This window comes from Chryseobacterium sp. FR048, from assembly GCF_056844665.1.
The window spans coordinates 1-50,518 of record NZ_JBXDSE010000016.1 but is presented as its reverse complement, the minus strand read 5'-3'; the positions used below and the strand labels follow the sequence as shown (position 1 = coordinate 50,518).

At 37.7% G+C, this 50,518-nt stretch carries 48 protein-coding genes; 22 read left to right on the top strand and 26 right to left on the bottom strand.

Features of this window, described 5'->3' with window-relative positions:
• Nucleotides 1–184: 184 nt before the first annotated feature.
• On the bottom strand, nt 185–472 hold the full coding sequence (locus AC106K_RS27385) for a c-type cytochrome (RefSeq protein ID WP_047097263.1): 288 nt from the start codon (nt 470–472) through the stop codon (nt 185–187).
• Between the two features lie 24 nt (nt 473–496).
• A complete protein-coding gene (locus AC106K_RS27380) occupies nt 497–790 on the bottom strand; it encodes a c-type cytochrome (RefSeq protein ID WP_482448776.1) in 294 nt (97 codons plus the stop codon).
• A 198-nt stretch (nt 791–988) separates the two neighbouring features.
• On the opposite strand from AC106K_RS27380, the gene meaB reads away from it, so the two are divergent.
• Complete coding sequence (gene meaB, locus AC106K_RS27375; protein WP_482448775.1) at nt 989–1,981, top strand: methylmalonyl Co-A mutase-associated GTPase MeaB; 993 nt, start codon at nt 989–991, stop codon at nt 1,979–1,981.
• On the opposite strand, the gene AC106K_RS27370 is transcribed toward meaB, so the two are convergent.
• Nucleotides 1,978–2,526: a DUF4251 domain-containing protein gene (locus AC106K_RS27370; protein ID WP_482448774.1), complete on the bottom strand. Its 549-nt coding sequence runs from the start codon at nt 2,524–2,526 to the stop codon at nt 1,978–1,980. The two genes, meaB and AC106K_RS27370, sit on opposite strands and share 4 nt — an antisense overlap.
• 106 nt (nt 2,527–2,632) lie before the next feature.
• Here AC106K_RS27370 and AC106K_RS27365 point away from each other — a divergent pair, with 106 nt between their 5' ends.
• Complete coding sequence (locus tag AC106K_RS27365) at nt 2,633–3,439, top strand: M48 family metallopeptidase (RefSeq protein ID WP_047097203.1); 807 nt, start codon at nt 2,633–2,635, stop codon at nt 3,437–3,439.
• A gap of 87 nt (nt 3,440–3,526) precedes the next feature.
• On the top strand, nt 3,527–3,838 hold the full coding sequence (locus AC106K_RS27360; protein ID WP_185288682.1) for a hypothetical protein: 312 nt from the start codon (nt 3,527–3,529) through the stop codon (nt 3,836–3,838).
• A 37-nt stretch (nt 3,839–3,875) separates the two neighbouring features.
• Here the strand turns inward: AC106K_RS27360 and AC106K_RS27355 are convergent, their stop codons facing one another.
• From AC106K_RS27355 to AC106K_RS27305, 11 genes are all read right to left on the bottom strand, one after another.
• Nucleotides 3,876–4,487 carry an outer membrane beta-barrel protein gene (locus AC106K_RS27355; protein ID WP_482448773.1) on the bottom strand — a complete coding sequence of 204 codons (612 nt, stop codon included), beginning with the start codon at nt 4,485–4,487 and terminating at the stop codon, nt 3,876–3,878.
• The gene (locus AC106K_RS27350; protein WP_047097200.1) at nt 4,471–5,280 is read right to left on the bottom strand and encodes an ABC transporter ATP-binding protein; all 810 of its coding nucleotides are present in this window, start codon (nt 5,278–5,280) and stop codon (nt 4,471–4,473) included. Before AC106K_RS27350 ends, AC106K_RS27355 begins: the two co-directional genes overlap by 17 nt.
• A complete protein-coding gene (locus tag AC106K_RS27345) occupies nt 5,280–6,032 on the bottom strand; it encodes an MlaE family ABC transporter permease (RefSeq protein WP_047097199.1) in 753 nt (250 codons plus the stop codon). Before AC106K_RS27345 ends, AC106K_RS27350 begins: the two co-directional genes overlap by 1 nt.
• Nucleotides 6,033–6,135: 103 nt before the next feature.
• Nucleotides 6,136–7,506, bottom strand: coding sequence for an exopolysaccharide biosynthesis polyprenyl glycosylphosphotransferase (locus AC106K_RS27340; protein ID WP_482448772.1), 1,371 nt, complete (start codon nt 7,504–7,506; stop codon nt 6,136–6,138).
• 42 nt (nt 7,507–7,548) lie between these two features.
• On the bottom strand, nt 7,549–8,178 hold the full coding sequence (locus tag AC106K_RS27335) for a 7-carboxy-7-deazaguanine synthase QueE (RefSeq protein WP_482448771.1): 630 nt from the start codon (nt 8,176–8,178) through the stop codon (nt 7,549–7,551).
• A 7-nt stretch (nt 8,179–8,185) separates the two neighbouring features.
• The gene (locus AC106K_RS27330) at nt 8,186–9,070 is read right to left on the bottom strand and encodes a bifunctional 5,10-methylenetetrahydrofolate dehydrogenase/5,10-methenyltetrahydrofolate cyclohydrolase (RefSeq protein WP_047097196.1); all 885 of its coding nucleotides are present in this window, start codon (nt 9,068–9,070) and stop codon (nt 8,186–8,188) included.
• A gap of 48 nt (nt 9,071–9,118) precedes the next feature.
• Nucleotides 9,119–10,759, bottom strand: coding sequence for a glucose-6-phosphate isomerase (gene pgi, locus AC106K_RS27325; RefSeq protein ID WP_482448770.1), 1,641 nt, complete (start codon nt 10,757–10,759; stop codon nt 9,119–9,121).
• A 210-nt stretch (nt 10,760–10,969) separates the two neighbouring features.
• Complete coding sequence (locus AC106K_RS27320) at nt 10,970–11,575, bottom strand: hypothetical protein (protein ID WP_482448769.1); 606 nt, start codon at nt 11,573–11,575, stop codon at nt 10,970–10,972.
• The gene (locus tag AC106K_RS27315) at nt 11,565–12,074 is read right to left on the bottom strand and encodes an RNA polymerase sigma factor (RefSeq protein ID WP_482448768.1); all 510 of its coding nucleotides are present in this window, start codon (nt 12,072–12,074) and stop codon (nt 11,565–11,567) included. The genes AC106K_RS27320 and AC106K_RS27315 overlap by 11 nt, the downstream gene beginning before the upstream one ends.
• A 24-nt stretch (nt 12,075–12,098) precedes the next feature.
• Entirely contained in the window at nt 12,099–12,971 is an 873-nt protein-coding gene (locus tag AC106K_RS27310; protein ID WP_482448767.1) for a TraB/GumN family protein, read from the bottom strand.
• Between the two features lie 155 nt (nt 12,972–13,126).
• Entirely contained in the window at nt 13,127–14,038 is a 912-nt protein-coding gene (locus AC106K_RS27305; protein ID WP_482448766.1) for a DUF4349 domain-containing protein, read from the bottom strand.
• Nucleotides 14,039–14,246: 208 nt separating this feature from the next.
• Between AC106K_RS27305 and AC106K_RS27300 the strand changes: the two genes are divergently transcribed.
• Nucleotides 14,247–15,605 carry an acyl-CoA dehydrogenase family protein gene (locus tag AC106K_RS27300; RefSeq protein ID WP_482448778.1) on the top strand — a complete coding sequence of 453 codons (1,359 nt, stop codon included), beginning with the start codon at nt 14,247–14,249 and terminating at the stop codon, nt 15,603–15,605.
• 129 nt (nt 15,606–15,734) lie between these two features.
• Here AC106K_RS27300 and AC106K_RS27295 read toward each other — a convergent pair whose 3' ends face one another.
• Complete coding sequence (locus AC106K_RS27295) at nt 15,735–16,112, bottom strand: DoxX family protein (RefSeq protein WP_047097190.1); 378 nt, start codon at nt 16,110–16,112, stop codon at nt 15,735–15,737.
• 154 nt (nt 16,113–16,266) lie between these two features.
• On the opposite strand from AC106K_RS27295, the gene AC106K_RS27290 reads away from it, so the two are divergent.
• Nucleotides 16,267–16,518: a hypothetical protein gene (locus AC106K_RS27290; protein ID WP_047097189.1), complete on the top strand. Its 252-nt coding sequence runs from the start codon at nt 16,267–16,269 to the stop codon at nt 16,516–16,518.
• A gap of 88 nt (nt 16,519–16,606) precedes the next feature.
• Here the strand turns inward: AC106K_RS27290 and AC106K_RS27285 are convergent, their stop codons facing one another.
• Nucleotides 16,607–17,719 carry an AI-2E family transporter gene (locus AC106K_RS27285; protein WP_482448765.1) on the bottom strand — a complete coding sequence of 371 codons (1,113 nt, stop codon included), beginning with the start codon at nt 17,717–17,719 and terminating at the stop codon, nt 16,607–16,609.
• Between the two features lie 203 nt (nt 17,720–17,922).
• Nucleotides 17,923–20,328 (bottom strand): endopeptidase La, encoded by a 2,406-nt coding sequence (gene lon, locus AC106K_RS27280; protein ID WP_482448764.1) that lies wholly within the window; start codon nt 20,326–20,328, stop codon nt 17,923–17,925.
• A 260-nt stretch (nt 20,329–20,588) separates the two neighbouring features.
• On the opposite strand from lon, the gene AC106K_RS27275 reads away from it, so the two are divergent.
• The 11 genes from AC106K_RS27275 to serS all read left to right on the top strand — a co-directional run bounded on the left by AC106K_RS27275 (nt 20,589) and on the right by serS (nt 34,383).
• Nucleotides 20,589–22,742, top strand: coding sequence for a peptidylprolyl isomerase (locus tag AC106K_RS27275; RefSeq protein ID WP_482448763.1), 2,154 nt, complete (start codon nt 20,589–20,591; stop codon nt 22,740–22,742).
• Between the two features lie 130 nt (nt 22,743–22,872).
• The gene (locus AC106K_RS27270; RefSeq protein WP_482448762.1) at nt 22,873–23,823 is read left to right on the top strand and encodes an MlaD family protein; all 951 of its coding nucleotides are present in this window, start codon (nt 22,873–22,875) and stop codon (nt 23,821–23,823) included.
• An 8-nt stretch (nt 23,824–23,831) separates the two neighbouring features.
• Nucleotides 23,832–25,169: a 4Fe-4S dicluster domain-containing protein gene (locus AC106K_RS27265; protein ID WP_482448761.1), complete on the top strand. Its 1,338-nt coding sequence runs from the start codon at nt 23,832–23,834 to the stop codon at nt 25,167–25,169.
• 79 nt (nt 25,170–25,248) lie between these two features.
• Entirely contained in the window at nt 25,249–26,034 is a 786-nt protein-coding gene (locus AC106K_RS27260) for a (Fe-S)-binding protein (RefSeq protein ID WP_047097183.1), read from the top strand.
• Between the two features lie 17 nt (nt 26,035–26,051).
• A complete protein-coding gene (locus tag AC106K_RS27255) occupies nt 26,052–27,188 on the top strand; it encodes a hypothetical protein (protein ID WP_482448760.1) in 1,137 nt (378 codons plus the stop codon).
• Between the two features lie 102 nt (nt 27,189–27,290).
• Nucleotides 27,291–27,779, top strand: a complete 489-nt coding sequence (locus AC106K_RS27250; protein WP_482448759.1) for a hypothetical protein — start codon at nt 27,291–27,293, stop codon at nt 27,777–27,779.
• A 99-nt stretch (nt 27,780–27,878) separates the two neighbouring features.
• Nucleotides 27,879–29,012 carry a glycosyltransferase gene (locus AC106K_RS27245; protein WP_482448758.1) on the top strand — a complete coding sequence of 378 codons (1,134 nt, stop codon included), beginning with the start codon at nt 27,879–27,881 and terminating at the stop codon, nt 29,010–29,012.
• 5 nt (nt 29,013–29,017) lie between these two features.
• Nucleotides 29,018–30,271 (top strand): oligosaccharide flippase family protein, encoded by a 1,254-nt coding sequence (locus AC106K_RS27240; protein WP_482448757.1) that lies wholly within the window; start codon nt 29,018–29,020, stop codon nt 30,269–30,271.
• 340 nt (nt 30,272–30,611) lie between these two features.
• Complete coding sequence (gene asnB / locus AC106K_RS27235) at nt 30,612–32,510, top strand: asparagine synthase (glutamine-hydrolyzing) (protein ID WP_482448756.1); 1,899 nt, start codon at nt 30,612–30,614, stop codon at nt 32,508–32,510.
• A gap of 37 nt (nt 32,511–32,547) precedes the next feature.
• Nucleotides 32,548–33,048, top strand: a complete 501-nt coding sequence (locus tag AC106K_RS27230; RefSeq protein WP_482448755.1) for a hypothetical protein — start codon at nt 32,548–32,550, stop codon at nt 33,046–33,048.
• Nucleotides 33,049–33,114: 66 nt separating this feature from the next.
• On the top strand, nt 33,115–34,383 hold the full coding sequence (gene serS / locus AC106K_RS27225) for a serine--tRNA ligase (protein ID WP_482448754.1): 1,269 nt from the start codon (nt 33,115–33,117) through the stop codon (nt 34,381–34,383).
• Between the two features lie 149 nt (nt 34,384–34,532).
• Here serS and AC106K_RS27220 read toward each other — a convergent pair whose 3' ends face one another.
• The 9 genes from AC106K_RS27220 to AC106K_RS27180 all read right to left on the bottom strand — a co-directional run bounded on the left by AC106K_RS27220 (nt 34,533) and on the right by AC106K_RS27180 (nt 44,197).
• Nucleotides 34,533–35,276, bottom strand: a complete 744-nt coding sequence (locus tag AC106K_RS27220; RefSeq protein ID WP_482448753.1) for a hypothetical protein — start codon at nt 35,274–35,276, stop codon at nt 34,533–34,535.
• A gap of 19 nt (nt 35,277–35,295) precedes the next feature.
• Nucleotides 35,296–36,021 carry a sulfite exporter TauE/SafE family protein gene (locus AC106K_RS27215; RefSeq protein ID WP_482448752.1) on the bottom strand — a complete coding sequence of 242 codons (726 nt, stop codon included), beginning with the start codon at nt 36,019–36,021 and terminating at the stop codon, nt 35,296–35,298.
• On the bottom strand, nt 36,012–36,461 hold the full coding sequence (locus tag AC106K_RS27210) for a FixH family protein (RefSeq protein WP_482448751.1): 450 nt from the start codon (nt 36,459–36,461) through the stop codon (nt 36,012–36,014). Before AC106K_RS27210 ends, AC106K_RS27215 begins: the two co-directional genes overlap by 10 nt.
• Before the next feature lie 93 nt (nt 36,462–36,554).
• On the bottom strand, nt 36,555–38,009 hold the full coding sequence (ccoG, locus tag AC106K_RS27205; protein WP_482448750.1) for a cytochrome c oxidase accessory protein CcoG: 1,455 nt from the start codon (nt 38,007–38,009) through the stop codon (nt 36,555–36,557).
• Between the two features lie 96 nt (nt 38,010–38,105).
• A complete protein-coding gene (locus AC106K_RS27200; protein WP_276159666.1) occupies nt 38,106–38,984 on the bottom strand; it encodes a c-type cytochrome in 879 nt (292 codons plus the stop codon).
• A 9-nt stretch (nt 38,985–38,993) separates the two neighbouring features.
• Nucleotides 38,994–39,194, bottom strand: coding sequence for a cbb3-type cytochrome oxidase subunit 3 (locus AC106K_RS27195; protein WP_027373015.1), 201 nt, complete (start codon nt 39,192–39,194; stop codon nt 38,994–38,996).
• 22 nt (nt 39,195–39,216) lie between these two features.
• Nucleotides 39,217–41,478 (bottom strand): cytochrome-c oxidase, cbb3-type subunit I, encoded by a 2,262-nt coding sequence (ccoN, locus tag AC106K_RS27190; protein ID WP_482448749.1) that lies wholly within the window; start codon nt 41,476–41,478, stop codon nt 39,217–39,219.
• 21 nt (nt 41,479–41,499) lie between these two features.
• Entirely contained in the window at nt 41,500–41,709 is a 210-nt protein-coding gene (gene ccoS, locus AC106K_RS27185; protein ID WP_047097166.1) for a cbb3-type cytochrome oxidase assembly protein CcoS, read from the bottom strand.
• 109 nt (nt 41,710–41,818) lie between these two features.
• On the bottom strand, nt 41,819–44,197 hold the full coding sequence (locus AC106K_RS27180; RefSeq protein ID WP_482448748.1) for a heavy metal translocating P-type ATPase: 2,379 nt from the start codon (nt 44,195–44,197) through the stop codon (nt 41,819–41,821).
• An 88-nt stretch (nt 44,198–44,285) separates the two neighbouring features.
• On the opposite strand from AC106K_RS27180, the gene AC106K_RS27175 reads away from it, so the two are divergent.
• From AC106K_RS27175 to AC106K_RS27150, 6 genes are all read left to right on the top strand, one after another.
• Complete coding sequence (locus AC106K_RS27175) at nt 44,286–44,999, top strand: Crp/Fnr family transcriptional regulator (RefSeq protein WP_065400912.1); 714 nt, start codon at nt 44,286–44,288, stop codon at nt 44,997–44,999.
• A gap of 63 nt (nt 45,000–45,062) precedes the next feature.
• Nucleotides 45,063–45,878: a 3-methyl-2-oxobutanoate hydroxymethyltransferase gene (gene panB / locus AC106K_RS27170; RefSeq protein WP_047097163.1), complete on the top strand. Its 816-nt coding sequence runs from the start codon at nt 45,063–45,065 to the stop codon at nt 45,876–45,878.
• A gap of 3 nt (nt 45,879–45,881) precedes the next feature.
• A complete protein-coding gene (locus AC106K_RS27165; protein WP_482448747.1) occupies nt 45,882–46,205 on the top strand; it encodes a hypothetical protein in 324 nt (107 codons plus the stop codon).
• A 5-nt stretch (nt 46,206–46,210) separates the two neighbouring features.
• A complete protein-coding gene (locus AC106K_RS27160) occupies nt 46,211–46,888 on the top strand; it encodes an RluA family pseudouridine synthase (protein ID WP_482448746.1) in 678 nt (225 codons plus the stop codon).
• A 195-nt stretch (nt 46,889–47,083) separates the two neighbouring features.
• Entirely contained in the window at nt 47,084–49,120 is a 2,037-nt protein-coding gene (locus tag AC106K_RS27155; RefSeq protein ID WP_482448745.1) for an Ig-like domain-containing protein, read from the top strand.
• A 321-nt stretch (nt 49,121–49,441) separates the two neighbouring features.
• Entirely contained in the window at nt 49,442–50,269 is an 828-nt protein-coding gene (locus AC106K_RS27150) for a hypothetical protein (RefSeq protein WP_482448744.1), read from the top strand.
• Nucleotides 50,270–50,518 lie beyond the last annotated feature (249 nt).

Sequence of the window (50,518 nt, the reverse complement as noted above, 5' to 3'; positions counted from 1 at the left end):
AATCCTCCCTTTGCTTTATTCTACCATAAAAACTCAAAAATATGACCCCCGAAAAATAAATTCATTGAAAAATATGAGTTACAAAAAAATACGCCCATAAAAAAGGCTGTCCTTTTGAGACAACCTCGCTCTTTTAGTGCATTCGTGGCAAAAGAATTTAATTTTTTTTAATTCTGAGGAGTCTCTATTTTTTATTAACAGAGATCAGATAATCATAAACCATTTGGTGTTGGTCGTCACTAAGTTTAGCCTTAGGGGCCATTCTGCTTAAAGTGTTGATCCATCCCTTGTCATCATGTTTCGTCGGCTCCGGGAGCTTATGACATTTTGCGCAAGCGTTTTCAAAAATTGTTTTTCCCTGGGCCAGCTGCTCAGATGAGGTATACTTGGGCCCCGTTACTGCCACACTCTTTGGTCCGCAAGACACCAGAAATGCTGATGCTGCAATACCGCTTAAGATTAATTTTTTCATACCCATATTTTTGTTGTTTGATGATTACTTCTTCGCAGAAACAATATAATCATAAACCCATTTGTGCTGATCATCCGTAAGCTTTGCCTTAGGAGCCATTGCGTTCATAATTCCTACCCACTGTACAGGGTTGTGTGAAGCTGGGTCCGGCAGCTTGTGGCATCTTCCGCAAGAATTTTCAAAAATCGTTTTTCCTTGAGCAATCTGCTCAGCAGTAGATGTTGTAGTTCCGGGAGTAGCCGCCGCAGTAGATGCTTTTGGGGTACAGGAAACGAGTAGAATGGCAGTGAATGATGCCGCAGCAATGAGTTTTTTCATGTTTCTTATTTTGATACATAACAAATGTAATGAATTCCGCAGGGCACTGATACACTGCGTTGTAGTTTTAATTTAGAAAAAATAAGCATTAGATTGTCGATAAATGCTAAAAATGCAAAAACCTCAATAAGAGTATTTATTTCCATCATTAGTAACGGACTATTGATCATTCCCATTTTAATTATTATTTTTGAATCAATGAAATTTTCTACAGAAGAGCTAATAGAAGGAATACGATCAGGAAACAAACGCCTGATTGCAAAAGCTATTACATTGGTTGAAAGCAAGAAAGCAGAGCACAGGATACAGGCAGAAGAACTTTTGAAAAGAATAATGCCTTTTACAGGCCATTCGATAAGAGTAGGGGTGACAGGGGTTCCGGGTGCCGGAAAATCTACCTTTATAGAAAGTTTCGGAAGATTGGCGATTGCTGAAGGCAAGAAAGTAGCCGTGCTGGCGATTGATCCCAGTTCTTCAATCAATAAAGGCAGTATTTTGGGAGATAAAACCAGAATGGAAGAGCTGGCAAAAGAAGAAAATGCATTCATAAGACCTTCCCCAAGCTCCGGATTTCTGGGAGGAGTTGCCAATACCACCTTCGAGACCATGATGATCTGTGAAGCTGCCGGGTATGATTATATTTTGATAGAAACCGTTGGAGTAGGACAGTCGGAAGTTCTTGTTGCAGATATTACCGATGTTTTTCTATTCCTTAAGATCATTGGCGGCGGAGACGAACTGCAGGGAATAAAACGGGGAATCATGGAAATGGTAGACCTTATTTTCATCAATAAAGTAGATCAGGACAATCTTCAGAAGGCAAAAAGTACAAGACTGGAACTTAAAAGAGCATTAGACTTTATTCCACCCAAAGAAAAAGGATGGAAAATACCGGTTTTATTGGGCTCTGCTCTACACAATGAAGGGCTGAAAGAGATCTATGATACAATCTCTGAGTTTATTGATTTGAAAAAGAAAAGCGGCCGTTTTGATGAAGTCCGTATTCAACAGGCTGAAAAACGATTTGAATATTGGGTACAGGAATATATTCTATCCCTTATGAAAAAGAGCAATGAGCTGGAAGAAGCTTACACAATGCACAAAAAAAATGCTTCAGAGATGGTTTCGAGTCCAAGCACTGAAGCAAAATTATTTGTTGAAAAATTCTTATCCGGAGGAAAAAAGGATTAAAGCTTTTCCTTTTCCTGTTTTTCTTCGTTTTTAGAAACGTATCCATCGTAAGTAATAGGCTGTCTGTCATTACTTCTTATAGAAACATAGGCTTTTCCATTTTTGTAGACCTCAATATTAATCTCCTGTACATTCTTTACATCGTTAGGTTTGATTCTAAAGATCCAGGTCCCTTTTTTATTTTGAGATTTATTGACGGTGTAGTCTTTTGAAGTAAATCTATAGCTGTTGTCACTGGTATTTCCATAAGTAGGGTTAAATAGTCTTCCGAAATAAGGTAAGGCTACATTCATGTTATTTTTACTGAGCTCAATGGTATAACTTCCGTCCAGATTCAGTATTCTGGTCATGGTAGAATTGGGCATGGAGCTCATCACGTTAATAACGTCATAATTTGTAGGGTTAGCTTTCTCAGCATGGAAGGTAAATTCCTGAGAAGCCACTAAGCTGCTTACTACTTGTGAATCCGCAGAGCCCTGAGAAGCGCAGCTCTGAAAAAAAAACAGAAACCCAAAAACCATCAGAATTGAAATATACTTTTTCATAATCGATATAATTATTAATTTTAAACAGCAAAATGTATGCAAATTTATGCATTCTGAAATATTTTGGAATAAAAATTGTTAAGGTTGAATTATTAACACTCACACTATGAAAGTTACACATCTATTAGGAATGGGAGCTATTGCTCTGTCGGCCGTTGCCTGTACTACAAACCCTATTACGGGGAGGTCCTCATTACAGTTGGCCAACAATTCGGAAATTTTAACAATGTCTTCACAGGAATACAGAACGACATTGTCTAAAGGTAAAGTGATTACCGGGACAGCAGATGCAAAGAGAGTGGTAAATGTAGGAAACAGAATCAAGAATGCAGCAGAAAGATATTATCAGAATATCGGAAGATCAGCAGATCTTGCCAACTATAGCTGGGAATTTAATCTTTTGCAGAGCAACGAACTAAATGCCTGGTGTATGCCTGGCGGTAAAGTAGCTGTATATACAGGAATATTGCCGATTACAAAAGACGATAACGGACTTGCTGTTGTAATGGGACACGAGGTATCTCACGCATTGGCAGGCCACGGAAATGAAAGAATTTCCCAGGCAATGGTGGCTCAATATGGAGGAGCTATTCTTGGAGGAACAATTTCAAATGCACAATGGGCAAGTATTTTCCAGAAGGTTTATCCTATCGGCTCACAGGTTGCTTTGTTGAAATATGGTAGAGGGCAGGAGTCAGAAGCCGATGAAATGGGGCTTTACCTGATGTCTATGGCAGGATATGATCCGAGAGCTGCGATCCCTTTCTGGAACAGAATGGAAGCTGCATCTTCAGGTGCCAGACAACCGGAATTCTTATCTACCCACCCAAGCCCGGAAACAAGAATTTCAGATATTAATAAGGATCTTCCGAAAGCTTTAGAATATTATAAGGCTGCGGGAGGAAAAATATAATTAGAATTTTAATCTTGAGTAAGGCCTTATTAAATTTTTAGTAAATTTGGTAAGGCTTTTTTAATGTAACCACCTAAACACAATATTATGAAGAGTTTATCAATTACCGGACTTATACTTTTAGCAGTCTCTGCCTTACTTTTCTATCTTACCACAGATTTTGCTGTAGAACAGATTAAGATTTCCCACATCATGGGAATGATGGCTGGCGTTGGGATAGGGCTTATCATTGGCGGAATGGTAGGTTATGTAAGCAAAGGAAGTGCTATAAAGGCAGAACAGAAGAAAAAAGAATTCAAGCAATTGCAGAAGGAAAAAGAAGATTTGGAAAAACAGGCGGCTGATATTGCAAAACGTCAGGCTGAGCTTGAAAGTCAAAATAAAAACCCTCAGATTTAGATCTAAGGGTTTTCAGGTTTTTATTTTCAAATATTCGTTAGAATTTATATCCTACCCCTACCATAAATAGATTGGGTCTGTTGTCATATCTGATCTCCGAACCGGAAACTCTGTTGATGAAGTTTCTTTCATCCTTGCTGAAAGCCCCTTCGTATTTTGCATTCACAATAAGTTTCTTGATTTCAAGCTGAGCGCCAAACTGGTAACCTACTGTAAAGTCATTTTTAGCGTTTTCTTTGAAATCGTTGTAAGTATTGTCTTTGCTTAAATTGAAACTCCCTACCGGACCTACGAAAACCCCAAGCATATTCCCTAATAGATTGTATCCCAAAAGTACCGGTACGTCGATACGGTTGCTCTTCACGTCAAAAGTAGTGTTCTGGGTGGTGAACTCATTTTTGAAGTGGGTATAATATACTTCCGGCATTAAAAATAATGAAGTAGGAAGACCTACTTTTAATGAAAGTCCAACGTTGAATCCAACATTATTTTTTCCTGTCCCGTCAATAGCATCGTTCACTGTTCCCTTAATATTGGACCATGAAGGCGAACCTGTAGGAAATATTAAATTGGCTTTACCTGCCAGTGAGATCTGTGCCGAAGCCCACATTGAAAACCCTACTAAAGCTATACTAAGTACCTTTTTCATTATCGTCTATTTTTGTATTTTCAATCGTTTTATTATTCTCAAGTAAATATTCTCGCAGTTCTTTAAAGAGTTCTGAAGAATAAACGAAATCAATCAGATTTTTATTGCCTGCTGTGATCAGGATGTCTTTGTTACCTTCCCATTCTTTGATTCCCAGCCTTAGGTATACAATTTTCTCGCCAATCGTCATTACAGAGTTCATATCGTGAGTATTGATGATGGTCGTGGTATTATATTCTTTCGTGATCTCATAAAGAAGATCATCGATTACTTTTGATGTATAGGGATCAAGTCCTGAGTTGGGCTCATCACAAAACAGATACTTGGGATTGTTGACAATGGCTCTTGCAATGGCAACCCTTTTCTGCATTCCTCCGGAGATTTCAGAAGGATATTTTTTATCTGCTTTATCAAGGTGTACCCTGCCTATTACTTCAAAAACCCTTTTCTTTTTCTCTCTATAAGTAAGGTTCGTAAACATGTCCAGCGGGAACATGATGTTTTCTTCTACCGTTAATGAATCAAATAGCGCACTTCCCTGGAATACCGTTCCGATTTCTGAACGAAGATGTTGTTTTTCATCCCGTGTCATGGTATTGACATCCCGTCCGTCAAATAAAATTTCTCCGGAAGACGGCATATAAACGTTCAATAAACTTTTTAAAAAAACCGTTTTCCCGGAACCACTCTGCCCAATGATTAAGTTTACTTTTCCTTTATCAAATGAAGTTGAAATTCCCTTAAGTACTTCAACATCGCCAAAACTTTTCTTAAGATCTTTTACCTCAATCATTAGCTTAATATTAATTGGGTTAAAATTAATTCGGAAATGATAATGAATACCATTGTCCATACCACTGCCTGCGTACTGGCTCTACCCACTTCAAGAGATCCTCCTTTTACAAAATATCCGAAATATGAAGGAACGGTCGCAATAATGAAAGCGAATACGATCGTTTTGGTAAATGCATAGTAAATAAATAAATTCGGCATATACATTTGAATACCAACGATATAGTCGTTTTCTGTCCAGTTTCCTGTTAATATCCCTGCAATATAACCTCCTCCGATACCGAATACAATACTGATGGCAATCAAAAGTGGATTAAAAATCATACAGGCGATAATTTTAGGAAATATCAGAAAGTTGGGTGAGTTGACTCCCATAATATCCAATGCATCGATCTGTTCAGATACTCTCATTGTTCCGATACTGGAAGCAATATAGGATCCTACTTTACCTGCTAAGATCAAACTGATAATGGTAGGGGCAAATTCTAGTACCAATACCGCTTTCGTAGCATATCCTACAAATGAAGGAGGAATAGGAAAGGATGAGGCATCAAAGTTGTTGAACATCTGAATAGCGACAACAGCCCCCACAAAGATAGAAGTGAAGACTACAAGTCCGAAAGAATTTACTCCCAAATCATTAATTTCTCTCATTAACAGCTTCCAGAAAACCCTCATTTTCTGAGGCTTCTGCAGGGATTTCCCTAAAAGGATCATGTATTCTCCTACTGCTGTGAAAAACTTTTTTAACATACTGCTAAATTAGACTTTTTTATTGAATTAGGCTAAGGTCAGAAACAAGACTGAGATAGAGAATAATGTTAAAATTATCTGAATCTTTACCCATACCTAAGCTTTATTTTGCATTTTTATCTCCTGCTATCACTAATAAAACGGTTTTTAAAATAATGACCAGATCCAGAACAAAACTCCAGTTTCTTACATAAAAGGCATCGGCCAGAACCCGTTTTTTCATTTCCACTTCCACATCTCCGAAATCACCCCTTAATCCGCTTACCTGAGCAAGGCCCGTAATACCCGGACTTACCATGCTTCTCAGGCTGTATCTTCCGATTTTGGGCTTGTAATAATTATCTACAGCCAGCATATGAGGGCGTGGCCCCACTACAGACATCTCTCCCTTCAATACATTGATGAATTGCGGAAGTTCATCAAGACTTGTTTTTCTTAAGAATTTACCCACCTTTGTAATCCTCGAATCGTTGGCAGAGGTCGTTTTCGTTGCCGATTCATCATTCACAACCATCGTTCTGAATTTAAGACAGCTGAATACCTCTTCATGAAATCCGTATCTTTTCTGCAGAAAGAAAACAGGTCCTTTTGACGTTGTCCTAATCAGTAGTGCAATGATAGGAAATGCCCATGAGCAGACAAAAACCAATACAAGAAGTGAAAAGAAAATGTCAAAAGCCCTTTTCATCAGAAAATTAGAATAATAATCCAGTGGATACCTTGCCTGGCTGAGAATAGGCTGGGTTTGTATATATCCAAGATCATAAAGGAAAAAATCACTTTGCGTGATACTCGGAATTAATGATATGTGTACTTTGTTTTCTTCCGCCAGCCTGAAAATTTCGGTTTCAGTATTTTCATCATATGCATTTTCTGTGGAGATGAAAAGCGTATGAATCCCGTTTTTCTTCCAGAAGCTGACTACTTCAGCCACAGAGATTTCAGGATTTTGATATTCGAATATCCGGTATCCGTAGTCTTTACGGTCCTTAAATATATTTTTCAGAATTTCGGTAGAATCGTTATTCCCTAAAAACATGACATTTCTGTAGTTGATCCCCAGGGAACGGAAATATTTGATGGTGAAATAGATCAGTGATTTTACCAGAAAAATAAAGGAAAAAAGATAAAATGAGAGCCAGTATATATCCGAATTGAAAAAGACATTATTGCTGACCTTCCCTATAAGCAGTACGCCAAGTATAAAAAACAGGAAGTGAATTAAAAGACGTTCCAGAAACAAGGTATACGTAAGGTTCCTCGGGATATTGTATATTTTTGTCCTACCGCTCAGAAGCACCCAGAACAAAAACAGCAAGATCAGCGAAAAAGCATTCTGATACCAGGTTTCTTTATGGTATTTTAAACTTTCGTTTCTGCTTATAAAAAAGAATATAAAGATAGATGCAATAACCATGAGGTCAAGCAAAATAATGATCGATTTCAGGTATCTGGAGTATCGAATTCTCTGCATCTATCGGTATTATAACGGAACAGCTAGCTAATGTACGTATTTTTACGGGATATTCAGATATTTGTGGGTCTGAACTGACGCCTGCCACTCCGGGTGTTCCAGGATAAAATCCGTAATCTTAGGATACATTTCATTCCTTTTACTCCATTCGCTCTGAAGATAAAGTCTGCAGTTTTCAGAAACTTTTGCAGCCTGCTCCTGCGCAAAGGTAAAGTCGTGATGATTGAAAATGATCATTTTAAGCTCATTGGCTTTCTGATAAATTTCATCCTTAGGAAGTCCTGTTTTCTTTGGGGATAGGGTGATCCAGTCCAATTGTCCGCTCATAGGATAAGCTCCTGAAGTTTCAATATGAACTGTGCATCCCAATTCTTTCAGTCTGGATGTCAGAATGTCTAAATTCCACATCAGAGGTTCTCCTCCGGTCAGAACAATGGTTTTGCAGTGTTTTGCTGCAGTTTCAGCAATTTCTACCGCATTCATCAGCGGATGAAGATCCGGATTCCAGCTTTCTTTTACATCGCACCAGTGGCATCCTACATCACAGCCTCCTAATCTGATGAAATAAGCTGCTTTCCCAGTGTGTGCCCCTTCTCCCTGTAAAGTGTAAAAATGCTCCATCACAGGGAGCATTTTACCTTCTTTTAATAAAATATCTTGTTCTTTATTCATTTTAAAATTAGTCGTTATAGACCGAAGTTTTGTAGGCAATGATGGTGTTTTTCATCAACATTGCTCTCGTCATTGGGCCTACTCCCCCAGGTACCGGTGTGATCCAGCTTGCTTTGGCGGCACAGCTGTCAAAATCTACGTCACCTGCAAGGTAATACCCCTTCGGAGAATCATTATCTACTCTCGTGATTCCCACGTCAACGATTACAGCACCTTCCTTGATCATATCTCCTTTTAAGAAATGAGGATCTCCTAAAGCGGTAATGACGATGTCTGCCTTTCTGGTATATTCTTCGATGTCTTTTGTGTATGAGTGCGTAAGAGTAACAGTAGAGTTCCCCGGGAAATCTTTTCTTCCCATAAGGATACTCATCGGTCTTCCTACAATTTTACTTCTTCCGATGATCACACAGTCTTTTCCTTTGGTTTCGATATTATATCTTTCCAATAATGTAAGAATTCCGAAAGGGGTTGCCGGTAAGAAAGTATCCATTTCCAATGCCATTTTTCCGAAGTTTTCAGGGTGGAACCCGTCTACATCTTTTCTTGGATCGATTGCATTGATGATTTTTTCCTGATCGATCTGATCCGGTAACGGAAGCTGAACGATAAATCCGTCCACCGCTTTAGACTTGTTCAGTTCATCAATTTTTTCCAACAGTTCAGATTCTGAAACTGTACTTGGAAATTTAATCAAGCTGGATTGAAATCCTACTTCTTCACAGTCTTTTACTTTAGCGTTCACATAAGCCTTGCTTGCTCCGTTGTTTCCAACCAGAATAGCCACCAGGTGTGGAGCTCTTCTTTTTGTTGCAAGAATCTTTTCTACTTCCGCTTTGATCTCTGCTTTTATTTCTTTGGACACTTTAAGCCCGTCAAGAATTTCTGCCATTTTTACTTTTTACTTTATTTAGATTTACTTTTACTTTCTTTTTACTTACTATTTGTTTTCCTTATAGTAATTGATCAATCCGTTGGTAGAGCTGTCATGAGAGCTTATTGCTTCATTATTTTCAAGTTCCGGAAGAATTTTATTGGCCAATACTTTACCTAATTCTACTCCGAACTGGTCAAAGCTGAAAATATTCCAGATCACTCCCTGTACAAAGATTTTATGCTCGTACAATGCAATTAGCTGTCCTAATGAAAAAGGAGTTAATTCTTTGAATAAGATTGAGTTAGTAGGGGTGTTTCCGTGGAAAACCTTGAAGTTGATCAATCTGTCAATTTCTTCATCAGATTTTCCTGAATTTCTAAGTTCCTCTTCTACTTCTTCTTCCAGTTTTCCGAAGGCAAGTGCTTCAGTCTGAGCGAAAAAGTTCGCTAATAATTTATCTTGGTGATCCGAAACTTTGTTTGGACTTTTTGTATAAGCAATAAAGTCTGCCGGGATCAATTCTGTTCCTTGGTGGATCAATTGATAGAATGCGTGTTGACCATTTGTCCCAGGTTCTCCCCAAATGATAGGTCCTGTTTCATATTCTACAAATTCTCCGTTTCTGTCTACGCATTTTCCATTACTTTCCATGTCTCCCTGTTGAAGATAAGCAGCGAACCTGTCTAAATATTGAGAATAAGGTAAGATCGCATAAGTAGTGGCTGCATAGAAATTACGGTACCAGATTCCTAAAAGTCCCATTAACACAGGAATGTTTTCTGAGAAATCAGCAGTCTGGAAATGCTGATCAGTATCATAAGCTCCTCTTAAAAGCTGCTCAAAGTTTTCGTATCCTACAGACAGTACAATGCTTAGTCCGATAGCACTCCAAAGAGAATATCTTCCACCTACCCAATCCCAGAATTCAAAAATATTTTCTTCTGCGATCCCAAACTTTTTCACTTCTTGTGTATTGGTAGACAAAGCCACGAAATGCTTGGCTACATCTTCCGGTTTTCCGGCTTTCAGGAACCAGTCTTTAGCAGAGTTGGCATTCGTCATGGTTTCCTGAGTCGTAAAGGTCTTGGAAGCAATGATGAATAAAGTGGTTTCAGGATTCAGGTTTTTTACTACTTCTGCGATATGATTTCCATCTACGTTGGAAACGAAATGAACATCTAATCTTGTTTTAAAATGCTTTAAAGCAGAGCAAACCATTACCGGACCTAAATCTGATCCTCCAATCCCGATGTTGACTACATCCGTAATCTCTTTTCCACTGAATCCTTTATGTTCTCCGGAAATGATCTTCTCAGAGAAAGCTTTCATCTGGTCAAGAACTTTTTTGATCTGTGGCTTGATATTTTCGCCATCCACAAGAATCTCACGATCCGAAAAATCTCTCAATGCCGTATGCAGAACTGCTCTTCCTTCCGTTTCGTTAATCTTGTCTCCGGAGAACATTTTAGCAATAGCATCCTTTAGCTGGCATTCTTCTGCCAATTGTAGTAAAAGTCCTTTTGTTCTTGAATCGATCAGGTTTTTAGAATAATCAAAAAGGTAATTGTCCTTCTGTAAAGAAAATTCAGTAAAACGGTTCGGGTTATATTGGAAAAGACTTCTCAGGTCAAAATCATTTCCGGCGAAGTGTTCGTCAAGAGCTTTCCAGCTGTTAGTTTGTATAGGATTTATTTTTGATAGCATATTTTAGTAATTTATGTTGTTCGGAAAATCATGGGAAGGATCAGAATAATTTAAGATCCATAGCAATTTATTTCCGATTTGCAAATTTAAGGAAAAATAAAACCTCTGATAAATTTGAACATGATAAATAACGTTTTTTTAAAAAACACAACCCCAGATTTTGTCTGAGGTTGATATGAAAATGCTTTTTTGCTTGGGATATTTTAATAATTATTCATCGATTTCATTCAGTATGTTTTCTAATTGTCTCGCACTTCGTCCGTAGATAAGCTTTGTATAAAAGCTAATACTGGCCACATATATTAAAGTTCCTGCCATTACCGCTAAAATGAGAAACAATTGTTGAGTATCTGATAATTCGGATAGAGATTTTCCTTTCTTCTCCAAAAGATTGTAGATTCCCAGACCAATTGTAATCAGAAGGTGAGGTAATAACAGAAACCCGAAAGACTGATACCTTTCCATATTCAGCCGGAGTTCATGATATATTTTCCACAGGCTGTTTTTGGTGTTTCCAGTATACAATTCTGTCTGTCTGTAAAATTTATAAAAACCTAAAAGATAGTAGAGTGAAATGATTACCATCACCGTATAAGATATATAATAGATAAGATACTGTGAAGGAAGGAAATGGAGCTGAAAGGGAAAAAATGCGATAAAAATGATTGCAAGAACCTGAAACGGAAATTCTTTTTTCATATTCTTCTGAATTTTTTCGATAGGATGTTTGCTTTCTTTTAGCTGCTCTATGGTGTCAGGAATTTTGACATCATTGGGTTCATTATTCCATTGTTCTTTTAATTGATCAAAATTCATAGCCTGATTTTTTTATGATTTGTTGTATTTTTTCTTTTGTTCTGTTGAGTTTTACACGGGCGTTACCTTCGCTCAGTCCGAGATTGCTTCCTATATCTTTGTGGGACATTCCTTCCATGAAATAAAATATAACCGCTTTTTCCAAAGCATTCAGTTCCTGAACAGCAAGGTAGAAGATTTCAAGCTGCCTGTCCTTTGCCGGGTTATAATCTTCTTGCTGGACTTCAAAATGAGGGAGCGTGTCTGTATGATTAGTGCTTCTCTGTTTTTCCTTTTTCAGATAAGTGATGGCGGTATTGATGGCAACACGGTACATCCAGGTAGAAAACTCACTGTTTCCTTTGAAGTTCTGGTAAGATTTCCAAAGCTGGATCAGGATTTCCTGTTGCAGATCCTCCCGATCTTCCATAGAATCGGCATAGATGCGCGAGGCTTTGTACAGGATACCTTTATGCTGGTTGACAAGCTTTAGAAAAGCCGTTTCAGTTGGATTGCTCACAATAATTTCATGGTTTGGTTATGATTATAAGTTGGATACGGCTTTTACAGTATAACCTTGAGATCGTAGAAGAGGGATGATTCCGTTTTCTCCCATCAGATGTGATCCGCCCACCGCAAAGAAAGAGCCTTCTTTTTTCATGATTTCCGGCATTATCTTTACCCAGTTTTTATTTCTGTTGCTAAGCATTGCTTTTTCCTGTTGGGCATTCATAAATCTGTCATCTTTGAAAAGCGTATAAAGTGACTGTGCATTTTCATTTTTAAAAGCCTCGATCATCTTTTTGAATAGCGCTTCATATTCTTTCCCCATCTTCAATTGTGAAATGATACTCTTAAGATCATAGGCTTCGTTGATTGATTTCATTTGATCTGTCACCTTTTCCAATCCCTTGATGCTTTTCTTATCTTTTATGGCTTTCTGAAGAAGTTCCATTTCGTACAGCTTGATCTCGGTCTGAGGACAGGGAACGGCTTTTGCGGAAAGGAGAGCGTAAAGAGCCTGAGGGCTTGAAGAGTCTATACTTTTCAGATTAGTGCCATAATCCGCAAGAAGTGTATTCAGTTCTTTGGCTTCATCAGGAGAAAGCTGATCAGATATTTTTTGATCCGTCTGATACATTTTTTGCAGTGACGCCATCTCATTAGGATCTGTATAATTGATTTCCATCACAAAATTGTCTGATTTTTCAAGTGCTTTCAATACTTTGGGTTTGATTTCAAAATCCTTGCTGCATAAGATATGAAAAGTTCCGGCAATATAAGACGGTTTAGAAAGACCGTTTCCGGATACTTCCCACAGGAGGCTGTTGTTTTCTGTATTTTTATTCTGTGCCGCAGCAGTGATGAAGTTCAATGATACTAATGCCGCAAATCCAAGTTTTACTAAATTTTTCATATGATTGTTTTTTTTGATTTTCTGTTCTTTTAAACAGTAGGTAAGACAGGCATGACAATCGTTACAGTTTTTTTTGAAAAAAAATAAAACCTCCCGGAAACAGGAGGTTGTAAAATCTAAAATTATGATGATAACCAATTGGCTAGGAGTTTGTTTTATTCTTTGGTAACAGGTTGTTCGGCTTTTAATACTCTTCTTTTTCTTAGGAAATAGATCATAGCGGCAGCGATTAATAAAAGAGGCCAGATGTTGATCAGGGCAACAACAATTCTCTGAATCAGATAAAAGCCATATACAAAACCATCTTTTGCATCATAGATAAAATTGTATTGATACTTATTGTCTATACTTGCAGTATTGGTAACGGCGATTTCCGCAATGCGAAGTTTAGGCTCTTTGATGTAAATGTCAATTGTGCTGTACTTCAGATTGTCAGCCATATTCATGCTGGCAAGCTTCTGAAGATTTCCTTCAGACATATTACCATCATCCAGTTTTACTTTGTCTTTATTGGCTTTTAGTTGATCAATGTTTTCTGATGTTTTTTGATTTCTTTTTCCTTCCAGTTCAGAATATTTGATATTAGCCGTCACATCTTCAGCATTGATAGATCTTGAATTTAAAAACAGTTTGTTATTATTGATCGCTGTCAGCAGTTCACCCAGTTTTTCGGTGGGAATGCGGACCTGCATGGTATTTTCTGTCTGGTATTTTTTGACCAGCATTGCTTTTTCATTGGAAGTGTTATAGGTATCTTCTGAAACGACGGTACTGCGAAGATTGCTGTTGGTGACAAACCCTCCAAGTTCCTGTACAGATTTTTCAATAGAAATGGTAGTTTCATATACATCCTTTACTTCCATATCTACACCTGCTGTCTTGATGAACTGTTTGTTTTTTACTTTCATATTGGCAACAGATGAAATGCTGTCTGATACAATAGCTGCCGAAGAATCTGTTGTTGCATAAGCCTCAATATCTTTTGAGGAAACTTCTCCTTTTTTACATGAATAAATTCCCAGAAGAAGAACTGCAGATAGAGATAATTTAATGTAAGTCGTTTTCATAGTGTAGATTTTTTAATGTTTTGCTTGAGTCAAAGTTCAGCCGGGATTCTTTGTAATGCTTGAAAATTGAAAGTAAAAAACTTGTAAAGAGAATATTCTATTTTAACGGGTTGAAATTGAGCGTTTTGTAAAATGATATTTGTGTTCCGATGTTGTTTTCGGAGTGATTTTTGCTTATCTTTTACAAACCAAACTACAAGATCTCATGATGTCAAATACATTTTCCAAAATCAGAAACGCAATAGAATTATTCAAATCGATCGATTTTGATCAGCTGAGTGCAATCTCTCAAAAAGTAGATTTGCCGAAACTCATGCAGAATTTCTCAAAACTGGATGATAAACAGCTATCCGGACTTATGAAAATGCTGAATCCGGAGAAGAAAAAGAAAGAACTACCACTTATAGATGGTGATTTTTATGATATTTACCATACCCTTAGCCCGGAACAGAGAGAAATTCAGCTCAAGGTAAGAGCTTTTATGGAAAAAGAAGTAAAACCTCTGGTCAACCATTATTGGCTCAGAGATGAATTTCCTTTTGAGCTGATCCCGAAATTTCAGAAATTGAATATCTGTGGGGTTACCTATGAAGGCTATGGCTGTCCGGGAATGCCTTTCCTGATGGAAGGTGTTATTGCAATGGAAATGGCTAGAATTGATGCTTCTATTGCTACTTTTTTCGGGGTACAGTCAGGGTTGGCAATGGGTTCCATTTATATCTGCGGTTCAGAAGAACAGAAACAAAAATGGCTTCCACAGATGCAGAAGTTTGAAAAAATAGGCGCTTTCGGACTTACAGAGCCTGAAGTAGGTTCAGGAGCAGCCGGAGGGTTGACGGTAACCTGCAAAAAAACACCTGACGGCTGGGTATTAAATGGTCAGAAGAAATGGATTGGAAACGCCACTTTTGCTGACCTGGTGATTATCTGGGCAAGAGATCTGGATAGTGGAGAGGTGAAGGGATTTATTGTGGAAAAAGATAATCCGGGCTATTCCGTAGAAAAGATCAAAGGAAAAATGGCCTTGAGGATTGTTCAGAACGGGCTGATTACCCTGAAAGATTGTATAGTCACCGAAGAAAACCGTTTGCAGAATGCCAATTCATTTAAAGATACCGGAAAAGTACTTCGAATGACAAGAGCAGGAGTGGCCTGGATGGCAACAGGTTGTGCCCGAGGTGCTTATGAAAGTGCATTGGATTATACCCGAAAAAGAGAGCAGTTTGGAAGACCTATCGCATCATTTCAAATGATCCAGGGCCATCTGGTAGAAATGTTGTCTAATCTTACCGCTATGCAGACCATGGTGTTCAGATTATCGGAAATGCAGGATGAAGGTATTTTAAAAGATGAGCATGCCTCACTTGCTAAAGTATTCTGTACTTTGAGGACAAGAGATATTGTATCCAGAGCAAGAGAAGTGCTGGGCGGGAACGGTATCCTGCTCGAATACGATGTTGCAAGGTTTGTAGCAGACGCCGAAGCCATTTATTCCTATGAAGGAACAAAAGAAATCAACTCGCTCATTGTGGGACGATCAATTACCGGATTCAGTGCATTTGTATAGGGAAGAGGTAGTAGGTAGCAGGTAGCAGATGATAGGTTATAGGTAGTAGTGTATTAACAACCATAAATTGTAATGGCACACTATAATACCTGCGGCCTGCAACCTATCATCTATAACCTAAATATAGCCTTATGAAACTAAGTGTTTATATTTTCCTCTGTTATCAATCAATATCCAGATATTAATGAGAAACAAAATTCCGGCGATACTCATGCCCATGGGAGATTTGTCCATTGTGAACACATGAGTGACAATTCCTACCATGACAGGTAAGATCACAATTGCTCCTAATGCTCTTGTTTTTGGAAAAATAAAAAGCAATCCGCCAAGGACCTCTATGGTTCCTACTAATGGCATCAGCCAACTGATTTCTCCAAAGGCAGCGAAAAGTTTCATTTGCTCAGGAGTTGGTTTTTCCATGGGCATATAATTAAAAAACTTGTTTAATCCAGCATTGATAAACATAAGCCCGAAAAGTAAGCATAAGATGAATTTTACTATTTTCATGATTGATGATTTAATATCAAATGTATAATAAAAATAAGATTCGTTGGTTGAATTTTAACAAAAAAATAAATAATTAGTGTTAATGGTAAGTTAATGGTGAATTTCAGATAATTTTATTATTTATATTTGAGATACAAACTAAACTATAAAAATTATGTTGAAAAATCTCAAAAAATTAAACCGTTTGAACCTGAGAGAAATTCAAGGAGGCGGAGGTATTGGAAAATGTGATATTGGACCTATAGGCTGCCCGTGTAAAATCCCACCTGGAGATCCTTGTTTAGGAGGTGGTGCTGGCGGAGGGTTGCCGGAAGTAGAGAAAGGCTATTGCCCGGATTCACATACTTACATATATTGCACAGAAACCTGTCCGAACGGAATGAGCCCTCTTTGTGCTCTTTCATAAAAATAAAAAGACTGTCTTGAAAAAGGCAGTCTTTTTATTTAAAGTTAGGAGTATGTCAATTATATTACTTATTGTCTATTACTCATATTTAGTCCATTTCCTTCAGTGTAATGTTTTTAGAAATCTTATAACTTTTCTTCTTTTTGTTGGGTTTTATTTCTTCTCCCAGCAGCCTTCCCCAAGGTTTTAAATCATCAACTCTTTCGCAGATGATCTTAATGATGGCAATAGCCGGGATACACAGGAACATTCCTGCAATCCCCCAAAGATGTTCTCCCAAAAGAATGCCTATAAAAGAAAACAAAGCGTTGATCTTTACTTTTGAGCCTACAACAAATGGCAGCACAATATTGCCGTCTACAGCATGAATGGCAATGTATCCTAAAGCAACATAAACACAAGTAGAAGGGGTGGACGTGGCAAATGCTATAAAACAGGAAATTAAAAGAGAAATAAAAATTCCCAGATACGGAATGACATTCAGTAATCCTGTAAGAACCCCTAAAAGAATAGCATATTTTACCCCCAGAATGGTAAGAAGAATGGAGGTAAGAACAGATACGATAATCACCTGGAGAAAAAGTCCGAAGATGTATTTCTTGGTCATGATTCTAATCTCATTCACCGCTTCCTGTACACTGGTTTTATGTCTTTCGCTAAAAACCGTAACAATGAAATTATTCAAAAGTCTTCTATAGTTTAATATAAAGATAAAAAACAGGGTGAAAAAGATGATAAACCCAAATCCTGTGGAAAAAATTCCGAAAGTAAAACCTAAAATAGCCCCTGAAGAAGAGAGGAGTTTATTCAGCCCTTGGTTGATATAATCTACCTGCTCATCCACTTTTACATTGAATGTTCTGGAAACCCAGTGCTGAAGATTATTGAATACCGTCGTAAACTGTTCCCTCAGGTGAGGAAGATCCTTACTGAAATCAGATAATTGGTTGGTGAAAAAGTAAATGATCCCGCCTAGAATCATCAGCATGATAAAAACCGAAGTCATTGTAGACATAGACCTTGGGAATCTCAGCCTTTTTTCCATAAAGGTTGCTGCCGGTAAAAACAGCATTGCCATGAGGAATGCAAGGAAGAAAGGAGCTAATATACTTTGTCCCAATGCCAGAAGATAGCCAATCCCGATAAGGGAAATTACAACCAGTGTAAGCTTAACAAGGAAAGGAAGTCTAAGAAAATTCATAATTTAAAATCTGCAGTGTGGAATAAAAATAAGAAAAACCCACTGAATTGAAGAATTTTTTATTCAATCAGTGTATGTTTTTCTTTCAGCATATCAAATTTTATTCCATCCAGGTTGCGGAAAGGGTCACTATAAAACAGAAACACGCTCTGATGATCAGAACGTGTTTCCTTATTGAGAAGTTGATATGTTATGAATGATTGTTACTTTTCAATGGCGATGTCAATGACTTCTTCCATTCTGTTGACATAATGTACCTTCAGATTCTTTAAATAATCTTTTTTGATCTCTTCCACATCTTTTCTGTTGGCTTCACAAAGAATAACGTCTTTGATGCCAGCTCTTGTTGCGGCAAGAAGTTTTTCTTTGATTCCTCCTACAGGAAGAACTTTTCCTCTTAAAGTAATTTCTCCCGTCATCGCAAGGTGAGGTTTTACTTTCTTATTTTTGAAAGAAGAAACCATTGAAGTCAACATCGCAATACCGGCAGATGGTCCGTCTTTAGGAGTGGCTCCTTCAGGAACATGGACGTGGATGTTTTTCTTATCCAGTTCCTCCTGCGGAATTCCCAGTTCATCATGTCTTGCCTTGATGTATTCTAAAGCAATTGTAGCAGATTCTTTCATTACTGTTCCAAGATTTCCAGTCATAGTCAGAGCCCCTTTTCCGTTGCTTAAAATGCTTTCGATATAGAGGATGTCTCCACCTACGCTGGTCCAGGCAAGACCTGTTACGACACCAGGAACTCCGGTGATCTCAGATAGACTTTTCGGTCTTGGAACCCCAAGAATTTCATCTACTTTTTCCAGAGAAATTTTAGAATCATATTCTTTTTCCAGAGCTGTTTGAAGAGCTACCCATCTTGCAATAGAAGCAATTCTTTTCTCAAGGGTTCTTACACCGCTTTCAGAAGTGTGGGCTTCTATAATATGTTTAAGTTCAGCATTTCCAAGCTTAAATGATTTTGTATCTAAACCGTTCTCTTCCTGCTGTTTTTTGATTAAGTGTCTTTTAGCAATCTCAATCTTTTCTTCAAGAGTGTATCCGGCAATCTGAATAATTTCTGTTCTGTCCAGAAGCGGGGTTTGAATTGTAGAAAGCGAGTTAGCTGTTGCAATGAACATTACTTTTGAAAGATCGTATCCCATTTCAAGGAAGTTGTCATAAAAAGATTTATTCTGTTCAGGATCAAGAACTTCCAGAAGTGCAGAGCTTGGATCTCCGTGAAGACCTTGCCCGATTTTATCAATCTCATCCAGAACAATCACAGGGTTGGAAGTTCCGGACTTTTTGATAGACTGAAGAATTCTTCCGGCCATTGCACCAATGTACGTTTTTCTGTGTCCGCGGATCTCACTTTCATCATGAAGTCCTCCAAGAGATAATCTTACATATTTTCTTCCTAAAGCATCGGCAATAGATTTCCCCAGTGAGGTTTTACCTACTCCCGGAGGCCCTACCAATAGAAGGATAGGAGATTTCATGTTGTTTTTTAATTTCAAAACAGCCATATGCTCCAAAATTCTCTTTTTAATATCCTCCAGTCCGAAATGTGCTTTGTCTAAAACCTTTTCAGCTTTTGCAATATCAAAAATATCTTTGGTATACGTTTCCCATGGAAGATCGGTAAAGAAATCCAGGTAATTTCTCTGAACATTATAATCCGGAGAATTAGGATTCTGACGCTGTAATCTGCTGATTTCCTTCTGGAAATGATCTTCTACTTCCTGGCTCCATTTTTTAGTCTTCGCCTTATTGATAAGATCTTCCACATCGCTTTCAGGACCGCCACCCAGCTCTTCCTGGATCGTTCTGATCTGTTGGTTCAGAAAATATTCTCTCTGTTGTTTGTCAAGATCTTTCGAGGTTTTCTGATGGATCTGGCTTCTAAGTTCCAGCTTTCTGAAGTCCTCATGCATCATTTCATAGCATTTGTTGGCTCTTTCCATCAGGCTTTTCTCTTCGAGAAGCTTTTGTTTGGCTAAAGAGGAGAAATTGGCATTCGTACAGATAAAATTCAGAAGGTCATCATTATTATTGATGTTTTTGATGGCAAAGTTGGCTGCATTCGGAATATTCGGATCCAGCTCGATGATCTTTAATGCAAGATCTTTGATATTTTCCAGCAAGGCTTCATATTCCTCCTGATTTTTGGGTTTAGTGTCTTTTAGCTTTGAAATTTCTGCCTTGAAATAAGGTTGAGTTTCAATGATCTTTTTGATCTTGAATCTATGGAAGCCTTTGGTGATGGCTGTAATATTTCCTTCCGGTAACTTGATGATCTTGATGATCTTAGCCAGAGTTCCGGTGGTGTAAATGTCTTTTTCTGCAGGTTGTTCCAGATCTGAATTTCTCTGGCTTACAATTCCAATGAAATCTCCGTTCTTCTGAGCCTCTTCAAGAAGCTGTATCGAGGCTTTTCTTCCCGCAGTAATGGGAATCACTACATTAGGGAACATTACCATATTTCTTACGGGAAGTATAGGGAATATTTTCTGTTCGGAATTCTGATCAGTTTCCGCAAAGTCGGAAAGATTGATCTCTTCAGCTACGATGTCAAATCCGTCGCTGATCATTTCTTCTAAACTAATATCTTCAAATTCTGTCATAGTCAATCGAATGACAAATTGTCATTTTCGTTTTTTATCGTTAAAAGGATTTCTTATAATATGCTTTGAAAACGTGGAGTATATTATAATATTTAAAATATGCACAATACTTATGCCATTTGTTTTTTGCTAAAAAATACGGTCAAAATTTCCTTTTTTTAATAATCTTTGGATTAAAAATCAAAATAAAGAACTTCTGTTTCTGTAATTTCTTAAAAATGTGTATTTTCGCAAACTGATAAAAAACTATAATTTATAAAATGGCAATTTTAGGACAGATTAGGAGTAAGCCTTGGCTTTTAATGGGAGTAATAGCCTTAGCGCTTTTGGCGTTCCTGGTAAACCCCGATAGTATCGACAAGGTTTTTGGTAAAAATCCTGACGTTTTAGGAAAAGTAAATGGTGAGAAAATCACCCGCGAAGAGTTCAATGATCAGCTTTTCGTGTTGCAGCAGCAGGCTGAGCAGCAAGGTCGTCCAAAGAACGGTCTTGAGGAGCAGGCTTGGCAGTTACTTGTACAATCCAAACTTATCAAACAACAATTTGAAAAATTAGGTTTTGAAATGACGGATGATTATTTCTGGAGTCAGATCCAGTACGATCAGATGTTTGCTCAGAACCAACAGTTCTTTGATGAGAAAGGAAACTTTAAAACTCAAGATCTTAAAAAAGAAATTGAAACATTACAAAACACCAATCCTCAGGGATATTCTCAATGGTTGAAAACAAGAAAGACTATTGAGTACAGACTGATGGCAAGACAGGTGTTTTCCAATATTTCAGCAGGGATTACTACAGGTAAGAAAGAAGCTGAAGAACTGATGAAGCAGAGAGATCAGCTTGCTGACATCGACTTCGTAAAAGTTGATTATGCTGCTTATCTTCAGAAAACAAAAATCAATGTGACTACACAGGATCTTGCAGACTACATCAAGAAGCACCCTGTAATGTTCAAAGCAGAGCCAAGCAGAAATATCGGTATCGTATATTTCCCATCGAAGCCTAGTGCAGCAGATGATGCAGCAGCATTGAAAGAGATTACAAAACTATACTCAGGAGGAACTGATGCAAGCGGAGGTGCTGAAAACTTCCAGAATACGAAAAACGATTCTATGTTTGTAATGGCGAATTCTGATATGCCTTTCAACCCTCAATATGTGAAACCTACTCAATTGCCGGCTACAATACAGGGGCAGATTGCTACTGCAGCGGTTGGACAGACTTTCGGTCCGTATAAAGAGCAGGATTTCTATGTAGTTTCTAAACTTGTAGGTAAAAAGACTTCAGATTCTACTTTATCAAGACATATCCTTATTGCATTCAAAGGAAGCCCTGCAGGTGAAGGGGTAACAAGATCCAAAGAGCAGGCTAAGAAATTGGCAGACTCTATCGGAGCGATTGTAAAAGCTACTCCTGCTAAATTTACAGAATTCCTTAAACTTTCTAACGATCCTAATTCAGCTGCTCAAGGAGGTAGTTTAGGTTGGACAACTCCAGAAACGCCTTTCGTTCCGGAATTCCTTACTTACCTTGCTAACAACCCTAAAGGAGCTACAGGAGTGGTAGAAACTCAGTTCGGTTACCATATCATCAATATTGAAGATAAAAAATCAGGATCAATGGGGTATAAAGTTGCGAACCTTGTGAAAGCAATTAAACCTTCAGATGCTACTGAGGCTGAAACTGATAAAAAATCAAGAAAATTCATTCAGCAGGTTCAAGGGAAATCTTTCAACGATTTCGTGAATATTGCTAAGAAAGATAATTATCAGTTCACTAATCCTAAAGCGGCTAAAAGATTTGAAGGTCAGCTTCAGGGCTTAGGTACAGAAAAAGACGGTGAGATCCTGGCTTGGGCTTTCGATAAGAAAAGATCTAAAGGAGATACTGAACTTTTCACTGTAGACGGAACAGGTGATAAAATTGTAGTTTATCTTAACGGAAAACAGGAAGCAGGTCTTGCAGATCCTGAATCGGTAAGAGACCAGATTGAAGTAATTGTTAAAAATAAATTGGCTGCAAAACAAATCTCTGATAAAATTGCTGGAGCGAAAGCTTCAAACTTAGATCAGATTGCTAAATTATTTGCCACTTCAAAACAGTCTGCTCAGGTAAACCTATTGAATCCTTCAGTAGCCGGAGCTATGGAGCCTAAAGTAGCCGGTGCAGCATTCGGTGTTGCAAAAGGTAAACTTTCTAACCCGGTTGAAGGTGGAACAGGAGTATACGTTCTGATCAAAAAATCTGAAACGGTAAACAAACAACCTGGAGACCTTAAGCAGTTTACTGAGTCTATTACTCAGAGAAATGCAGGAATGTTCGGACAGGCTTGGATGAAGAGCCTTCAGGACAATGCTGATATTGAAGATTTCAGAATCGAAATCTGGAATAAAATCGGAAATCAGCAACAGTAAGAAATACATTTTACAGATATAAAAAAGCGACAAAATTTTTTGTCGCTTTTTTTTGTATTTAACGCAGAACAATAAGGGAAAAGATTTATTTAAAATGTATTATATTTGCTTATTAGAAAAAAATTAGCAAGTGAAGTTCAGTAAAGAATTAAAAGCTGGTGTGATCGCACTTCTAGCTATTGTAGGCTTTGTGGTGTTGTTTCAGTTTATGAAAGGGAAAAGCCTTTTTACTACCGATAATATATTTTACGCAAAATATGACAATGTAGAAGGCCTGGCACAGTCTTCGGCAGTTTCTATTAACGGTCTGAAAGTAGGGCAGGTGGATAAAATTATTCCTCTGACCTCAAAAGATGGAAAAATCAACTTTGTCGTAAAAATTACAATCGACAACAAATTCGAATTTTCAAAAAACTCTACACTGGAAATCTTTGAACCAGGCTTAATGTCCGGAAAAGAGATGAGAGTAAATCTTATGTATGGTGGGGTGACTGCAAAAGACGGGGATACCCTGAAAGGTGCTTTTAAACTGGGAACATTGGGAAGCCTTTCTTCTCAGGTAGGCCCGGTAAAAGATCAGTTACAGGTGGTTCTTCATAGAGTAGACTCTCTGATGACCAATGCCAATATGCTTGTAGATGCCCAAAACAGAGCAGAAATCAAAGCTTTGTTATCCAACCTTAATAAGACCGTAAGTGCATTACAGACTACAGCAGGAAGTGTAAACAGCCTGGTAGGACATAATGATCCGAAACTTCAAAAAGTACTGGACGATGCAAGCCTTACGATGCAAAGTGGAAAAGTAACTTTGGATAAATACGGAAATCTTGCACAAAGCATTGATACAAAGCAACTGAACGCAACGATTGCCAATCTGGATGCAACAGTAGGAAAGCTTAATCAGGTGATTGGTGGAATTGACAAAGGAGAGGGAAGTTTAGGTAAACTGATGAAGGATGATCAACTTTACAATAATCTGAACTCAGCATCTTCCAACCTGAATTCATTGATTGAAGATATGAAAGCGAATCCTAAGAGATACATCAATTTCTCTGTTTTCGGTAAAAACAATAAAGACTAATACGCCTTATGCAGTACATCGATAACATTATTTTTCTGATTTTATTAGTGGCCGGATTTGGGCTGTTTGCCAAAAGCCTGCAGAAGATCTACAGAAATATCAGATTAGGTCACGAAATCAATAGAAACGACAGAAAAGGAGAACGTTGGGAAACGATGGCCCGTGTAGCCATGGGACAGAGTAAAATGACAGCACGTCCTGTTGCAGGAGTTTTACACCTTTTTGTATATGTAGGTTTTGTGATTATTAATATTGAATTAATAGAAATTGTTGTTGATGGAATATTTGGTACACACCGTTTTTTATCAAGTATTTTCGGACATACATTTTATAATTTCTTTACGGCAACATTAGAAGTTTTGGCACTTTTAGTGGTGATTGGGGTTGTCATTTTCTTTATTCGTAGAAATTTTTACGGAGTGAAAAGATTGACAATGAAAGAACTTTTCGGATGGCCGAAAAATGATGCAAACTGGATTCTGATCATTGAATTCGCTCTGATGATGGCTTTCTTTATGATGAATGCTTCAGATTTTATTTTACAATCGAGAGGAGCTTTACCGGAACATGGAAGCTTCCCGATCAGTGAGATGACATTGGTTCCGTTCTTAGAAATCTTCAATTTTGATAACGGTTTTTTACATTTTACAGAAAAAGGAGCATGGTGGTTCCACTTTGTAGGAATTCTGTTCTTCATGAACTACCTGTATTATTCAAAACATTTACATATTATCCTGGCATTTCCAAGTACATGGTATGCCAACCTTGATAAAAAAGGAAAATTCAACAATCTTGATTCCGTAACCAAAGAAATCAAGTTGATGATGGACCCGAATGCAGATCCTTATGCTGCTCCGGCAGAAGGGGCTGAAGCAGATGTTCCATCTAAATTTGGGGCAGAAGATATTTTCGATCTGAACCAGGTACAATTGCTGAATGCTTATTCATGTACAGAATGTGGACGTTGTACTTCTGTTTGCCCGGCGAACATTACCGGCAAAAAACTGTCTCCGAGATTGATCCTGATGAAGACCAGAGACAGATTGGAAGAAGTGGGAAGAAACATCGATAAGAACGGAAAATTCGTTGATGACGGTAAGAAGTTATTGAACGACTATATCACAAAAGAAGAACTTTGGGCCTGTACAACATGTAATGCCTGTACAGATGCTTGTCCGGTATTGCTTGATCCGCTTTCCATTATCTTTGAAATGAGAAGATTCCTGGTAATGGAACAGTCTGCTGCTCCACAGGAACTGAACCTGATGATGACCAATGTGGAAAACAATGCTGCACCTTGGCAGTATAACCAGGCAGACCGTCTGAATTGGGCAACAGAAAATTAATGTAACAATGTAAATAATGTAACGATGTAACAACCATTGCTAAACTGTTACATTGGTATATTGATAAATTTGATTTAGAATGGATTTCAATATAAAAACAATGGCAGAATATGCTGCCGAAGGAAAAGCCCCGGAAGTTTTATTCTGGGTGGGATGTGCAGGAAGTTTCGATGACCGCGCCAAAAAAATTACAAAAGCATTTTGCAAAATATTAAATAAAATAGGGGTTGAATTTGCAGTTCTGGGACAGGAAGAAAGCTGTACTGGAGATCCTGCGAAAAGAGCTGGAAACGAATTTGTCTTCCAGATGATGGCCCTTACCAATATTGAAGTGCTGAATGCCTACGAAGTAAAGAAAATCGTAACGGCTTGTCCACACTGTTTCAATACCCTTAAAAATGAATATCCAAGCTTAGGAGGACATTTTGAAGTGGTACACCATACCCAATTCCTTAAGACCTTAATGGAAGAAGGACGTTTGAAAATTGAAGGAGGCGCATTCAAAGGAAAGAAAATTACCTTCCATGATCCATGTTACTTGGGACGTGCTAATGATGAATATGAAGCACCAAGAATGCTGCTTGAAAAGCTTGATGCAGAGCTTGTAGAAATGAAGCGTTGCAAAACCAACGGGCTTTGTTGTGGAGCAGGAGGAGCACAGATGTTCAAAGAGCCTGAAAAAGGAAACAAAGACATCAATATTGAAAGAACAGAAGAAGCTTTATCTTTTGAACCTAAAGTCATTGCAACAGGATGTCCTTTCTGCAATACGATGATGACGGATGGGGTAAAGCACTTTAATAAAAATACTGAAGTTGCCGTAAAGGATATTGTTGAACTTCTTGCTGAAGCAGAAGATTTATAATCATCTTATAGAGGTTTATGAAACTAAAATGGGGGCTCTCCTTTTTGTTTGTACTGTCAATACTTACCTTTCTTACCTTTTGGAATTACAACAACAGGGTATATGACTGGGATATGCCGGGCTATCTGGGGTGTATGTACACTTCCGAATTCCCGGACTCACCGGATAAAGTACGCATCATTACTTATGAAGAAATAAAAAAAGAGGCTCCTGCAGAACACTATGCAGACGTTATCGGCGTAAAGCCGTGGGACATACCGAGGCAGTATTTCACAAAAAATACCCAGTCTTTTACAGAACAATTACCCTATTTTCAAATCAAAGTAGGGTATATTCTTGTTATTACCCTTTTTTATAAACTCGGGGTGAGCCCACCAATGTCGGTTCTGGGTGTCAGTCTTATTTCCTACTTTATTTCAGGGCTGTTGTTTTTTTACATCCTGAAGCTCTTGTTTCCGAAAAAATACTGGCTTGCCGTTCTATTGACCGTTGCGGCGATGCTTTTGCCTCCAATGACTTATATGGCCACGGTTTCCACACCGGATATGTTCATTTTTCAGTTTATTTTGATCTTTATTATTGGGTTAATTAAAAACTGGAGTAAATGGGGAATGTTTATACTTCTTTTTACCATCACTTTTATCCGTCCGGACTATATTACCTTTACCCTAACGTATATAATAGCAGTTTTTCTGTTCTATTATTTTAAAGAAAAGAAAATTGATATTTCTTATGTTATTCAGGGAAGTGTTCTATTGGTGATGTATCTGGCTATTATTAAATTTTACCATTATCCGGGGTGGAAAGATGTTTTTTACGATACATTTATAGACAGAAGACCTATTATTTCCACACATCCGGTTGAGTTAAGCTTAATGGATTATCTGGAGATCATTTACATTAAAATCATCTATTTTAAAAAGGTGACTTTATCGGTGTCTATCATGATAGCCGTGATCTTCTGGAAATCAAAAGATGTATGGGTGAGAATGATTTCCGTTCTTTTCCTGGTAAACGTTTATATCAAATTCTTTTTCTTCCCGCAGTCTGCGGCACTGAGATTTTTCTTCCCGTTTATTTTTCCGCTGTTCATTATGATGCTCTATGTTCTGAGCAGAAAATACAATGATCTTAAACTCGAGAAAATTGTGTAATTTTGTCTTCTGAATTGATAGAGTATGAAATCCCTGAATTTCCTGTCCTGCAAACAGATATGGAAATAAGGATAACGTAGTCTTTTAAATACTATTTACATTATGAAAATCGAAGAATCCAATATTGTAGAAACCAACGACTACAGAGTCATTATATATCCAGCTTCAAGACCTTTTGAAACCAAAGAAGCTAAAGCGATTACAGAAAAGCTTTTTGACTTCCTTGCTACGTGGGCCGCTCATGGAAAACCACTTTCTTCTTCATTTAAAATCGAAAAGAACCAGTTTATCGTGGTGTGTGTAGACGAAGAAAAAGAAATGGCTTCCGGATGCAGCATCGATGCTTTAGGAAAAGTAATGAGAGAGATTGATGAAGAATATCAGTTAGGCCTTTTCGACAGAATGAAAGCAAGTTTTGTTGAAAACGGAGAAGTGAAAACTTTAAAACTGATGGACTTTAAAGCAAAGGTGAGAAATGGAGAGTTTTCGAATGACATCCAGGTTTTTGATTTCTCCAAAAATACCTACCTTGACTTTTTGAGCCACTTCCTTCTTCCACTGGAGAAGAGCTGGGCGGCTACGATAAAATAAACGCTACTAAGCACAAAATGCTTATGAATCATAAAGTGGAAACAGGTTTTCCACTTTTTTGTTTTAATGTATCTTTGTACAGATTCGAGTAAGAAACTAATGCCTAAAGTACTTTTTTTAACGACTTCCCACAGCTATAATGATGACCGCATTTTTTATCATCAGGCGAAGGCTCTTAGAGATAATGGGTATGAAGTAAAAATATGCAGTTTATATGCAGATTACAAAGGTATTATTGATGGCATTGAGATTGAATCCTACGCCGTTCTGGAAGAAAGTATTGAAAAGAAAACCGAAACGTTCCGGAAAGTCTGTGAAGCTTTTCAGCCTGACTCTATCATCTGTTCTGAGCCTTTGGCAGTAGTGGCTGCAAAAAACTTGGTAAAAGAGAAAAGAATAAGCTGTATTTATGATGTTACGGAATGGTATCCTTCCATATCTATGCTGGAGAAATATAAGTTCCCTGTGAGCATCTTTCATGCAATAAAGTTTTTTCTTATTCAGTTATATGCAGGGTGGTTGAGCACTGACTTTATCTTTGGAGAGGCAACCAAAAGATTTCCTTTGGCTTATTTTTTCTGGTTTAAAAAGCAGATGATCCTTCCTTATTACCCGGATCCGGAGTATATCAAGGAAAATATCAAAGAACCAGTTTCCGGGGAGATTACCCTTTGCTATACAGGACAGATTTCAAAAGAGAAAGGAATTGGTAATTTCTTTGAGGCCGTAGATAAGGTCCGTCAAAAGGTCCCTGAATTAAAAATCAGCATTTTAATCGTAGGATCTTCTCCTCAGGAAAGTGACAAAGCCTATTTTTCAGAATTGCTTGAACACTATTCTTTTACCGACATTGAAATCAGAAAACCAACCTCTTTCGAGAAGTTCACAGAAGTCTTTGCTGATGCAGATCTCTGTTTCGATCTCAGGGAAATCAATTTTGAGAATAACCACTCTTTGCCCATCAAACTTTTTTATTTTATGGGAGCAGGTAAGCCGGTGATCTATTCAAATCTTAAAGGAATCCGGAAACATATGGGAAGTCTTTCTTTTGGGTATCTGGTAAATCCACAGGATGCAGATGCCGTTGCAGAACTGATCATCAATTATGCAGAGAATCAAGAGCTCTACCATACACATGCACTCAATGCGAAGAAAGAATTTAAAGAGAAGTACAATTGGGGGCTGATAAAGAACTCATTTGTAGATTTTGTGAAAAGATCTGTTGAAAGATAATTATTATGCCGCTTACCATCATTAAAACTTTCGTTTCCCGCTTTCTTATCCTGGTGCTCAGCTTCGGGTTGGTGATCTATTCTACGAATATGTGGGGAAGTGAGGGAAAGGGAACTATTTCTATTGTCATCGCCAATGCGGCTGCGGTAAGCTTTTTCAGCAGTATATTTTCCGGGAGCAGTGCCTCGTATTTTGCTTCAAGATTTAAGATAGAGAAGATTTTACTATATGCATACCTCTGGTCTGTTTTTATAGGACTTTTAGTCCCTTTTCTGTTTAGTTTTACCTCAGTTCAGAGCGGGTATCTTTTGCATCTGATCGGAATTTCTGTTTTCTCATCCCTGTTATCAACCAATATAAGCTTGTTTGTTGGGACACAGAATATTAGAAAATTTAATGTCTATACTGTTTTGCAACAGCTGGTTCATATTATTTTTATAGGAGTGCTGGTATATGGGTTCCATCAAAAAGAGGTTTCAGTATATTTTCTTGCACAGATCGGCTGCCTGGCTCTTCTTTTTATAACGAGTTTCTTTCAGATCATTAAAAAATGTAATATTTCAGAGGTTTCATTCTCCAGAGAAGTTGCGAGGAATATGTTCGAATATGGCTGGAAAACCCAGTTGAGCGCCTTTGTGCAGTTTCTGAATTACAGACTTTCATTTTATTTTCTGGAATATTTTGAAGGCATTGCCAGCGTAGGAATTTTTTCGATCGGGGTCACCTTTTCAGAAGCGATATGGACAATTACAAGAAGTATTGCTGTCGTTTTATACTCTGATGTGGTCAACAGCAAAAGCAGGGAAGAATCTATAGAAAAAACCAAATCTTCAATTAAACTGACGGTCATTCTGATGTTAGGTTTTATTTTGGGAATTCTGGTCATCCCTTCAGAGGTCTATGTGTTGATTTTCGGGAAAGAATTTAAGGATACCAAAGAGATCATGCTTCTTTTATCTCCGGGGATTTTTGCGATTGCTGTGAGTGATATGGTAGGACATTATTTCTCAGGAATCAGAGAGTTGAAAATTCTGAACATCAAATCATTAGTGGGACTTGTGGTGACACTTATTTTTTCTTTCATTGCCATACCCAAATGGGGAATTCTGGGAGCTTGTATAGCAACGACAGCTTCTTATCTGGTTTCGGCTTTCCTGTTATTCAGAAAATTCTACAGAACTACACCGTTCAGGCTGAAGGATTATATGATTTCAAAAGAAGAAGTACAGCTTTTAAGAGCTAAATTTTTAAAAAAATAATATTCTTCTGCTGGATGAGTATGAAGCGTTTCTTAATAAGATTGAAGATGCTTTTTTTAACGCAAAGTTTTACTTCTCATAGTGTAATATTTTAAGTGAGCAAAGATGGAATCAACTTCATTGATTCTTACGAAGCGTACGCATAGATATAAAGCTTCATCAGATCGATTAGAAATCGATTCTCTCTTAGCACCCTTAAAAATATAACATAAACAAAATAAAACTTTGTGTCTATAAAAACCTCTTGCTTCAGTTCTCATTCTTTTTCTACCGATTTGTAAGCCTGATTTCTATTAAATAAAGTCATTTCCTTATTTTTACAAATCTATTAAGTCTTATTATGTGCGGAATCAGCGGTTATTATTCATTTCAAAAAAGTATTTCTTCTCAGAATATCCTGAAGATGAATCAGGCCATCAGGCACCGCGGGCCAGATGATGAAGGGTTCTGGCTGTATCATAATCACGAAGGAACTTCATTTTCCGGGAATGATTCTACCCAAAAAGTAAAAGATCAATTTCCGGTCTTAGGAGAAATGCAGTCCGATATTGCATTGGGTTTCCGAAGGTTATCAATTGTTGATCTTTCTGAAAAAGGGCATCAGCCAATGCTTTCTGAAGATGAGAAAATCATTATTACATTCAACGGAGAAATTTACAATTTCAAAAAGCTTAGAGCAGAGCTTGAGGCGTTTGGGCATCTCTTTATAAGTACTTCCGATACTGAAGTGATTCTGAAAGCTTATCAGCAGTGGGGAAATTCAGTGTTTGAAAAACTGGATGGAATGTTTGCTATTTGTATCGTTGATCTTATGGAGCAAAAGCTTATTCTGGCAAGAGACAGAGTGGGAATGAAGCCTCTTTTTTACCATCAGAACGAAAAGGGAATTGTTTGGGCTTCAGAAATAAAAGCAATTTTGAAGAATGAATGGGTCAATCCGGAAGTCAACTGGAACGGAGTCTATACTAATTTCCTTTTTCAGACTACATTAGCCCCGCAAACCTGTTTTCAGAATATATTTTCTCTTGAGCCTGCCTCTTTTATGACTATCGGCTTAAAAGATCGGACCATTACAAAAGAGAAGTTCTGGAATTTGCCTGCTAAATGTACTGTAAATATTTCTGAAGAAGAAGCCGTGAAGAAAATTGACGGACTATTGTCTGAAAGTATATCTGAACAGTTATATGCAGATGTTCCTGTTGCTGTCATGATGAGTGGAGGAATAGATTCTACCTTAATTGCTTCAAAATCAAAGCCGTTCAATCAAAATATCAATGCCTACACCATATCTTATCCGTTTTCTGAAGAGGAAGTGGAAAAAGCTTCACTGGCAGCCAGGCATTTTGACGTTTCACACCAGATAAAAGAAATAAGTGATAAAGAAGCACTGGATCAGCTCAAAGAAAATATCCAGCATTTTGAAGAGCCTTACAGCAGTTTCGAAGTATTGATCAATGCTGCAAAATATGCTCATGATAAAGACTTCAAAGTTGTATTGAGCGGAAATGGTGCCGATGAACTTTTTGGAGGCTATTCGCATACCCTGAAACTTAAGAGGTGGCTTTTGATGAGAAATTTTAATTTTATAAAGCCTTTGATCTTTACGAAAGATCAGTTCTCACAAAGAGTAAAAAATTATTTTTCCCAGGAGGCGATGTTTGATTTTTTTCGTCAGAGCCAGATCAGTATGAGGCCTCTTCAGGTAAAAAATGTTTTAAAAACTGAAATTTACACTAAGATCAGCACAGATCTTTCAGAGTATTATGCTTCAGAATCAAAAGATTATTCAGGATATTTTGAATATGACATGAAGTATTCCCTGTCTTCCCATCATGTTTTCCGGGATGACCTGAGTGCCATGAAATACGGAGTAGAATTCCGGTATCCTTATCTAAGTAATAAACTGATTGATTATGTGGCTGCCTTACCGGAGGAAATCAGGTTCAACGGGATGATCAATAAGCCTTTATTAAGAAAAACAGCGGAAAAATATCTTCCATCAGAAGTTTTGAATATGCCTAAAAGAGGATTTTCTTTTCCGGTACATTACTTCCTTAAAAAAGAAAAAAAAGTTCGGGATTTTATTACGGAAACTTTAGAAAGCCTAAAACAAAGAGATTTTTTTAGGGCTGAAGTGATTGATGAATGGTGGAATCACCAGGAGCATGAATACGATTGGGTGAAAATCTGGCAGTTGGTCACTTTTGAATTATGGTATCAGAAATATTTTGAAAAATAAAGAAGCAGTCTAAAGATTAATATTTTACCTTTGTATCATGATGAAATATTTTTGGAGTATATTGATGATTATGTCTGTGCTTATAAGCTGCAAAAGTGATGATGAATCTTTGCAGAGGATTGATCAGATCATGAATATTTATATGAAGAACAGTACCAATCCGGATCTGCTGAATGCAAAAAAGCCAGGTTCTTATACCGCGTTTTCTGTGAACGATATGCTGGGAGATAAAGATATTTCACCTGTGACTATTCCTTTGAAAATGACTACAGATTCGCTGTTTTATATGGAATATATTTCTGGTGCCAAGAGAAAAAAGTTTGATTCTGCAGGGACCACCTATTATTCCCGAATGCAGCTTACCCTTTCCAGGAATGTAAATAATGCGACTGAAACCACTGTGGACCAGCTTGAAATTCATTATCGAAATACCCCAACAGTATTCCAGGTTTCGGAAGTATTATACAACCAGAAACCGGTGTTTTCCAAAGATGCAGGTGCACCAAATTCAATAAATGTGGTAACTGTCACAAAATAATTTTAAATTTGTAAAATTGTTAGCTTGATTATAAGCTAAACATCTAATATTTAACATCTAAATAAAATGTTACAAGTCAATTTTTTGCGCGACAATAAAGAACGCGTTTTAGAAGGTCTTAAGAAAAGACAATTCAAAAATCTTGAGTTGGTAGACGAAGCTATTGCTACTGACGACGAAAGAAAAAGAATCCAGTTTGAACTAGATTCCCAGCTTTCCGAGATCAACAAAATCTCCAAAGAAATTGGACTTTTGATGAAAGAAGGAAAGAAAGAAGAGGCGGAATCTGCAAAATCTAAAACAGCACAGTATAAAGAGTCGAGCTCAGAATTGAAATCTCAGCTGGAGGTAAAAGAAACAGATCTTCTTAATATCCTGTATCAGCTTCCTAATATTCCAAATGAATTGGTGAAAAGTGGTGCTTCTGCAGATGACAACGAAATCATCTTCCAGTCTCACCCTGTAGAAGGTCTTGGTGAAGGAGCAATTCCTCACTGGGAGCTGGCCAAAAAATACAACCTGATCGATTTTGAATTGGGCGTAAAAATTGCCGGAGCAGGTTTCCCTGTTTATTTAGGAAAAGGAGCAAGATTGCAGAGAGCTTTGGTTCAGTATTTCCTGGACAAAAATGTTGATAAAGGATATACGGAAGTAAACCCGCCTCACGTAGTGAATGAAGCATCAGGATTCGGAACAGGTCAGTTGCCGGATAAAGAAGGTCAAATGTACTATATCAACGAAGATAAATTATATCTGATCCCTACGGCAGAAGTTCCTGTAACCAACCTTTACCGTGATGTTTTATTTGATGAAAAAGACCTTCCGGTAAAGAATACGGCTTTCTCTCAATGTTACAGAAGAGAAGCGGGAAGCTATGGAGCTCACGTAAGAGGATTAAACCGTCTTCACCAGTTCGAAAAAGTAGAGATTGTAAGAATTGAGAAACCTGAAAATTCTTATGCTGTTTTGGAAGAAATGGTAGAGCACATCAAAGAAATCCTTACAGACCTTGAATTACCTTTCAGAGTGTTAAGACTTTGCGGTGGTGATACAGGTTTTGCTTCTGCAATGACTTACGACTTTGAAGTATGGAGTGCTGCACAGGAAATGTGGCTGGAAGTAAGCTCTGTTTCCAACTTTGAAACATTCCAGGCCAATAGATTGAAGTGCCGTTATAAAGCAGATGGTAAGTCTCAGTTGGTTCACACGCTGAACGGTTCAGCAATGGCATTGCCAAGAATTATGGCTGCGTTGCTAGAGAACAATCAGACTGCGGAAGGAATTAAACTTCCTAAGAAGATTGCTGAATATGCTAGATTCGATGTAATCAACTAAACGAATAGGTTTAGTAACAAATAAATACTAAGAGGCTGTTCTGAAAAGTTCAGCCTCTTTTTTATGTTTTATTATTGGGCCGAATAAAAGAAATAGTGCATTCGTGGCTAAATAAAAAGGCTACCTTATCTTAGGCAGCCTATCTATATTTATTCGGTTGTGACAATAATTTTTTTATCAGCATTTTTTAATTTTGCATCCTTGTCATACATCGCTTTCAGATCGTATGTGATTCTTATCGAATAATCATCAACCTGCTTCAGCCAGTCATGTTTACCGGTGATCGATTTTATTTTATTATCAAACTTCAGAGTAGTTCCAATATTTTTGAAAAACATCATCATCATTCCCTCCATTTTCTCAGTTTCCTCTTTCGAGCCTTTAGACTGAAGAACTTCTTCAATGTTTTTAAGATTGAAAAAATCCGTATTAATGGTTAGGGTTTTTCCATCCCAGGTATTGAGTACATTCTGATCAAAGGGTAATTTCTCGTCTTTATTAAAATTTTTAATTAATTCATAATCTTTGGGAGTGATATGATCCATTTTAAAAGAGTATCCAACAGCGACAGGACTATTCCCTTCTTTGGTAGATTTCATAGAAATTTTTTTCAGAATTCTGACGGTGTCCTGGTTTTCGGTCTTCAGTTTTCCTTCTTTTTTCATAAGATCATACATACTGGTCCAGGTGGTTGGAAATCTGTCCATATCCTTAAACTTCTCCTGTTGTAATGAATCTGGTGTCATTGCCTGCATTTCTGCCATAAATTCTCTGGTATCAATGTCAGTGATGATAGATGAAGCGGCGTCTTTATGATAGACAACCTCGGTATTTATACTGCAGGATTGTAACGTAAACAGACTTATTAAAAATAAGACGATTGTTTTTTTCATGGTATATTGTAAATGCTAATTAATGACAGTTGACAGCGCCGTTCGGATCCTTTGAAATCGTCATGGATTCTGCTTTGGGTGAAACATAAGGAATTCCAAGTTCTAAACCTCTCAGGATGAAAAGCCCACCCAGAATGATCATGATAATCGGAACTGCTTTCAAAACTTTTATTCTGAAGGCCTGATTCATGAGATTTCCGGCAAGAACGATGGCAAACATGAACGGAAGGGTTCCCAGGCCAAATAAAGCCATATATAAGGCTCCCTGCCATATTCCTCCGCCTGCAAGACTTGCGGTAAGAGCCATATAAACCATTCCGCACGGTAAAAAGCCATTGAGGATACCTGTTGTAAATCTGGAGCGGTAATCTGCCTTTTGAAGCAGTCTTCCCAGATTGGATTTTACAGAATACAGGAATTTGGATAAAAAAGGAATTTTTGACGCAAAATCTTTTCCTCCAAATGAAAATACAGCCATGACGATCAACAAGACTCCTGCTGTGATCGTCAGGTATTTCTGAAAGCCGGCCATCTCAAATCCCTGGCCTATAATTCCCAGAAGTGCACCCAATAATGAATAGGTGAAAATTCTTCCGAACTGATAGGTCAGATTCTGGAGATAAAAATTGGCAGCCTGCTTTTTGGTTAAACCCATCGATAAAGCAATAGGCCCGCACATTCCGATACAGTGAAAACCGGAAGCAAAGCCTAAGGCAATAGCCGATACAACAAGTCCTATTTCCATAACACGTCGTAATCCATTCGATAGTCTGTTTTGTCTTTGGTCCAGCTCAGTCTTAAAGTATAATTCCCCATTTTCAATACCTGTGCTGGTATTACAAATGACTGGCCCGTAAGCTGTACCGATTTCTTAATATCTAAATTCTGGTCGTCGGTTCTGTTTAAAACAAATTTTACCGTAGTATTTGAGCTGTTATAATCTTTTGGAAAAGTGATTTTTATTCCTTCGGTAGTCTGGCTGTATACAGGTTTTTCCTGCAGTTCGTCAGCTCTTTTCTTGGAATCAATTACATCCTGGTATTGTAACTCTTCTTCATAATAATTATCGGTGACCATTTCAGAGTTTTTCTGCCCGTTCGGGAAAAGAAATAACATGGATAATATAAAAATGATGAATGCCGCTAATGCAATTACAACACCGTGTCCCCAACTAAAGTTCTTCATTTCTTCCGGATTTTATTTTTATGGTTTTATTAAAACATTTCCACAGTCATAATTGTGTTGAATGATGGTGGAAATGTCTGATGTATTGGTTAGTTAAAATTGTAGATTAAATGGTCCCTCAAAATACGTCTGGTAAGAATCGATAAGCTTACCTTTCATATCGTAGACGCCAATGGTAATATTCTGTTTGGAAAGTTTCATTTCAGATTCAGGGAAGCTGATATTGATGGTTCCTTTAGAAATCTTATCCCTGTCTACCTGGATCTTACTTGATGCACTATAGGTAATCTCTCCATGAGTAGGTTCTATCACTTTGATGGTAACGATTTTTTTGTCGTTGGTCTTATTCAGGAAGGTATAATTGTAAGTGTTGGTAATCTTTCCGTCTCTTACGAAGAAGGTACTTCCTGCCGGCTTGATGAATTTGGCTTCCATTTCGCCACGGCTGTAAAGAAGATAGCCTAAGAATCCTACAAGAAGGAATAAGAATATACTGAACCCTTTCATTCTTCCGGTAAATTTGAACTGAGTTTCTTTCTCAATTTCATTTTCCGAAGCATATCTGATCAGCCCTTTTGGAAGGCCTACTTTTTCCATTACTTCATCACAGGCATCAATACAGGCAGTACAGTTGATGCATTCCAGCTGCTGGCCATCTCTGATGTCAATTCCGGTAGGGCATACCACTACACATTGGTGGCAGTCGATACAATCACCTTTACCAGCTGCTTTTCTGTCTTCTCCTTTTCTCCATTTTGATCTGCCTTCTCCTCTTTTGAAATCGTAGAAAACATTGATGGTATCTTTATCAATCAATACGCCCTGAAGCCTTCCGTATGGGCAAACCAAAGTACATACCTGCTCTCTGAACCATGCAAATACAAAATAGAATGCAGCGGTAAGGAGAATCATTACGATAAAATTGGTAGGGTGGGCAAACGGTCCTTCAGATACAATTTTCAATACCTCTTCATACCCAACGATGTACATAAACATAAAGTGGGTGATGATGAGTGAAATAACGATATAAACAGACCATTTTAAACTTCTTTTCCAGATCTTCTCACTGTTCCACTCCTGTCTGTCCAGCTTCATTTGCTTGTTTCGGTCTCCTTCGATCAGGTATTCGATTTTACGGAAGATCGATTCCATAAAAATTGTCTGAGGACATATCCATCCGCAGAAAATTCTTCCGAACGCAATCGTAAAAACGATAATAAAGATCAAAGAGGCGATAGCACCCAAAGTCAGGATAAAAAAGTCCTGTGGATAGAAAGGCTGTCCAAAGATGAAAAACTCTCTGTCTATTACATTGAACATCAGCAACGGGTTTCCGTTGATCTTGATGAACGGTAATGAAAAATAAATAATTAATAAAAGATAGCTTACAATGTTTCTATAGTTGGTGTATTTCCCTTTTGGCTTTCTTGGGAATACCCATTTTCTCTTACCGGATTGCTCCATTGTCCCAATAGAATCCCTGTAAGTTTCAGGGTCCAGAACCTGTCCCTGTCCGCCTCGTACTTCTATTTCTTCTATGTCTGACATATTTGTAATGTGTTTAAAAAAGAAAAAACATAATTCGTTACTATTTTTAAGGTAATAACAAATTATGTTTTTTTCATATGTTTCTAATTTTCTAAATTATTCTTTTTCCCAATGCGCTTCCTCACCGTATGGTGTTGCTCCTCCTTGTGCAGGAGTAATTGGAGGCTGCTCCTGGTTGATGTGGTAAACATAAGCGGCTACATTTTGAATGTCAGCACCTGTTAGTACCCCATTTTTACCCCAAGCCTGCATTGCTGTTCCTGTTACTCCATTTTCTACAACGTGGAATACGTTTTTGAATAATGTTTTCTCAGGTTGGTTGTGCCAGTAGTTATCGGTAAGGTTGGGTCCGATCCCTCCTCTACCACCATCAGAGTGACAAGAAACACAGTTGGTTTTGAATACTTCTTCTCCGGCAGCGATGTTATCTGCTGAATATTTTGCAGATTCAATCGTTACAGGCGGCTGTTCTTTCATATACTTATCAATAGCAGCCATTTGCTCTTTATATTCTTTTTCATATTCGCTCAATGGGTGTGCGAAGTCTGTGAAAGAGTAAGCTGCGATATATACAATACAAAAAGCAGTCCCAAAATAGAATAAACCTACCCACCATTTTGGTAATTGGTTATCCAACTCCATGATCCCATCAAAACCGTGGTCGATAAGGATATCTTTTTCTTCTGTATCAGATTGCTTTTTAAATGCAGCTGCATACATTCTTTTGAAGAAAGGAACTTTCTTTTCAGCTAAATAAGCCGCTTTTTCTTCAGGAGATAATTTTTTGAATTTGTTGTTTTCAATAAGGTCTCCAATGGCACTGTGAATGTAAGCCAGAATACCAGCGATCACAACAGTTCCCCAGAAGTAAGGCGAACCTAGGAATGCATAACTTTGTACAAACAGATAATAAAAAACGATTAAAAGACCGATTATTATTAAGATGTTTACGACAACAGGTGTTCTTTGTTTCATAAAAATAGTCTAATTTTTTAAATTAAAATCGTCATCTTCATCATCCCCAAGAGGTGCCTCTTCTTCTTCTTTGTAATATTTTTTAGGCTTGCTAAAAACATAGATTATCAAAGCGACGAAGAACAGCATAAAGAAAATCAGAGCCAGCGTCTGGTAGAAACCAGCATTTTCTGTATTGGATAATATATCTTTAAAGTTCTGAGGAATCATAATATGAACCTTTTAATGTTTTTTAGTTATTACTTGCAGTTTTGATTTCAGTTGTTTTGATATCAGTTCCCAGTCTCTGAAGATAAGAAATAAGAGCTACGATTTCTTTTTTCTCCAATTCTCCCTGAGGTTTTTTAGCATAAGCCACTTTAAGGTCATTGGCTTCAGAGAAGATATCTTTTACAATTTTCTTAGCCTGGTTATCTGCCCATGCATTTGCAGAATCAATTTGAGGTTTTGTATAAGGTACATCAAATGTATTCTTCATCAGCTTCATTTTGTCTACCATCTTAGTTCTGTCTAAGTCAGTAGCAATTAACCAAGGGTAACGAGGCATGATAGAACCTGCAGATGTAGATCTTGGGTTATACATGTGTTTGTAATGCCAAGAACTTGGGTTTTTACCACCTTCTCTATGTAAATCCGGTCCTGTTCTCTTAGAACCCCATAGGAATGGTCTGTCGTATACGAATTCTCCAGCTTTGGAGTATTGTCCGTTTTTACCGTTGAATCTTACGATCTCATCTCTGAACGGTCTTACCATCTGAGAGTGACATGCGTTACATCCTTCACGGATATAAATATCTCTACCTTCTAATTCAAGCGGAGAATAAGGTTTTACCGCTGAAATGGTAGGAACACTTTTCTTAAGAGATAGAGTAGGGATGATTTCCACCATACTTCCGATTGAAATTGTAAACAATGATAATACTGTCAACAACATCGGCATTCTTTCCAACCAAAGGTGGAATCCTTCTCCTTCTTTACGTTTGTTTCCGATATTCGCCAATGCAGGTGCTTCAGCAGGAACTTCTTTCTGGAATGATCCTTTTCTTACCGTAGCAATTACGTTTACAATCATTAGGATAGCTCCTGAAATATAGAATAACCCTCCTACGAATCTCATTTTGAAGTAAGGAATAATTGCAGTTACCGTATCCAACCAGTTTTTCCATAACAGAGTTCCATCCGGGTTGAATTGTTTCCACATTAATCCTTGTGTAAATCCTGAAATATACATTGGTACTGCATAGAAAATGATTCCTAAAGTACCTAACCAGAAATGCCAGTTGGCTAGTTTTACAGACCAAAGTTTTGTTCTCCACATAATTGGTACAAGGTAATAGATAACCCCGAATGCCATGAAACCATTCCATCCAAGAGCTCCTAAGTGTACGTGACCGATAACCCAGTCTGTAAAGTGACCAATTTTGTTGATGTTTTTAGTTGCTAAAAGCGGTCCTTCAAACGTTGCCATACCATAACAAGTAACGGCTACTACGAAGAACTTAAGGATAGGATTTTCTCTTACTTTATCCCAAGCTCCTCTTAATGTAAGAAGACCATTTAACATTCCTCCCCAAGATGGTGCGATAAGCATGATAGAGAACCCTGTTCCTACTGCCTGAGCCCATGCCGGAAGAGCGGTATACTGAAGGTGGTGAGGACCAGCCCAGATATATACGAAGATCAGTGACCAAAAGTGAATAATAGACAGTTTGTATGAGAATACCGGTCTGTCTGCCGCTTTTGGTAAGAAGTAATACATTAAACCTAGTACCGGAGTCGTCAATACGAATGCTACTGCATTGTGACCATACCACCATTGTACGATGGCATCTTTTGCTCCTGCATATGCAGAATAAGACTTCCAGCCTGAGAAAGATAACGGAACTTCAAGGTTGTTGAAAATATGAAGCATTGCTACTGCAACCCAAGTACCTAAATAGAACCAGATGGCTACATAAAGGTGTCTTACTCTTCTTCTTGCAATAGTCATAATCATATTCACCCCGAAAATAATCCAAGAGATAGCGATTAATATATCGATCGGCCATTCATGTTCAGCATATTCTTTTGAAGTATTGATCCCCATAAAGAACGTAATGAACGTAGCAACGATCATAAACTGCCAAGTCCAGAAATGAATCCAAGATAATGTATCACTATACATTCTTGTTTTTAATAATCTTTGTGTAGAGTAGTATACCCCCACATACACGATATTACATACGAATGCAAAGATTACCGTATTGGTGTGCAACATTCTGATTCTACCAAAACCAAATGCACCATGAGTGTTTATTAACCCTTGAATATTACCTGATGATAAACTTCTGATGGTTGTATCATCTGTACCGAATAAGAATTCTGGTAATTCCGGGTAGAAAAGCATTAATGCCGCCGTAAGCCCGAACGTAAATCCTATGAAACCAAAGATAATGGTTGCATAGAGGAACGCACGGACAATACTATTGTCATAACTAAACTTTTGTGTTTCCATATCAACTATTCACTATTTTTCTCAATTTTTATTATTTTCTCCTATTTCTTTCTCGTCTTTATTCTTGTCGCCAGTTTCATCTTTTTCTTTGATTTCATCATCAAAAAGGATTCTGACAGCCGGAGATTCGTCATCTTCAAACTGTCCTTTTTTGGCATACACTATAAATACGACCAGGAAGATCGCAGCTAAAGAAACACTGCAGACGATCATTAAATATAGAATATCCATTGGACAACAAAATTAACCTATTTTCGGGGTTCAAATTTAGTGAAAAATAATGACATTCATCACGAAATGCCGATTTCAGCTAATTTAAAATCAGTCTAAATAAGGGCGTTTAAGCCTGTTTTTTGAAGTATTTGCGACCCAGTATCCAGGTTGAAATAGTAGTGAAGGTAACTACCGTGATGGAACTTACAGGCATGATGATCGCCGCAAAAAGCGGATGCATGTGTCCTGTAACTGCGTAACTTAACCCAACGATATTGTAAAGAAAGCTGATTATAAATGTCATTTTCACAATTGTGATAGATCCTTTACAAACGTTCAGATAATTGTCGAGAGTAACCACTTTTTCTCCATTCATAATCACATCAGAAGAAGGCGTAAAGCTGTTTGTATCATCAGCGATGGCAATACCCACATTACTTTGTTTCAATGCTCCTGCGTCATTCAGACCATCACCAAGCATGGCTACTTTCATGTGCTGATCCTGAAGGTTTTTGATGTAATTCAGTTTGTCCTCAGGACTCTGATTGAAGGCCATTCCTTTGTAATTTGGAATGAGCTCTTTAAGCTGATTTTCCTCTGAAGAATTGTCTCCACTCAGGATGAATATTTTGTATTGAGTAAGTTTCGTAAACAGCTCTTTCAGCTTCGGGCGGTATTCATTTTTAAAGATAAATTTACCGATAAATTGATCGTTTTTGCTGATATAAACCGCTGTTTCCAGATTCTTAGGCTCCTGTTTGTTGTATCGGGCAGAGCCAATTTTATAGGCATTTCCTCTTACGCTGGCTTCATATCCTTTTCCTGATATTTCCTTGAAGTTTTCAACCGGGAAATAATCATCATTGGCTTCTATAAATTCATATAGTGATTTGGAAAGTGGGTGGTTTGAGTTTTTTAGTAAAGTTTTAATGTTGAGAAGATCAAACTCGCTGATTTCAGCACCTTCATATTTGATGTTGGCTTTTTTTCTGTGAGTGATAGTTCCTGTCTTATCAAAAACAATAGTATCCAGCTTAGCGATTTTTTCAATCGTTAAAGTATCTTTTACATAGAATTTATTTCGACCTAAAATCCTCATAATGTGTCCAAAAGTAAACGGCGCAGATAAGGCAAGCGCACAAGGACAAGCAATAATCAGAATTGCAGAAATAACCTGGAACATTTTCTCAAGATCGATAAATGCCCAATATATTCCTGAAATAAGGGCTATTCCCAGAATGACGAATGTGAAATATTTACTGATATTATTAGTCAGGGTGTCAAGTCCCGTTTCGTGCTTTTTAAAAGCTTCTTTGTTCCAAAGCTGGGTCAGGTAACTCTGATCTACGTCTTTGATTACTTCCAGTTCGAGAGAAGAACCTACCTGTTTACCTCCGGCAAAAATCTTGTCACCGGGCTGTTTGCTGATGCTTTCACTTTCTCCGGTGATAAAGCTGTTGTCGATATTCCCTTCTCCGTTGATCAGAATAGCGTCTACCGGGATGATTTCCTGGTTTCTAACTAAAATTCTGTCACCAACTTTAACCTCTGAAAGCAGAATGTTTTCCTGTTTCCCTTCAAAGTCTACTTTGGTAACGGCAATCGGATAAAAAGATTTATAATCTCTGTCATAGGAAAGGGCGCTGTAAGTTCTCTTTTGGAAGAGTTTCCCCATCAGCATAAAGAACAGAAGACCACAAAGCGTATCAAAATATCCGGGACCGTAGTCTGTGGCTACTTCATAGATACTTCTGCCAAAAAGAACGAAAATTCCCAGTACAATAGGAACGTCAATATTGACAATTTTATTTTTTAATCCGTACCATGCGGATTTGTAGTAGTCCGAAGCTGAGTAAAATACAACAGGGCAGGCCAATAAGAACATCAATACTCTGAAAAGCCCTTTGTAGTGCTCCATCCAGTAATCTTCACCGCCCACATACTCTGGGAAAGCAAGGAACATCCCGTTTCCGAAAGCAAATCCTGCAATAGCGAACTTGACAAGAAGCGATTTGTCGAGATGATCAACATTTTTTTCTGCAGTCTCAAGGCTGATTACAGGTTTGTAGCCTAAATTTGTTAAAAAATTAGCTAGTTGGCTTAATTTTAGATTGTTATGATTGAATGAGATCTGTAAGGTCTTTCTGGTGAAATTAACCTGAGAATACTTAATATGATCGTTTAATGTATGAAGACTCTCCAGAAGCCAGATGCAAGAAGAACAGTGTATTACAGGGATCTTGAATGTGACAAGGCTGGTGTTTCCTTCTGAGAAGTCTGTGATCTTTTCAAAGATTTCGGGAGTGTCCAGATAATCGAACTGCGTAGAATTTTCATCACCCGGTCGGATTCCGGCTCCTTTATTCAGCTCGTAAAAGTTGCTTAAATTATTTAAATTCAGAATCTCATAAACAGATTTACATCCGTTACAGCAGAAAGTCTTTTCATCAAATAAAATTCTCTCTTTTTCTATACCTTGACCACAATGAAAACAGTTCTCGCTCACCCCATAAAATATTGAACTACAAAATTATAACAATTTTTTTTGTTTATCGTGTTAAAAAGTTCTATTTTTGTGATAAATATCATATAAAATGCCGCAGGAACAACAGATAGCAATTGAAGAGAGGTTCGCCAGAGTTTTTAATGATAAATCATTTAAGGAAAGACTTTCTAGCGCAGATTTTGAAAAATATATTAACGGTAAAAAAAGATTGAGTTTTCAGAAACACGATACGATTTTTGAGGATGGAGAAACCCCAAAAGGAGTGTTTGTTCTTGAAAAAGGAGCCGCTAAACTTTCAAAATCCGGAGCGTTCGGGAAAGATCAGATTTTAAGATTTATCAAAGAAGGGGATATTATCGGCTATCGTTCTTTGCTTTGCGGGGAAAATTTCCAGGCCAAAGCAGAAGCTATGACAGATATAGAATGTGTTTTCTTACCTGCTGATATATTCATGTATCTTTTGGAGGTAGATCCACAGCTGTCTTTCGTAATGCTTCAAAAAATTTCGTACGAATTAGGAGAATCCTCCAACACTATTACCTTCCTTGCACAAAAGACGGTAAGAGAAAGATTGGCGGAGATCTTATTGCTTCTGGAACAGAAACTGGGAGTAGATCCTGAAGGATTTATCAAGATCTCGCTGACAAGAGAGGAGATTGCCAATATTATCGGTACTGCCACAGAAAGTGCCATTCGTCTGATCTCAGAATTCAAACAGGATAGTCTGATTGAAGTAGACGGAAGAAATATCAAGATTCTCAATCACGATAAACTCATGAAACTCGGTCACGTAGTTTTATAAAAATCATAAAAAACTTAAGTCGGCTAAACGCCGACTTTTTAACTTTTAAAAAATAGATAAAGTATGTCTGTTCACTCTGAAATTAAAAAAGTTACGACTGAAACCTTGCGTAAAATGAAATTCGACAAGGAAAAAATAACAATGCTTACCGCTTATGATTTTACCACGGCAAAGATGGTAGACGCAGGTGGAGTAGATGCTATTTTGATTGGAGACTCTGCAGCAAATGTAATGGCGGGTTTTGAAACGACCTTGCCTATTACCTTAGACCAAATGATCTATCACGCTCAAAGTGTGGTAAGAGGAACTGACAGAGCTTTGGTGGTAGCAGATCTGCCTTTCGGAACTTATCAGAGTAATCCTGAAAAAGCTTTGGAGTCTGCTGTAAGAATGATGAAAGAAGGAGGTGCTCATGCGGTGAAGATTGAAGGAGGAAAAGAAATTTCAAAATCAATCAAAAAAATCATCAATGCCGGGATTCCTGTAATGGGACATTTGGGATTGACACCACAGTCGATTTATAAATTCGGAACCTATAAAGTAAGAGCTAAAGAAGAAGCAGAAGCAGAAAAATTGATTGCTGATGCCCAGCTTTTGGAAGAATTAGGCTGTTTCTCTATTGTATTGGAGAAAATTCCGGCAGAATTAGCAAAAAGAGTGACGGAAAGTATTTCTATCCCAACCATCGGAATCGGTGCAGGTGCAGATTGCGACGGGCAGGTTCTTGTGTATCATGATATGGTGGGAATGAACAAAGGTTTCAGTCCAAAATTCTTAAGAAGGTATCTTGATCTTTATACAGAAATTACAGGAGCTGTTTCTCAATACGTAAAAGACGTAAAGAACGTAGAATTTCCAAACGAAAACGAAAGTTATTAATTCATGCAAAACCCACAACAATCTATCCAGGGAATTTTATCCATTGCAGCACTGATCTGTCTTGCAGTGGGGTTTTTCAATTTGTTTTCCCCGGAAATCAATCATTTACTGTCCAGAAAAGTCTTCTATATTCTGATAGGAGTCAGTTTCTTTATCCAGGCACCTATGCTGACCAATAAAAACTTTATGTATGCAATGTATGTTGCTGCTGCAGTTTGTGTGGCAGGAGCTTTATTGCCGGATAGTTCAATGATTGCCAAAATGAAAACAGTTGGTCTTTTGGCAGGGATTATTCTTTCAATGTCAAATAAAAACCGAAACCGATAAACTGAATGAAGGAGCAGATTGTATATGAAGACAACCATCTTCTGGTAGTGAACAAAAAAGTCGGCCAGCTTGTACAGGGTGATAAGACTGGTGATGAATCACTATTGGAATCTATCAAGAATTTTATCAAGATAAGAGATGCTAAGCCGGGAAATGTTTTTCTCGGCTTGGTGCATCGTATAGACCGTCCCACTTCCGGGTTGGTGATCTATGCCAAAACATCCAAAGCTCTTTCCCGTCTTACACAGATGGTTAAAAATCGTGAGGTTAAAAAGACCTATTGGGCAGTGGTGGGAAAAGAAATGATTCCTCAGAGTCAAAGGCTGGTGCATTATTTAAAGAAGAACGAAAAAAATAATAAGGCTATTGTTTTTCCAAAGGCAACAGAAGGTGCCAAAGAAGCAATTCTTACCTATAATGTGATCAAAACGCTGGACAATTATCTGCTGTTGGAAATTGACCTTGAAACCGGAAGACATCATCAGATCAGAGCTCAGTTATCCAAAACTGGAGTTCCAATTAAGGGTGATCTGAAATATGGAGCACCGCGTTCCAATCCGGACGGCGGAATCAATCTTCATGCAAGGAAACTGGAGTTTATTCATCCGGTGACCAAAGAGAAAATTGAAATTACAGCTCCCGTTCCGCAGAATGATGCGATCTGGAGAGCTTGCGAAGAATAATAAATCCTGCATATTTGCAGGATTTCTCTTTTATAATGAATATTTTTAATTTTATTTATTTCCTGTGTTTATTTTTTAATTTATATTGAATATTTGTTTAAATGATATTTTTGCTGAATATTTTCCATCTAAAAAATAAATTATTTGCTAATTTAAAAATTCATATCTTGGTTTCAACTTAAAATATGACAAGATATGAAACATTTTTACCCGTTTTCTCTTCAACGAAAAAGAAGGGCTAATAACTTTAAAAACATCCTATCAGGATTGACGATCCTGTTGGGAGGAGTTGGGATGACCTCTGCACAGGTGAGCAGTTATACCTTTTCTCAATCTTCAGGAACTTACAATTCTATTTCAGGAACTGTTTTAGGAGAGGCAACAGGTAATACAGCGGCTACCAGCCTTGATAGTAATCTGTATCCGATAAATCTGCCGTTTAATTTTGTTTTTAACGGCACAGTGTATAATTCTGCCAATGTTTCTACCAATGGCTTTATTACTTTTGGAGCAACGGCTCCTACTAGTGGTACAACTACTCCGATCTCTGGTACTGCAGCATATGATGGAGCTATCGCTCCATGGGGAAGGGATCTGAATACTCTATTTGATGTTAATGGTACTACAGGAAATATCAGCTGGACAACTACGGGAACTGCCCCAAATCGGGAAGTTGTGATACAGTGGAAAGATTTCAGAGCTGTTTATAGCCTTTCTGTAACAAATGTTTATCTATTTTCTTTTCAGGTTATACTTCAGGAAACTTCCAATACTATTAAAACCGTATATAATAACGGGGCATTTTTATTAGGAAATACAGCTGTTTCCTCTACGGCTCAGATCGGATTAAGAGGAAGCTCAAACAGTGATTTTAATAACAGGCTCAATAGTTCAACATTGGAATTTGTCAATTCTACTCCGGGAACATCCAACGCCAGTACTCAGTCTTTTAATAGTTCAAGTGCTGTTCCGGGAATGCCTCCTGCGGGATTGATCTATACCTGGACTCCTCCATCCTGCTATACCCCTTCAGGATTATCGGCCGGAGCAACAACAGCCAATACTGCTGCCATATCATGGAATGCTTCACCTTCTGCTCCGGGAACATATGATGTATATTACAGTACAAACAATACTGCTCCTACATCTTCTACACCACCAAGCGTACCACCGGTATCTGGAACATCAAACACTTTAAATTCTTTAGCCCCATCAACTACTTACTACATTTGGGTGAGATCAAATTGTGGAGGGGGGAATACCAGCCTGTGGACCTCTATGCCTGTACAGGTTTCAACACAATGTATGCCACCATCACTTATAACGACAACAGGAGCAACAGCATGTACTACAGGATCTACAACGTTAACTTTGTCTGCGACATCAGCTCCGGGAGCCACCATCAGATGGTATGATGCACAAACAGGAGGTAATCAGCTGGGAACAGGAAATACATTCACCACACCATCTATATCTTCAACCACAAATTACTGGGCTTCGGCTGCCAATATTGGTAATGCAACGAATGTGGGACCTGCAACGCCTGCAGGTGTAGGATCAGGAAGTGCGGAATCTACCAGCTGGGATTTACTGTTTACAGCAAAAACAAATATAGCCTTAAACTCTGTTGATATATTTCCGGGAACAGTAGGACAGACTGGAGCCATTGAGATTCTTACAGCATCAGGAACCTCTATTACTTCTATACCGTTTACAACAACCGTGTCAGGAAATACAACAGCACAGACAGTTCCTTTAAATGTTTCATTACCTCCGGGAACCTATGCCATGAGAAGAACAGGAACAGCAAAACTATACCGAAATAATGGAGGTGCCGTATTTCCCTATTCTACTCCCGAAGTGGTCATTACCGGGACAACGTTTTCAAGTTATCCGTCCTATTATTTTTATTTCTATAATTTGAATTTCACACCTACGTGTGAATCTGCAAGAACTATGGTAACGGCTGAAATAAGCTGTATGTCAACTTCAGAAACCCAAATGAAAGAAAAGATAAAAGTACACCCGAATCCTTTCTCGGATTATATCAACATCAGCAGACCGGAACTGGTAAAATCAGTAAAAGTAACAGACGTTACCGGAAAACTGATCAGAACGATTAATAACCCGGACTCTATACTGAGATTAAGCGATCTTTCACAGGGAATGTATATTCTGATGCTGGAAATGAAGGACGGTTCCCAGGAACAGAAAAAAGTGATTAAGAAATAGTAATTTATTGTTATTCAAATATCAAGGTCGGAAGCTTTAGAGTTTTCGGCCTTTTTTATGGCTGGTGAAATTGGATTTTGCCCATTCTGAAAAAATAACTAACTTCGTCTCAAACCTTGGAAGTATATTGGGAAGAATAAATTGAGCATTTTCCATTTGAATCAGATCTAGATTATTCCAACATAAAAGAAAATAGGATATATTCCTAAAATTATTTATATTTATTTAGGAATGAATGGGTTTATAATTGAAAATTCAACTGATTTCCTCATATGGACCTGAAAAGGTTTGTTAAGAATAACAAAACTAAAAACTAAAAATATGAAACTTAAATTAATTTTTCTGACCGCTTTATTGGCTATTACCTCTTGTTCTAAAGATTCCAATATCTTAGAACCTGAGACCACTCCGGAGATTATAACTGATAAACCTGGTAAAATTTCAGCCGGTTTCCCTATTTTGAAAGGAGGACTTATTATTTCAGGACAAGATGTAAACTATACATTTGAATATGATTCATCAGGAAGATTAACTAAAAGAAATGGCTTTATAGTGAAGGGGAATGACATGTATCCTGATAGTTTTTCTCATTCAGGATACACTGGTATAACCTATACAGGTAGTACTGCTGTTATGAAAAATTATAATGCCGGTGCATCCAATGAAAGAAAACTTGAATTTGATAATCAAGGAAGGCTGATTAAATTAATTATTCTTTCCGCTGCTGATGCAACAAAGGAAAAACATATTACATATAGCTATAATGTTGGAGGAAAACTTTCGGAAACTTTGACTGCATTTCCTAATGTGATTTACAATCCTGCCAATCCCAATGATTATATTTTAACCTATGTGGACAAATTTACTTATGATAATATGGGGAATTTGGATAAGATAGTGACTAAAGAAAAGCATAATAATGCAGAGGTTTATACTATAAAAGAAATTGAATTTAAAGATTTTGATACTGCCCCGAATCCGTTTCGGAAGTTAGGTGTTTTTGAAGAGTACTTTTACTATTCATTATCTACTAATAATTTTGGAAGGGCGAAGACTACGAATTATAAATTAGGAAATTATTTAAATGAGTACACCGGATTATGGCAACGCTATTATAATTCAGATGGAAGCATAAAGCTTTTTGAATAAAATAGAAACCAATAAAATAAAGAGGCTGTCTCAAAAGTGAGGCAGTCTTTTTTTTGAGTATAAAAAAAGGAAAGCTTTTGCTTTCCTAATATTTGCAAATTGATTAATTTGCTGTGTGTTAGGTAATTCAAAGGTAGTCTTTAAAGATTATAATCCCAAGCAAAATTTTCTTTTTCCTCCTAATTTGTCGGAGCTGATAGAAAATAATCATCCTGTACGAACTGTTTCAGCTGTTATAGATGGTCTGGA

Coding starts and splice junctions, on each gene's coding strand:
- AC106K_RS27385 (WP_047097263.1), bottom strand. CDS start 472: ATGAAAAAATTAATCTTAAGCGGTATTGCAGCATCAGCATTTCTGGTG.
- AC106K_RS27380 (WP_482448776.1), bottom strand. CDS start 790: ATGAAAAAACTCATTGCTGCGGCATCATTCACTGCCATTCTACTCGTT.
- meaB (WP_482448775.1), top strand. CDS start 989: ATGAAATTTTCTACAGAAGAGCTAATAGAAGGAATACGATCAGGAAAC.
- AC106K_RS27370 (WP_482448774.1), bottom strand. CDS start 2,526: ATGAAAAAGTATATTTCAATTCTGATGGTTTTTGGGTTTCTGTTTTTT.
- AC106K_RS27365 (WP_047097203.1), top strand. CDS start 2,633: ATGAAAGTTACACATCTATTAGGAATGGGAGCTATTGCTCTGTCGGCC.
- AC106K_RS27360 (WP_185288682.1), top strand. CDS start 3,527: ATGAAGAGTTTATCAATTACCGGACTTATACTTTTAGCAGTCTCTGCC.
- AC106K_RS27355 (WP_482448773.1), bottom strand. CDS start 4,487: ATGAAAAAGGTACTTAGTATAGCTTTAGTAGGGTTTTCAATGTGGGCT.
- AC106K_RS27350 (WP_047097200.1), bottom strand. CDS start 5,280: ATGATTGAGGTAAAAGATCTTAAGAAAAGTTTTGGCGATGTTGAAGTA.
- AC106K_RS27345 (WP_047097199.1), bottom strand. CDS start 6,032: ATGTTAAAAAAGTTTTTCACAGCAGTAGGAGAATACATGATCCTTTTA.
- AC106K_RS27340 (WP_482448772.1), bottom strand. CDS start 7,506: ATGCAGAGAATTCGATACTCCAGATACCTGAAATCGATCATTATTTTG.
- AC106K_RS27335 (WP_482448771.1), bottom strand. CDS start 8,178: ATGAATAAAGAACAAGATATTTTATTAAAAGAAGGTAAAATGCTCCCT.
- AC106K_RS27330 (WP_047097196.1), bottom strand. CDS start 9,070: ATGGCAGAAATTCTTGACGGGCTTAAAGTGTCCAAAGAAATAAAAGCA.
- pgi (WP_482448770.1), bottom strand. CDS start 10,759: ATGCTATCAAAAATAAATCCTATACAAACTAACAGCTGGAAAGCTCTT.
- AC106K_RS27320 (WP_482448769.1), bottom strand. CDS start 11,575: ATGAATTTTGATCAATTAAAAGAACAATGGAATAATGAACCCAATGAT.
- AC106K_RS27310 (WP_482448767.1), bottom strand. CDS start 12,971: ATGAAAAATTTAGTAAAACTTGGATTTGCGGCATTAGTATCATTGAAC.
- AC106K_RS27305 (WP_482448766.1), bottom strand. CDS start 14,038: ATGAAAACGACTTACATTAAATTATCTCTATCTGCAGTTCTTCTTCTG.
- AC106K_RS27300 (WP_482448778.1), top strand. CDS start 14,247: ATGTCAAATACATTTTCCAAAATCAGAAACGCAATAGAATTATTCAAA.
- AC106K_RS27295 (WP_047097190.1), bottom strand. CDS start 16,112: ATGAAAATAGTAAAATTCATCTTATGCTTACTTTTCGGGCTTATGTTT.
- AC106K_RS27290 (WP_047097189.1), top strand. CDS start 16,267: ATGTTGAAAAATCTCAAAAAATTAAACCGTTTGAACCTGAGAGAAATT.
- AC106K_RS27285 (WP_482448765.1), bottom strand. CDS start 17,719: ATGAATTTTCTTAGACTTCCTTTCCTTGTTAAGCTTACACTGGTTGTA.
- lon (WP_482448764.1), bottom strand. CDS start 20,328: ATGACAGAATTTGAAGATATTAGTTTAGAAGAAATGATCAGCGACGGA.
- AC106K_RS27275 (WP_482448763.1), top strand. CDS start 20,589: ATGGCAATTTTAGGACAGATTAGGAGTAAGCCTTGGCTTTTAATGGGA.
- AC106K_RS27265 (WP_482448761.1), top strand. CDS start 23,832: ATGCAGTACATCGATAACATTATTTTTCTGATTTTATTAGTGGCCGGA.
- AC106K_RS27260 (WP_047097183.1), top strand. CDS start 25,249: ATGGATTTCAATATAAAAACAATGGCAGAATATGCTGCCGAAGGAAAA.
- AC106K_RS27255 (WP_482448760.1), top strand. CDS start 26,052: ATGAAACTAAAATGGGGGCTCTCCTTTTTGTTTGTACTGTCAATACTT.
- AC106K_RS27250 (WP_482448759.1), top strand. CDS start 27,291: ATGAAAATCGAAGAATCCAATATTGTAGAAACCAACGACTACAGAGTC.
- AC106K_RS27245 (WP_482448758.1), top strand. CDS start 27,879: ATGCCTAAAGTACTTTTTTTAACGACTTCCCACAGCTATAATGATGAC.
- AC106K_RS27240 (WP_482448757.1), top strand. CDS start 29,018: ATGCCGCTTACCATCATTAAAACTTTCGTTTCCCGCTTTCTTATCCTG.
- asnB (WP_482448756.1), top strand. CDS start 30,612: ATGTGCGGAATCAGCGGTTATTATTCATTTCAAAAAAGTATTTCTTCT.
- AC106K_RS27230 (WP_482448755.1), top strand. CDS start 32,548: ATGATGAAATATTTTTGGAGTATATTGATGATTATGTCTGTGCTTATA.
- serS (WP_482448754.1), top strand. CDS start 33,115: ATGTTACAAGTCAATTTTTTGCGCGACAATAAAGAACGCGTTTTAGAA.
- AC106K_RS27220 (WP_482448753.1), bottom strand. CDS start 35,276: ATGAAAAAAACAATCGTCTTATTTTTAATAAGTCTGTTTACGTTACAA.
- AC106K_RS27215 (WP_482448752.1), bottom strand. CDS start 36,021: ATGGAAATAGGACTTGTTGTATCGGCTATTGCCTTAGGCTTTGCTTCC.
- AC106K_RS27210 (WP_482448751.1), bottom strand. CDS start 36,461: ATGAAGAACTTTAGTTGGGGACACGGTGTTGTAATTGCATTAGCGGCA.
- ccoG (WP_482448750.1), bottom strand. CDS start 38,009: ATGTCAGACATAGAAGAAATAGAAGTACGAGGCGGACAGGGACAGGTT.
- AC106K_RS27200 (WP_276159666.1), bottom strand. CDS start 38,984: ATGAAACAAAGAACACCTGTTGTCGTAAACATCTTAATAATAATCGGT.
- AC106K_RS27195 (WP_027373015.1), bottom strand. CDS start 39,194: ATGATTCCTCAGAACTTTAAAGATATATTATCCAATACAGAAAATGCT.
- ccoN (WP_482448749.1), bottom strand. CDS start 41,478: ATGGAAACACAAAAGTTTAGTTATGACAATAGTATTGTCCGTGCGTTC.
- ccoS (WP_047097166.1), bottom strand. CDS start 41,709: ATGGATATTCTATATTTAATGATCGTCTGCAGTGTTTCTTTAGCTGCG.
- AC106K_RS27175 (WP_065400912.1), top strand. CDS start 44,286: ATGCCGCAGGAACAACAGATAGCAATTGAAGAGAGGTTCGCCAGAGTT.
- panB (WP_047097163.1), top strand. CDS start 45,063: ATGTCTGTTCACTCTGAAATTAAAAAAGTTACGACTGAAACCTTGCGT.
- AC106K_RS27165 (WP_482448747.1), top strand. CDS start 45,882: ATGCAAAACCCACAACAATCTATCCAGGGAATTTTATCCATTGCAGCA.
- AC106K_RS27160 (WP_482448746.1), top strand. CDS start 46,211: ATGAAGGAGCAGATTGTATATGAAGACAACCATCTTCTGGTAGTGAAC.
- AC106K_RS27155 (WP_482448745.1), top strand. CDS start 47,084: ATGAAACATTTTTACCCGTTTTCTCTTCAACGAAAAAGAAGGGCTAAT.
- AC106K_RS27150 (WP_482448744.1), top strand. CDS start 49,442: ATGAAACTTAAATTAATTTTTCTGACCGCTTTATTGGCTATTACCTCT.